Annotated in this window: 32 protein-coding genes; 12 read left to right on the top strand and 20 right to left on the bottom strand. The window is 48.0% G+C overall.

All coding sequences use genetic code 11. The annotated features are described in order from the left end of the window. Nucleotides 1–265: 265 nt before the first annotated feature. Genes BUC01_RS21225 through metA form a run of 4 tightly spaced genes read right to left on the bottom strand, consistent with a single transcriptional unit; the run spans nucleotide 266 to nucleotide 4,321 of the window. Nucleotides 266–454 (bottom strand): hypothetical protein, encoded by a 189-nt coding sequence (locus BUC01_RS21225; protein ID WP_025833557.1) that lies wholly within the window; start codon nucleotides 452–454, stop codon nucleotides 266–268. Between the two features lie 12 nt (nucleotides 455–466). Next, nucleotides 467–1,480 carry a zinc ribbon domain-containing protein gene (locus tag BUC01_RS21230; RefSeq protein ID WP_051568830.1) on the bottom strand — a complete coding sequence of 338 codons (1,014 nt, stop codon included), beginning with the start codon at nucleotides 1,478–1,480 and terminating at the stop codon, nucleotides 467–469. 22 nt (nucleotides 1,481–1,502) lie between these two features. Further along, nucleotides 1,503–3,407 carry a peptidase U32 family protein gene (locus BUC01_RS21235; RefSeq protein ID WP_073314813.1) on the bottom strand — a complete coding sequence of 635 codons (1,905 nt, stop codon included), beginning with the start codon at nucleotides 3,405–3,407 and terminating at the stop codon, nucleotides 1,503–1,505. Continuing rightward, nucleotides 3,404–4,321, bottom strand: coding sequence for a homoserine O-acetyltransferase MetA (gene metA, locus BUC01_RS21240; RefSeq protein WP_025833553.1), 918 nt, complete (start codon nucleotides 4,319–4,321; stop codon nucleotides 3,404–3,406). The genes BUC01_RS21235 and metA overlap by 4 nt, the downstream gene beginning before the upstream one ends. A 402-nt stretch (nucleotides 4,322–4,723) precedes the next feature. On the opposite strand from metA, the gene BUC01_RS21245 reads away from it, so the two are divergent. The 5 genes from BUC01_RS21245 (at nucleotide 4,724) to BUC01_RS21265 (ending at nucleotide 10,768) form a co-directional block, all read left to right on the top strand. Next, nucleotides 4,724–6,613, top strand: a complete 1,890-nt coding sequence (locus BUC01_RS21245; RefSeq protein ID WP_025833551.1) for a fimbrillin family protein — start codon at nucleotides 4,724–4,726, stop codon at nucleotides 6,611–6,613. 93 nt (nucleotides 6,614–6,706) lie between these two features. Beyond that, the gene (metF, locus tag BUC01_RS21250; protein WP_025833549.1) at nucleotides 6,707–7,660 is read left to right on the top strand and encodes a methylenetetrahydrofolate reductase [NAD(P)H]; all 954 of its coding nucleotides are present in this window, start codon (nucleotides 6,707–6,709) and stop codon (nucleotides 7,658–7,660) included. Nucleotides 7,661–7,720: 60 nt separating this feature from the next. Beyond that, nucleotides 7,721–8,839 carry a DNA polymerase III subunit gene (locus BUC01_RS21255; RefSeq protein WP_025833547.1) on the top strand — a complete coding sequence of 373 codons (1,119 nt, stop codon included), beginning with the start codon at nucleotides 7,721–7,723 and terminating at the stop codon, nucleotides 8,837–8,839. A 44-nt stretch (nucleotides 8,840–8,883) separates the two neighbouring features. After that, nucleotides 8,884–10,305, top strand: coding sequence for a regulatory iron-sulfur-containing complex subunit RicT (gene ricT / locus BUC01_RS21260; RefSeq protein ID WP_025833545.1), 1,422 nt, complete (start codon nucleotides 8,884–8,886; stop codon nucleotides 10,303–10,305). Then, nucleotides 10,283–10,768 (top strand): gliding motility lipoprotein GldH, encoded by a 486-nt coding sequence (locus tag BUC01_RS21265; protein WP_025833544.1) that lies wholly within the window; start codon nucleotides 10,283–10,285, stop codon nucleotides 10,766–10,768. Before ricT ends, BUC01_RS21265 begins: the two co-directional genes overlap by 23 nt. Here the strand turns inward: BUC01_RS21265 and rodA are convergent. The 8 genes from rodA to BUC01_RS21305 all read right to left on the bottom strand — a co-directional run bounded on the left by rodA (nucleotide 10,757) and on the right by BUC01_RS21305 (nucleotide 22,503). Continuing rightward, nucleotides 10,757–12,223 (bottom strand): rod shape-determining protein RodA, encoded by a 1,467-nt coding sequence (gene rodA / locus BUC01_RS21270; protein WP_025833543.1) that lies wholly within the window; start codon nucleotides 12,221–12,223, stop codon nucleotides 10,757–10,759. The genes BUC01_RS21265 and rodA overlap by 12 nt on opposite strands. Further along, complete coding sequence (mrdA, locus tag BUC01_RS21275; RefSeq protein ID WP_025833542.1) at nucleotides 12,204–14,069, bottom strand: penicillin-binding protein 2; 1,866 nt, start codon at nucleotides 14,067–14,069, stop codon at nucleotides 12,204–12,206. Before mrdA ends, rodA begins: the two co-directional genes overlap by 20 nt. Before the next feature lies 1 nt (nucleotide 14,070). After that, complete coding sequence (gene mreD, locus BUC01_RS21280; RefSeq protein WP_025833540.1) at nucleotides 14,071–14,571, bottom strand: rod shape-determining protein MreD; 501 nt, start codon at nucleotides 14,569–14,571, stop codon at nucleotides 14,071–14,073. Nucleotides 14,572–14,668: 97 nt separating this feature from the next. Then, nucleotides 14,669–15,511 carry a rod shape-determining protein MreC gene (mreC, locus tag BUC01_RS21285; RefSeq protein WP_025833538.1) on the bottom strand — a complete coding sequence of 281 codons (843 nt, stop codon included), beginning with the start codon at nucleotides 15,509–15,511 and terminating at the stop codon, nucleotides 14,669–14,671. A gap of 9 nt (nucleotides 15,512–15,520) precedes the next feature. Continuing rightward, nucleotides 15,521–16,543 (bottom strand): rod shape-determining protein, encoded by a 1,023-nt coding sequence (locus tag BUC01_RS21290; protein ID WP_009132050.1) that lies wholly within the window; start codon nucleotides 16,541–16,543, stop codon nucleotides 15,521–15,523. Nucleotides 16,544–16,655: 112 nt separating this feature from the next. Then, nucleotides 16,656–18,179: a bifunctional phosphoribosylaminoimidazolecarboxamide formyltransferase/IMP cyclohydrolase gene (purH, locus tag BUC01_RS21295; RefSeq protein ID WP_073314815.1), complete on the bottom strand. Its 1,524-nt coding sequence runs from the start codon at nucleotides 18,177–18,179 to the stop codon at nucleotides 16,656–16,658. A 290-nt stretch (nucleotides 18,180–18,469) separates the two neighbouring features. Next, nucleotides 18,470–20,506 carry a M13 family metallopeptidase gene (locus BUC01_RS21300; protein ID WP_073314831.1) on the bottom strand — a complete coding sequence of 679 codons (2,037 nt, stop codon included), beginning with the start codon at nucleotides 20,504–20,506 and terminating at the stop codon, nucleotides 18,470–18,472. A 29-nt stretch (nucleotides 20,507–20,535) separates the two neighbouring features. Beyond that, nucleotides 20,536–22,503, bottom strand: a complete 1,968-nt coding sequence (locus BUC01_RS21305; protein WP_025833535.1) for an ABC-F family ATP-binding cassette domain-containing protein — start codon at nucleotides 22,501–22,503, stop codon at nucleotides 20,536–20,538. A gap of 301 nt (nucleotides 22,504–22,804) precedes the next feature. Between BUC01_RS21305 and BUC01_RS21310 the strand changes: the two genes are divergently transcribed. The 5 genes from BUC01_RS21310 to BUC01_RS21330 all read left to right on the top strand — a co-directional run bounded on the left by BUC01_RS21310 (nucleotide 22,805) and on the right by BUC01_RS21330 (nucleotide 27,336). Next, a complete protein-coding gene (locus tag BUC01_RS21310) occupies nucleotides 22,805–23,725 on the top strand; it encodes a hypothetical protein (protein WP_025833533.1) in 921 nt (306 codons plus the stop codon). A 15-nt stretch (nucleotides 23,726–23,740) separates the two neighbouring features. After that, complete coding sequence (locus BUC01_RS21315; protein WP_025833532.1) at nucleotides 23,741–24,196, top strand: S24/S26 family peptidase; 456 nt, start codon at nucleotides 23,741–23,743, stop codon at nucleotides 24,194–24,196. A gap of 66 nt (nucleotides 24,197–24,262) precedes the next feature. Beyond that, nucleotides 24,263–24,529, top strand: a complete 267-nt coding sequence (locus tag BUC01_RS21320) for a PqqD family protein (RefSeq protein ID WP_025833530.1) — start codon at nucleotides 24,263–24,265, stop codon at nucleotides 24,527–24,529. Nucleotide 24,530: 1 nt separating this feature from the next. Beyond that, the gene (locus BUC01_RS21325) at nucleotides 24,531–25,694 is read left to right on the top strand and encodes a nucleotidyltransferase domain-containing protein (protein ID WP_244895779.1); all 1,164 of its coding nucleotides are present in this window, start codon (nucleotides 24,531–24,533) and stop codon (nucleotides 25,692–25,694) included. A 19-nt stretch (nucleotides 25,695–25,713) separates the two neighbouring features. Continuing rightward, complete coding sequence (locus tag BUC01_RS21330; RefSeq protein ID WP_073314816.1) at nucleotides 25,714–27,336, top strand: ABC transporter ATP-binding protein; 1,623 nt, start codon at nucleotides 25,714–25,716, stop codon at nucleotides 27,334–27,336. 127 nt (nucleotides 27,337–27,463) lie between these two features. Here BUC01_RS21330 and BUC01_RS21335 read toward each other — a convergent pair whose 3' ends face one another. The 3 genes from BUC01_RS21335 to BUC01_RS21345 form a co-directional block, all read right to left on the bottom strand. Continuing rightward, nucleotides 27,464–28,375 (bottom strand): nucleotidyltransferase family protein, encoded by a 912-nt coding sequence (locus BUC01_RS21335; protein ID WP_073314818.1) that lies wholly within the window; start codon nucleotides 28,373–28,375, stop codon nucleotides 27,464–27,466. A 124-nt stretch (nucleotides 28,376–28,499) separates the two neighbouring features. After that, complete coding sequence (tamL, locus tag BUC01_RS21340) at nucleotides 28,500–30,848, bottom strand: translocation and assembly module lipoprotein TamL (protein ID WP_073314820.1); 2,349 nt, start codon at nucleotides 30,846–30,848, stop codon at nucleotides 28,500–28,502. Nucleotides 30,849–30,905: 57 nt separating this feature from the next. Then, nucleotides 30,906–35,543, bottom strand: a complete 4,638-nt coding sequence (locus BUC01_RS21345; RefSeq protein ID WP_073314822.1) for a translocation/assembly module TamB domain-containing protein — start codon at nucleotides 35,541–35,543, stop codon at nucleotides 30,906–30,908. A 329-nt stretch (nucleotides 35,544–35,872) separates the two neighbouring features. Between BUC01_RS21345 and BUC01_RS21350 the strand changes: the two genes are divergently transcribed. Beyond that, a complete protein-coding gene (locus BUC01_RS21350; protein ID WP_073314824.1) occupies nucleotides 35,873–37,126 on the top strand; it encodes a transglutaminase domain-containing protein in 1,254 nt (417 codons plus the stop codon). 26 nt (nucleotides 37,127–37,152) lie between these two features. On the opposite strand, the gene BUC01_RS21355 is transcribed toward BUC01_RS21350, so the two are convergent. From BUC01_RS21355 to BUC01_RS21370, 4 genes are read right to left on the bottom strand one after another with little or no spacing between them, the layout of a single operon-like run. Further along, complete coding sequence (locus BUC01_RS21355) at nucleotides 37,153–39,498, bottom strand: hybrid sensor histidine kinase/response regulator (RefSeq protein WP_073314827.1); 2,346 nt, start codon at nucleotides 39,496–39,498, stop codon at nucleotides 37,153–37,155. A gap of 17 nt (nucleotides 39,499–39,515) precedes the next feature. Beyond that, nucleotides 39,516–40,850 carry an MATE family efflux transporter gene (locus tag BUC01_RS21360; protein WP_025833528.1) on the bottom strand — a complete coding sequence of 445 codons (1,335 nt, stop codon included), beginning with the start codon at nucleotides 40,848–40,850 and terminating at the stop codon, nucleotides 39,516–39,518. A gap of 38 nt (nucleotides 40,851–40,888) precedes the next feature. Next, the gene (locus tag BUC01_RS21365) at nucleotides 40,889–42,124 is read right to left on the bottom strand and encodes a M16 family metallopeptidase (protein ID WP_025833526.1); all 1,236 of its coding nucleotides are present in this window, start codon (nucleotides 42,122–42,124) and stop codon (nucleotides 40,889–40,891) included. Nucleotides 42,125–42,165: 41 nt separating this feature from the next. Then, nucleotides 42,166–43,005, bottom strand: coding sequence for a peptidylprolyl isomerase (locus BUC01_RS21370; RefSeq protein ID WP_025833524.1), 840 nt, complete (start codon nucleotides 43,003–43,005; stop codon nucleotides 42,166–42,168). A gap of 91 nt (nucleotides 43,006–43,096) precedes the next feature. On the opposite strand from BUC01_RS21370, the gene BUC01_RS21375 reads away from it, so the two are divergent. Beyond that, complete coding sequence (locus tag BUC01_RS21375) at nucleotides 43,097–44,455, top strand: sigma-54-dependent transcriptional regulator (protein ID WP_073314829.1); 1,359 nt, start codon at nucleotides 43,097–43,099, stop codon at nucleotides 44,453–44,455. 68 nt (nucleotides 44,456–44,523) lie between these two features. On the opposite strand, the gene BUC01_RS24975 is transcribed toward BUC01_RS21375, so the two are convergent. Then, nucleotides 44,524–45,597 (bottom strand): PDZ domain-containing protein, encoded by a 1,074-nt coding sequence (locus tag BUC01_RS24975; protein ID WP_139261902.1) that lies wholly within the window; start codon nucleotides 45,595–45,597, stop codon nucleotides 44,524–44,526. Nucleotides 45,598–45,826 lie beyond the last annotated feature (229 nt).

Genomic DNA, 45,826 nt, shown 5'->3' on the forward strand with positions numbered 1-45,826 from the left:
CATAAAATCTGATTTTTACAAAGTTAATACATAAATAAAAAAACTACGAGAGAAACACCGTAGTTTTCTATTTACACAATCAGATGGATAGTCTCCGGATTTATTACCCCTGATACTCCGACGCACGTTGAACTCCCGTCCCGGCGGATGTGTCATCCTCCGTCCCCCGAGTATCAGGATTTTCAATCCGCTTTCCGCTTCCGCCTCAACTATATACCCCGGAATTATCGGATATAGGTGGAAAACAATAAAAACTTATAAGTTCTTATACAGAATCACGAGCGTTCCCTTTTACGGGAGCGCTCGTTTTCTTTAATACTTCTCCCAGCCCACCAACCAGATAGAACGGAAGATTAACAAGCCGGAATGTTTTACCTTCAATCGTGGTGACTTCATCTACCGAATAAGGTTGTGACCACACACGCACGGCAACAGTTTGCGAAGAACGGTTCATAAACCTATCCCCCTACTCATTAATCGCACCGCAACTCGGACAACGTCCTTTTTCTTTGAGTTTCTGTCCGCAATTACCGCAACGATAGCGATAAACAACAAGTGTGGCATGCACCTTTTTCAGGAAAATCCAGATGAAGGCAGCAAGGAAGACGTAACCGATATATATCTGCGTGGTCAATATAAAGAAGAAATAGCAAAAGATGCAGCAAGATGCCAGACCCAGCAAATAGAACATAGCGGCTGCAGGCGAAAGCTGGCGGAACAAATCATCGAGCACTGCCAGCAAGACAATGATAAACAACCAGATGCCCAACAAGAAGACCGAAAGGACAAACGGCACCTTGAAAGGAGAAAGCGTAGGATTAAAGTAGAAGTGTTCCCACGTTTCAGGCACAAAAACCTGCATAGACTCATACACCGTAGCGCTGAATGCCATCAGCAGGCAAAGTAACAGCGGATACACACTGTCGATATCATTAAAATAGACCATCTTCAACTGTTTGCGACGAAACAAACGGAGCATCCAGGCACCCACAAACAAAGCGAAGATAATAACGAAATACGAAGCATGCGTATCACTGAACAGGTAAATGAACTGGGAAATACTATCCGTCGGCACAAAAGCCTGCATCATCTCACGCTCCCCAATCCAGCCCTGTATCTCCTGAGTATGAGCCAGCTTCACCCAAACACTATCCACGCTGTCCGCCGGATGAATGGCAAATTCAGCCACCACCACACGGTCTCCTTTGTAAAGGGTATTATAGCAATCTTTCACAGGCAGACAGGCAAGCACTACAGAATCCTGTACTACTTCCAGGTTAGTGTTCAGCGTGTAATGGCGGTCATAAAGGTAAGTCAGGGAATCACGAGTCCCGGCACTCATTCCTTCATCATCCAGATTGGGACGCGAATAGCGGCAAGAAAGAAAACAGAAACATAAGAATAAAGAAATGCAGATAAGTGCAGACCTGCGCAAAGAAAAGAAACTGTATGCCCTGCGCAGCCCTATGCCGATTTGCATTCCTAAATCATATTTCAATCCCTTATTCCGCATAAACCTTCATCTGACAATTTTTACAATCGAACTCCAGACGGAAACGCTTACCGTCAGTTCCCGACAGGTAATAAGGTTCCCGATAAGGTGAACGTCCTTTCTGATAAGTGGGACACCACCCCATACTATAACGCAGGCAATGCTTGCAGAACATCAGGACAGCACCCGGAACGGACTGTTTCTCGTAAGCCGGGGCTACAGAAGCAATGCCGTGGTCAGTATAGAAAGAAGCGGCACGGGTGTTCATCACATTGCCGAGATACGTTAATGAAGCCCCGGAAACAGTCGGTTTATGCGAAGTCTCCGGAAGCGGGAAAAGATGGGTGGTTGGTTTCCAGACAGCCAGTTCACGGCGATAGTTGATACGGCGGGCAGTAATGAGTTTTTCTATAATCTGGCGCCGCCATTCGGCTACGACGGAAGCGGGGAGAAACCAGTTGTCGGAAAAGCGTATTTCGATGGCGGAACCGGTTTCGGGCGAATGATGATTCGCCTCTACAGGGGTACAAGCTTCAAAGGGGGTGTTTCCCAATTTGCCAAGTTGCGTGCGCAGATTATCCGCCTGCGGTGTACGGGCAAGTTCTCTCTGATAAGGAAAAGAAAGGGTTACACTGTTATCATCCTCATCCGTAGCAGTCAGGGTAAAGCCGAAAGCCGTATCTGCCAAAAGCAAGGAGACGGCAATCTTCCGCTCGGAAGACTTGCGGGAAAGCAGCTTTTCAAATTCCTGGTCGAAGTTGCGATACAGCACAGTTCGCGGACGAATACGGGGCATCTCCCCCGCCGGATAAAGTTTGTTCCCATCCACACGGTTGATGCGGAAACCTTGCAGACGGCCTTGTTCATCGAGATAGCATACGCCATCGCCATTATTGAAAGATTTCAGTCCGGCCACCGTAAGGTAGTTTCCACGTTGTTCCTTCATGGTTCCCATCTCTTCACCAAGAGACTTCGGAGTATCGAAAGAGAAAATCCCTTCACTGCGTCCATGCAGGAAGTAGTGGGTAAAACCGCGGCTGAAACTCTTATCCAGTTGCGGACGGAAAGTATAACGGCAAGTACCGGAAGAAGCGCGCACATATTCCGTGCGGCGTGCAAAGATGGCATCCAGTTTCTGGCGATAGGCCGCTGTGACATTTTTTACGTAAGAGACATCTTTCAGACGGCCTTCTATCTTGAGGGAGGTAGCACCCGCATCGAGCAATTCTTCCAGAGCGTCACTCTGATTCAAATCTTTAAGGGAAAGCAGATGTTTATCGCGCACTATCACTTTCCCGTCCGCATCCGTCAGACTGAAAGGCAGGCGGCAGAATTGCGCACACTCTCCCCGGTTAGCACTGCGTCCGAAGCAAGCCTGACTAACATAGCACTGGCCGCTATAGCTGACGCAAAGCGCACCATGCACGAAAATCTCCAACAGAACCTCAGGACAAGCTTCGTGAATACAATGAATATCCTGCAAAGACAATTCACGCGCCAACACCACTTGCCGGAAACCGGCTTCTGCCAGGAAACGCACTTTCTCCGGTGTACGGTTATCCATTTGCGTACTGGCATGCAAAGGAATAGGCGGCAGGTTCAGACGGGTGATTCCCATATCCTGCACAATCAGTGCATCAACACCCGCACGATACAAATCCCAGATCATAGCCTCCGTTTCCTCCAGTTCCTCTTCTTTCAGAATCGTATTGACCGTGACGTAAATCCGGGCATTATACAAATGGGCATGAGCCACCAAAGCCGTTATATCTTCCAATGAATTGCCGGCCGCCGCACGCGCACCAAACCGAGGTGCACCGATGTACACAGCATCCGCACCATGATTGACAGCCTCAATACCACATTCCAGATTCTTGGCAGGCGCCAGTAATTCTATTTTCCGTTGCTTTATCATTCTATATCGTTAATATTGTACGGAGTTTCCTGATAAACGAAATAGTTCAACCAATTAGAGAACAGCAGATTGGCATGGGCACGCCAACGTACCATGACACCTTTATCCGGATCATCATCCACATAATAATTACGAGGCACTTCAATAGGCAGTCCTTTGTCTAAATCCCTGCGGTATTCCGTGTCCAACGTCAGCGGAGAGTATTCCGAATGACCGGTTACGAAAAATTCGCGTCCGCCACGTGCCACAACAAGATGCACGCCTGCCTCTTCCGATTCGGAGAGCAAAGTCAGTTCAGGCACTTTCAGAATATCTTCTTTCCGCACTTCCGTATGGCGGCTATGGGGCACATAGAACATATCATCGAAACCACGGAAAATAGCGTGTAACGGATCTAAAGGACGATGCTCGAATATGCCGAACATTTTCTTATCCAACGCATACTTGGGTACTCCATAATGATGATAAAGTCCGGCCTGCGCCGCCCAGCATATATAAAGTGTGGAAGTGACGTGCGTACGCGCCCAATCAAAGATTTCCATTATTTCATCCCAGTAAGTCACCTCTTCAAAATCCAACTGTTCCACCGGCGCACCAGTGATAATCATGCCGTCGTATTTCTCGCCGCGCATCTTCTCAAAGTCAGTATAGAACGTCTGCATGTGTTCAACAGGCGTATTCTTGGATGTATGACTCTTGATTTTCATGAACGAGATTTCCACTTGAAGCGGTGTATTGGAGAGCAAACGCACAAGGTCTGTCTCCGTGGTAATCTTCAAAGGCATCAAGTTCAAGATAACGATGCGCAACGGACGGATGTCCTGTTGCGTGGCGCGTGAGTTGTCAATGACAAATATATTCTCTTCTTTCAGCAACTCTATCGCCGGCAGCTTATCAGGTAAATTTAATGGCATAAGTTCTCAGATTATCTTTAATTTGACTACAAAGGTACGTGATAATTTTGAAATCTCCTGCGAAAGAATGAAAATGTAGGGTAAAAGCCGTTTATTTATCCTCTTCATACAAAGTGAAATAGGTAAAACGATTAACACAAATGCCCCTTTTCATTTCACATTCAGAAATATTATTTTACCTTTGAGGTCTGTTAACGTTAATCAACGTTGAAGAACATAAAAGAAAGAATAGAACCTGAATTCAAGCGTGACTTCAAGTAATTAGCATCCTAAAGCCGACAGACTTTTCCATACCGGTTATGGTCCTACTCAATCCAATAATATTCTGATGCATTAATTGCCTTAGCAAAACCGTAAATATAACCGGACTACTATAGTAAGTATTCCACAAACTATTTAATAATGAATAAAATAAAGTTTAGAAGAAACGGAGTAAAATCCTTAATCTGTTGTGCTCTTCTCTTGAGCACTTCCTGCGTTAACGAAATCGAATCGGAAGTTTCTCCCGGAACCATTCCTATCACATTCTCCACTACTATCAGTAAAGTAAATACAAAAACCAATGGAAGTAGTTTCAAAACAGGAGAACAAATCGGACTATTCGCCATGATATCCGGTACAGCTATCAGCGGGAATCGTTACATTGACAATCTTAAATTAGAATGCGGTGAAAACAATCAGTTTATACCCGAGGAAACAGTCTTCTATCCGGAAGGAGATGCAACTCTTGATTTCATCAGCTATTATCCCTATCAAAAAGAAGGTATCGCCGCAAATAATTCATCACTCAATGTAGCTGTGCAAACCAACCAAAGCCCCAATGACAACTTCTCCAAATCAGACTTCTTAATAGCTAAAAAAGGGGACGTAGCCAGCAGCAACAATGCCGTACAACTTAAATTCCAACATCAATTTGCCAAGCTGAGAATAGAATTATTGCCACAAGATGGAGAAGACATAGACGAAATGCTCCTGTCAAATCCACAGATTGCCATAAGCGGATTTTATACCCAAGCAGATTACGACTTGACAGACAATAAACTAAGTAATTACAAGGCAAAGAGTGACATTGTCCCATTCGGTATTTGGAAAAAGGAGAAAGACAAACTGGTAGGCAAAGAACTTATTGTCATTCCACAGGAAACATCCTCAAGTGACTTATCTTTTACCATTGATTGGAATGGGAAAATATATACTTGTCCTATATCCATAAATTCGCTAAGCAGCAATAAACAATGCGTCATATCCATCAAAGCATTGCAAAATGCCAGTAATACGCTCTGTGGAATAGCGGGAGAAATAGAGGACTGGGGAGAACTGACACAAGAAGAAAGTGAAAACAGTTACCAAATCAGTTCCATCCACATTGCGGCCCTGTCCTTCAAAACATCAGACATCTATCAAGTTCATCAAGGAGGACAGGTTGTGGCGGAAATCTGCAAAGAATACTTGTCATCAGCCAGTAACAATCTCGCCTCACGTGCTATCGTCGTTTATCCGGTAATAAACAAACAGGCACAATTAGATAAAGGAACCGTATTGCAACTTCTGGATAAAGCAGAAAAAGTGCATGGAGGAGCGGTCAATTGGAATGTTGCTGACAACACGCTAAACTATACCCCAGGGGAATCGGCCCCAATTGAAGTGTTTTACATCGATAGTAAAGGACAGATTGTCACAGAGAAGCCTGAAGCACCTGCGACAGTCAACGTCAGCAGCTATATGCTCCGGGATATACGGGGAGGACAGTTGAAAACTTATCCGATAGTAAAAATCGGCACACAGTATTGGATGAAAGAGAACTTACAGGCTACAACTTATAGGGATGGCAACACTATAAAGAAAATAACGGAATTCGGACAAGGAGCCGGTTACTTCCATTCAACAGAGCAGGATGTCTATTTTTATAGTGGAGATGTCCTTCTTGCCGACAATGAATTAGCACCTGAGCAATGGAAGGTACCCAATATGAAGGATTGGGAATCATTAACAAAATACATTAACAATGCAGCCATTCTCTTAGAAACCGGGAAATGGACAACAAATGATGGTGGTTATATCGCAACAAATGAAACCGGATTCAACGCTATTCCCTATGGATTATACAGTGTAAAGGAAACCGGAACGACTCTTGTGAATGAAGGTTCTTCAGCTGGTTATTGGATAAGCGGTGAATCCAAATCCACTTTGGCAGATAAAGTAATACTCCTTACAAGCTTGAAAGACGACGCCCAACTTATTGACAGCAAACCAAAGAGCAGCGCTCTTTTCGTACGCTGTATAAAAGAATAGCCGGATAAAAAAAGCATATCTCATTTCTTTTTCGTATTTTTGTTCCCAATGTACAAATAGTTTTGTTCACCGAACAAAGGCAACGAAAAAGAAATGAGAATTATCGACCTGATACACAGCAACGAGAAGACAGCTTTCTCCTTCGAAATACTGCCACCGCTGAAAGGCACAGGCATCGAAAAGCTGTACGAAACCATAGATACTTTACGGGAATTTGACCCGAAATACATAAATATCACCACGCATCGCAGCGAATATGTATACAAAGATCTGGGCAATGGTCTGTTTCAGCGCAACCGCTTGCGCCGACGTCCGGGGACCGTAGCCGTAGCCGGTGCTATCCAGAATAAATATAATATCACCGTAGTTCCGCATATTCTTTGCAGCGGTTTCACCCGCGAAGAGACAGAATACGTATTGCTCGACTTACAATTCCTCGGCATCACCGACCTGCTGGTATTGCGTGGAGACAAGGCGAAACACGAGTCTGCATTCACTCCCGAAGGCGACGGTTACCACCACGCCATCGAATTACAGGAACAGATCAACAACTTCAATAAAGGCATCTTCGTAGATGGTTCGGAAATGAAGATAACAAAAACACCGTTCTCTTACGGTGTGGCGTGCTATCCCGAAAAACATGAAGAAGCTCCCAATATCGATACTGACATTTATTGGTTAAAACAGAAAATGGAAGCCGGTGCGGAATATGCCGTTACCCAGCTTTTCTATGATAACCGGAAATACTTCGACTTTGTGGAACGTACCCGGAAAGCCGGTGTCACCATCCCTATCATCCCCGGTATCAAACCATTTAAGAAGATATCACAAATCAGTATGATTCCCAAAACCTTCAAAGTGGACTTGCCCGAAGAACTGGCACGCGAGGCGATGAAGTGTAAGACGGATGAAGAAGCCAGGCAAGTAGGCATCGAATGGTGTGTGCAGCAATGCAAAGAACTGATGGAGCATGGCGTGCCCAGCATCCATTTCTACTCCATTGGTGCGGTAGATAGCATAAAGGAAGTTGCAAAACAGGTCTACTAAGAGAAGTGGAGAGTGGAAGTAATGCAATCGGTAATCAATAACTAAATTATAAGTAATATCGTGTTTTTCAAAGATGTAATAGGACAAGAGGCTGCTAAAGAGCGATTAAGGCAAGAAGTGCAAGAAGGGCGTATTCCTCATGCACAGCTATTTTGCGGTCCGTCGGGAGTGGGAAAGCTCCCGCTGGCAATGGCCTATGCCCGTTACATTTGTTGTCCGAACCGCACAGAAACGGATGCTTGCGGCATCTGCCCTTCCTGCGTGAAATGGAACAAACTGGTGCATCCGGATGTACACTTCGTCTTTCCCATCGTGAAGAAGGGAAAAAAAGAAATTTGCGACGATTACATAGCCGACTGGCGGCATCTGGTTCTGAACAGCCCCTATTTCAGCCTTAACCACTGGCTGAATGAGATGGATGCCGAAAACGGACAAGCCATCATCTATGCCAAAGAGAGTGATGAAATAGTGCGGAAGCTCAGTTTGAAATCAAGTGAAGGCGGATATAAAGTGACCATCGTATGGTTGCCTGAGAAGATGCACGTAGTCTGTGCCAACAAGCTGTTGAAACTCTTGGAGGAACCACCTGAAAAGACTGTATTCCTGCTGATATCCGAAGCTCCGGACATGATTTTGCCTACCATCCTAAGCCGTACGCAACGTTTCAATATCCGCAAGATAGAAGAGGCTGACATTGCCAGCGCTTTACAGCAGAAATACGGTGTACGACCCAACGACAGTTTCACCCTGGCGCATCTCGCCAACGGTGACTTTATTAAAGCACTGGAAACGATTCATCTGAATGAAGAAAATGAGTTGTTTTTTGAACTCTTTGTCAGCCTTATGCGTCTATCCTATCAACGGAAGATACGCGAGATGAAACAGTGGAGTGAACAGATTGCAGGCATGGGACGTGAACGGCAAAAGAATTTCCTGACATACGCCCAGCGTATGATACGCGAAAACTTCATCTACAACCTGCATCGCAAGGAGATGAATTATATGACTTTGCCCGAACAGAATTTTGCCACCCGTTTTGCGCCTTTCATCAACGAACGGAATGTGATGGGAATGATGGATGAACTGAGTGAAGCCCAGATACACATCGAGCAGAACGTGAATGCCCGTATGGTATTCTTTGATTTTTCATTGAAAATGATTGTTCTACTGAAACAGTAGAAACCAGATATATTATTGTAAATAGCTAAATCATAAATAAAAAGATGGATTTTAAACTACATAACGGAAGTGGAGGTCTCTGTTGCAAAAGTTGCTGCAGGCAGGACAAGCAACTGAACACCTACGACTGGCTGGCTGATATTCCCGGAAATGCGGAAGAGGGCGACATGGTAGAGGTGCAATTCAAGAATACCCGCAAAGGGTATTACCGGAACAGCAACCATATACCTTTGGAAAAAGGAGATATCGTGGCCGTAGAGGCAACACCGGGACATGACATCGGTGAAGTGACTCTGACAGGGCGACTCGTTCCACTGCAAATGCGGAAAGCAAATATCAAATCCGAAGCCGATATCAAACGTATCTACCGCAAGGCAAAACAGGTGGATATGGACAAGTATAATGAGGCGAAAGGCCGGGAACACAGTACCATGATACGTGCCCGCCAAATTGCCCTCAACCTGAACCTTAATATGAAAATCGGCGACGTGGAATATCAGGGAGACGGCAATAAAGCCATCTTCTATTACATTGCCGACGAGCGCGTGGATTTCCGCCAACTGATTAAAGTACTGGCAGACGCTTTCCATGTACGCATCGAGATGAAACAAATCGGTGCACGCCAGGAAGCCGGACGCATCGGCGGTATCGGCCCTTGCGGACGTGAGTTGTGCTGCGCCACCTGGATGACTTCTTTCGTGTCCGTATCTACAAGTGCAGCGCGTTATCAGGATATCTCCCTCAACCCGCAAAAATTAGCGGGACAATGTGCCAAACTGAAATGTTGCCTCAACTACGAAGTGGACTGTTACGTAGAAGCCCAGAAACGTCTTCCTTCCAAAGAAATTGAACTGGAAACCAAAGATGGTACGTTCTACTTCTTCAAGGCGGATATTCTGAGTAACCAGATAACCTATTCTACCGATAAGAATATTCCTGCCAACCTGGTGACCATCAGCGGCAAGCGTGCATTCGAAATCATCGGAATGAACAAACGGGGTACTAAGCCCGACAGTCTTATAGAAGAAACACGCCACGTAGAGCCCAAGAAACCGGTAGACTTGTTGGAACAGGAAAGCCTGACCCGTTTCGACCGTAGCCGCAAAGGCAAAAACGGCGGAGATAATAACGGTGGTGGAAACGGTAACAACAATCGCAAGAAAAAGAAAAAAGCGAATCCCAACCAGCCTGCGGAACAGCAATCCCGGCAACGTCCGCAAGGTGACTCCAGACCCCAAAACGGAGCCAAGCCTCAGGGTGACCAACCCAGACAGCAAGGCAATCAGCCTAAACCGCAAGGAGACCGTCCGCAAGGAGACCAAGCAAGACGCAACAAGCCCAAAAACAATCGTGGACGTGGAGACGGACAGCGCGGAGACGGGCAACGTGACAATGGAGGCAAACCCAATCCACCCAAACAACAAGGAGAGAAACCAGCCGGAAATGAAAAACCTGCTCAAGCATAAGAAGTCTCTCAGAAAGAGTTTGATATTGCTGTTTGCCGCAAGCCTTTGCATGGCTTGCGACGAACAGACAGTATATCATACCTTTCAATCCCTGCCGACGGAAGGCTGGCAGCGGAAAGATACTCTATTCTTCGATATCACCATTCCGGACTCCGCTACGCTCTACAATATATCCGTAGAAGTCAGAAACCGGAACAATTATCCTTATCAGAACCTGCCTCTACTTATTTATTACGACAGTCCGGAAGCCCAAAACATTAAAAAGGATACATTAGAGATGAAACTCGCCGACAGTGCCGGAATCTGGTTAGGCGACGGCTGGGGCGGATTATACCAGTCAACGCTCCGCGCAGGACTTATCCGCATTGGAAAAGCCGGAGAATACCGTTTCAAAATCACACACCTCCTGCCGGACGAAGTTCTGCCCGGCATCAATGACGTGGGAATCAGACTAAAACGCTGAGAGTCTTTTTTTACGTCCCGCATCAATGCGCAGGAAGATAAACAGCAGAATAGTAAAGCCCCAGAGTGAAGAACCGCCATAACTAAAGAATGGCAGCGGAATACCAATCACAGGCGTCAAGCCCAACACCATACCTATATTAATAAACAAGTGGAACAAGAATATACTGACCACCGAATAGCCATATACCCTACCGAAAGCGGACGGTTGCCGCTCCGCCACAGCTATCAGACGGAGTATCAATATAAGGAATAGAAGCAATACAGCAGTAGAACCTATAAAACCTTCCTCCTCGCCTACCGTACAGAAGATGAAGTCCGTATCCTGCTCGGGCACATACTTCAGTTTAGTTTGCGTACCATTCAGAAACCCCTTGCCGGTCAATCCTCCCGAACCGATAGCAATCTTGGACTGGTTCACATTATATCCGGCACCGGCCAGGTCTTCTTCCATACCCAGCACTACTTTAATACGTATCTGCTGGTGCGGTTCCAGCACTTTATTGAAAAAATAATCACTTGAATACAGGAAACCGATAGAGCCTATGGCAAACAGCCCTATCAGGAAATAACTAAGGTGACGCTCGCTCAAAGAAAGAAAAATCAAATAGCCGACCACCAGCACACACAGTCCCCACTGCACCCAGACAAGATTGAACGGAACCACGTATTCTGAAACAATATAAGCTATCAGTAACACCCCCAACGTAACCAACAATATGTTACGCACAGGTTCCCACTTCTTCTTGTACACCCATACCATACCCGCAGCAGACAGCAGCACCATAGACAGCACCGCAAACTCCCCTATCGGCGTCGGCGTATCGGCAATAAAGACCTGATCGAAGCGGATTCCCACCACAAAATAGACTACCGCACACAGACCGGAGAAAAGCACCACACCCGGCATTCCCTCCCGGTACAGCACCAGGAAAAATGCGGTATATACCAATGCCGAACCTGTTTCCCGTTGCAGGATAATCAATATCATCGGAAACAGAATCAGGAAAACCATCATCAGTATATTCCTCCAGTTCTTCATTGTGAACGAATAGGAATTCATATATTTGGCAAGCGCCAGTGCTGTAGCAAACTTGGCAAACTCCGCCGGTTGCAGACTGACAGGCCCCATCACCAACCACGAACGTGAGCCTTTGGTGTCAGGAGCTATAAATATGGTGACCACAAGCAATATGGCAAGCGCTATGTAAATCAGATAGGCAAACATGTCATAAATATCATCTTCCAGCATCAACAGTACAAATCCCAGACCGAAAGAGCAGATAATCCATACCAACTGCTTGCCTGCACGAGTAGAAAAATCCCAGAAATCACGGTCGCCATAATCATAACTTGCCCCGCAGACACTAAACCATCCGAATACGATAAGAATCAGATAAACACAAATCGTTACCCAATCCAATGATTTCCATATACTATCTCTCCTCGTTACCATACATTATAACACGGTTACTCATTTCTTCCGCCCGTGCCTCACTGGCAGGCGAAAGTTTTCCGTTCAAATATTGTTCCATCATCAAAGCACCATAAGGCACTCCGTAAGTAGCTCCCCAACCGCCGTTTTCCACATAGACGGCAATCGCTATTTTCGGTTTGTCCATAGGGGCAAAACCAATAAATGCGGAATGGTCATGACCACGGTTTTGCGCCGTACCGGTCTTTCCGCAAATTTCCACACCGGGCAGAATTGTTCCTGCGATACGACAAGTGGCACTTCCGGTGACTCCCGTTACGGCTGCCCGCATTCCTTCTACTATTTCTTCATAATACTGGCGGTCAATGGAAGTATACCGACGTTCCCGATAGGTGCTGTCCAACTCCGCATCCTGTATTTCCTTTACGATATGAGGAGTTACAAAGTAGCCGCGGTTAGCAATGGTAGCCGCCAGATTGGCCATCTGCAAAGGAGTGCTCAGCACCTCACCCTGGCCGATAGAAATACTGATTACCGTCAGTCCGTTCCACGAACCCCGATAAGCCCTGTCATAAACACCCGCATTCGGGATAAATCCACGCTTCTCTCCGGGAAGGTCCGTTCCCAATTTATAACCGAATCCCTGTGAAACCATGTGATCCTTCCACACTGTAATCGCATTTTGTGGCGAACCGTACTTCCGGTCACCAAACATACGATATAGCCCCCAGCAGAAATAGGCGTTACAAGAAGTAGCAATTGCCGGTATCAGCGGCAGCGGTGATCCATGTCCGTGGCAACCTACCCGTAAACCGCCATATATAAATCCGTGCGAACAGGGGAAAGACGTGGAAGGCTGGATAATTCCCTCTTGCAGGAAAGTCAAAGCCTGCGCTGTCTTAAAAGTAGAGCCCGGCGGATAAGACCCCATAATGGCACGGTTCAACAGCGGTTTCTGCTTATCCATCTGCAACATCTGATGATTCTTTCCACGTTGGCGGCCAATCATCAAATGCGGGTCAAAGTTCGGAGCCGATACCAAACAAAGAATCTCGCCCGTCTCCGGTTCGATGGCTACAATCGCACCGATTTTATTTTTCATCAGCCGTTCGCCCAATCTCTGTAACTCAATATCCAATCCTAACGTCAGATTCTTACCCGGCACTGACGAACGATCCAGTTTTCCGTCCATATAGTGTCCCTGAATACGTCCATGTGCATCACGAAGCAGGACTTCAACTCCCTTCTCTCCACGCAGGTATTTCTCGTAAGACTTTTCAATACCCTGCTTGCCTATATAGTCACCGCGGATATAGTAGTCATCCGCTTCGATGTCTTTCATTGACACTTCACCGATATCTCCCAAAGCATGCCCGGCAGCATCATACGTATATTGCCGGATCGTACGCCGCTGAATGTAGAAGCCGGGAAACTTGAAAAGTTTTTCCTGGAATACCCCGCACTCTTCCGCCGAGAGTTGCGTCATAAAAACTTGATGCGTATATCTGGAATAACCGGGATTCATCCAACGGTTTTTCACGTCCTTCATCCGCTTGAGAAGTTGCTCTTTGGTAATGTTCAATGTACGGCAGAAATCGAGGGTATCGAGCTGGGTCACCTCTCGCGGCACAAACGTAATATCATACGCCGGCTGGTTGAACACCAGCAACTTGCCGTTACGGTCATATATCGCACCGCGCGAAGGGTACTGTATTTTATTGAGAAAGGCATTACTGTCTGCATTCTTTTTGTAGCTGTCAGTCATGATTTGCAACACAAAAAGGCGCATTATATAGATGATGACAATCACAATCGCCACCCCACCTATCACTAACTTCCGCTTTTCGAGTGTATAATCTTTAGCCATTTTATTTTTTCCTCACTCCTTCTATAGCCAGTATGCAGGTTATAGTCAGCAACGCACTTGCCACAATTCTCAGCAGCAATGTTCCGATATGGGCGAACGAAAAGAACTCTATGGTAAGTAGTATTGCATGATGAACAAAAACGCTGACAATCAAATATTTCAGGAAAGGGGCAAATCCCATCGACTTTATCGAAGGAACAATATCCTCAAACGTATCCCGCGGCACGAACAGTCGCAGGAAAGTAGGCCGCAAGAAAGCCAGTGCCACCGTGGCCGCAGCATTCATACCAGGAGTATCCGAGAAGATATCCACGGTCAGCCCCAGGAAAAACGCCCACAACATCAAAGCATTTCTTGGCGTCTCCGACTCAAACTTCAGTATGAGATAGATATACAAAAAAGGTGTGGCATATCCGGCAATATGCACATTATTCAGTATCAGCACCTGCAATAGCACCAAACCAATAAACCAACCTAATTTATGCAGATAATTAATAACCAACTCTTATAACAATTGACAATTGACAATTGATAATTGACAATTGAGGTTACTTTCACTTATAACTAATCACTTATCACTCCGTCACTAATCACTCCCATCACTTCGCCTCCTCTTTCTCCAATGCCTTCTGTTCTTCCTGACCGGTGCGGGCAATTACCCGTACATTGCTCAACTTCCCGAAGTCTGTAGCCAGTTTAATCTTCAACAGATAAGAAAGACCGTCATGGGAATCGGACATATCATCCACCGTACCCACCATAATCCCTGCGGGGAATACGGTAGAATAGCCGCTTGTCACCACCGTATCGCCCAGATTAAACTCAGCGTGACGGGGCAAGTCCTTGAGATAAGCGAAACGCGAATCTCCATATTCCCATTTCAGATAACCGAAATATTCGCTGCCGATAATCTTGCAACTTATGCTCGATTTACTGTTCAGCAACGGAATGACAGTAGAATAATGCGGAGAGGTTTTATAAACGATACCTACTACCCCATTGGCATCTACCACACCCATTTCCGGACGGATACCTGCACTGGTACCTTCATCAAGAGTGATATAGTTGTCTACCCTGTTCAAACTGTTCTTAATCACATTTGCCTTGAAAATTTTGTACTCTTCCGTTTCCATGTGCTCAAGACTGTACAGTCTGACGGAGTCCAATCCCTTATTCTTCAATATCTTTTCCAGAAACGCCACCCGCTGTTCCAACCACATGTTGCGGTCCAACAAATCTTCATTGGTCGTTTTCAGATGGAAGTAAGAAGTGACAGCCCCCGAAACATCATAAACTTTCCCCGCTACGCTATTGGCAGAAGTGAAAAATACGCTCTGCTGATAGTAGTTGAAGCGGAATAATAAAACAAAACTGGCTGCCTCTAACAACAGAAAGAGGAACCAGTAATTGTATTTAATAAGAAAGTTCAGTAAATTTCGCATATTCCTTTATTACCTCATCAGGAATGAGAAACGATCCACATTCTTCAGTGCAACGCCCGTACCTTTAGCTACGGCATGCAAGGGGTCTTCGGCAATATGGAACGGAATGTTTATCTTATCAGTCAAACGCTTGTCGAGCCCGCGGAGCAATGCACCACCACCTGCCAGATAAATACCGTTGTGCACAATATCGGCATACAGCTCGGGAGGCGTATTTTCCAGCGCATTCAGGATAGCGGTTTCAATCTTTGAGATTGATTTCTCCAGACAGTGCGCCACTTCCTGATAGCATACGGGCACTTCCATAGGCAGAGCCGTGATACGGTTCGGTCCGTGAACGATATAATCTTCCGGAGCATCCTCACCCAGTTCGGTCAGGGCAGCACCTACATTAATTTTAATACGCTCGGCCATACGCTCGCTGACCTTCACATTGTGCTGGCGGCTCATGTACTCCTGAATGTCAGCAGTCAAGTCGTCACCGGCAATGCGGATGGAGTTGTTGGCTACGATACCGCCCAAAGAGATAACGGCAATTTCAGTAGAACCACCACCTATATCTACAATCATGTTTCCTTCCGGAGCTTCCACGTCGATACCGATACCGATAGCGGCAGCCATAGGTTCGAATATCAGGTAAACGTCGCGTCCGCCGGCATGCTCGGCAGAGTCGCGCACGGCACGCAGTTCCACTTCCGTACTACCCGAGGGGACACCGATTACCATACGGAGCGAAGGAGAAAACAGACGGCTACGGTTGTTCACCATCTTTATCAGACCGCGTATCATCTGCTCGCAAGCATAGAAGTCGGCAATTACACCGTCGCGGAGCGGACGGATGGTACGTATGTTTTCGTGGGTCTTTTCGTGCATCATCTTTGCCTTATCACCCACGGCAATCATCTTATCGGTACGACGGTCGAGGGCTACCACCGAAGGTTCATCCACCACAATCTTACCATTGGTTGTGATGATGGTATTGGCGGTACCAAGGTCCATCGCTATTTCTTGCGTAAAAGAGAATAATCCCATATTCTAAATGTAGAATTAAGAATGAAGAATTAAGAATACTATGCAGAATAACAGCGCAAATAAAGACAGCGCAGCAAATTCTTTATTCTTTATTCTTCATTCATCATTAATATTAGTGTTTAAAATGACGGATTCCCGTAACCACCATTGCGATGTCATGTTCATTGCAATAGTCGAACGAGAGTTGGTCCTTGATCGAGCCACCCGGCTGGATAACCGCAGTCACACCTTCGCCTCCGGCTATTTCTACGCAGTCGGGGAAGGGGAAGAAAGCGTCGGATGCCATCACGGCACCTTTCAGGTCGAAGCCGAAGTTCTTGGCTTTTTCGATAGCTTGTTTCAGAGCATCCACACGTGAGGTCTGCCCTACACCGCTTGCCAGCAATTGCTTGCCTTTTGCCAGTACGATGGCGTTGGACTTGCTGTTCTTCACGATCTTGTTGGCAAAGAGCATATCTTCTATTTCCTGTGCGGTAGGAGCCTTGGTAGTCACTGTCTTCAAATCTTCCGGTTGCTCGATGTTCAGGTCACGATCCTGCACCAGCACACCGTTCAGCAATGAACGGAACTGTTTTTTCGGCAATGTGGTCGGCTTGCGAACCAAGATGATACGGTTCTTCTTCTGTCCCAAGATTTCCAGTGCATCCACATCGTAGTCGGGAGCGATAATTACTTCAAAGAATATCTTGTTGATTTCTTCGGCGGCTTCCTTGTCAATCACACCGTTGGTGATGAGCACACCACCAAAAGCAGATACGGGGTCACCTGCCAATGCATCGTTCCATGCTTCGAGCACCGTGGGGCGTGAAGCCAGACCGCAAGCATTGTTATGCTTCAATACGGCAAACGTTATATCATCGAATTCGTCTATCAAGTCAACGGCAGCGTTGATATCAAGCAGGTTGTTGTAGGAGATTTCTTTTCCATGAATCTGGTCGAACATTCCTTCCAGGTTTCCATAGAAGTAACCCTTCTGGTGCGGGTTTTCTCCGTAACGCAAAGTCTTCTGATTGTTGGCGGAGCAGCGGAATGCCGAACCTTCTTCGCCGTCGAAGTAATTGAAGATGGCTGAGTCATAGTGAGAAGAAACGGCAAACGCCTCTTTGGCAAACCAACGGCGTTCTTCGATGGAGGTTGTAGCTCCGTGTTCCATCAGCATATCGCGGAATGGCTGGTACTGGGCCTGAGAAGCTATAATCACTACGTCGTTAAAGTTCTTGGCAGCGGCACGAATCAAGGAGATGCCGCCTATATCTATCTTCTCGATAATAGCCGGTTCGTCGGCACCGGAAGCCACGGTGGCTTCAAACGGATACAGGTCGACAATAACGAGGTCTATTTCGGGAATTTCATATTTTTCTATCTGTTGCATATCCTGTTCCAGTCCGCGGCGGCAAAGAATACCACCGAACACCTTCGGGTGCAAGGTTTTCACACGTCCTCCCAGGATAGAGGGATATGTTGTCAGGTCTTCCACTGCCTTGCAGGGATAACCCAGGGATTCTATAAACTGACGAGTTCCGCCTGTTGACAGAAACTCAACTCCTTCTTCATGTAGTTTGGTAATGATTTCATCCAAACCTTCCTTATGGTAAACCGATACCAGAGCGGTTTTAATTCTTTTTGTTTCAGACATGGATTTGCGTATTAACGATTTGATGTGCAAAGGTACTAAAAATGTTTATTTGCACATATACTCAAACACAATAAATTAGGTATAATTAAAAAAGGCAGTAATCCTGTTTAGGATTTACTGCCTTTATCTTTCTTTTTTGCTGAATAGGGAGCCAAATAGTTCCTGTTTAAACAAGGTTTTCCTGCCACTATATCAGCAAGGTTTTGCCATCACTGTGGCAAGACTTTGCCATAGGCTTGGCACAATTGTGCCATAGGCATGGCAAAACTGTGCCACCGCGGTGGCAAAACTTACCAGATAGAGACGCGTTCTTCTACGGGTACGAACATCGGATCTTTTTCTGTAATGCCGAATGCCTCATACCATGCTGCGATGTGCGGCAATGCAGCGTCTACACGCCATTTGCCCAAAGAGTGTACATCTATCTTCGTGAGTTGCAGGATAGCTTCGGGACGGGTGTTGTTGGCCCAAACGTTGGCATAAGCCAGGAAGAAACGTTGTTCGGGAGTGAAACCGTCTTTCACTTCCAGCGGAGCGGCAGCCGTAGCAGCCTTGAATGCCTGGAAAGAAACCTGCAAACCACCGTGGTCGGCAATGTTCTCACCCAGTGTCATACGTCCATTGGCATGTACACCCGGAGCCACTTCGATGCTGTCGAAGAAGGCAACCATCACATCAGCGCGTTTCTCAAAGTTCTTGGCATCTTCTTCGGTCCACCAGTCTTTCAGGTTACCGTCTTTGTCGTACTGACGGCCTTGGTCGTCGAATCCGTGTGTCATCTCATGACCGATTACCACACCGATAGCACCATAGTTGAAGGCATCGTCGGCTTCCATGTCGAAGAACGGGTATTGCAGGATACCGGCAGGGAAACAGATTTCATTCGTTGTCGGGTTGTAATAAGCGTTTACGGTTTGCGGAGTCATCAGCCATTCGTCCTTGTCCACCGGTTTGCCAGCTTTCGCAACCATTTCGGCATAGCCCCACAGGTTGGCACGTTTGATGTTATTCCAGTATGAGTCGTCTTTGATTTCCAGTGTGGAATAATCTTTCCACGTGTCAGGATAACCAATCTTCACGTGGAAGGTAGCCAGTTTTTCCTGTGCTTTCTGTTTGGTTTCGTCGCTCATCCAGGGCAGGTTGTTGATGCGTTCGCCCAGGCTCGTCTGAAGATTCTTCACCAAAGTCACCATACGTTCTTTGGCAGCGGCAGGGAAATATTTCTCTACGTACATCTGTCCCACAGCTTCGCCCAGTGCAGAGCTGACAACAGAAACAGCGGTCTTCCAACGAGGTTGCATCTCCTGTGTTCCGGACATGGTACGGTCGTAGAAGTCGAAGTTTTGTTGGGCGATCCCGTCACTCAAGTAGTTGGCGGAAGCATCAATCAGCTTCCATTGCAGGTAGAGCGATTGCTGGTCAACAGGCAATGTATCCAGAATCTTGGCAGCTTCAGCCAAAGAGGCAGGCTGGCCTACAATGATTTCCTTTACATCTTTCAGGCCAAGCTCTGACAGATAAGCATCCCAGTTGAAAGTAGGATAGTTCTTCTTTATCTCTTCCATGCTCATCTTGTTGTAGTTGGCATGCGGGTCGCGCAGTTCGGTGCGAGAGCGGAAAGCTTTAGCAAGGCGAGTTTCTACGTCCATCACTACTTCCATGCCTTTCTTGGCAGTAGCCTCATCGAAGCCGGCCAACTGATACATCTTCTGCACGTGAGTACGGAAAGCATCGCGGATAGCGGTAGTGGAAGGGTCGGCAGCCAGATAATAGTCACGTTCGCCCATACTCAAACCGCTTTGGTAAGTTTGTACGGCATTCTCGTTACTGTTCATCTCATCGGCGGCAACATACATTCCGAGGTAAGCGCCGATGCCTTGCTTGCGCAAGTTAGCCAGCAGGGCATAGACATCTTGTTTGTCTTTCAGAGCGGCAATCTGCTCCAGGTCGGCTTTAATAGGGGCAACACCTTCCTGGTTCAGCTTCACACTGTCCATAGCAATTTTGTAGAGGTCGCCCACTTTCTGAGCCACACTACCGGCTTCGTGCTGGGTAGCGGCAAGTTCCTCAATCAGACCTTGTATCTGCTTGCGGTTGTTCTCGGCAAGTTCGGTGAAAGAGCCGTACTGTGAATACTCAGCCGAAAGGGGATGGCCTTCAATCCAACCGCCACAGGCGTACTGATAGAAACTACTTCCCGGAAGGGCAGTCGTGTCAAGATTGGCAAGTTTGATGCCGGCTGTCAATTCAGCCTTCTGCTTGCCCGTACCGCATCCTGCCGTCATAAGGCAAATTGCAGCGAAAGGTAAATACTTGGTAAATCTCATTCTTGTATTATTAAATTGGTTGATACATGTCATTGGTTACCGCGCGCTTCTTCCAGTTCGGTAGAAGCAGTGTCCCACTCTTCCATCACGGAGTCGAGTTGTTGTTTCAACTTCTGATGTTGTTCGTAGAGTGCCATGTCCGAAGCGCCTTCGGGAGTTGCCATCCTGGCTTCGAGAATGGCGATGGCGGATTCTGTCTGCTCTATTTCCTCTTCACAGTCGGCAACGCGGCGTTCCAGTTTCTTGAGTTTCTTGTTCAACTCCTTTTGCTCCTCGTAAGAGAGTTTTGCGCCGGAAGCCTGTGCTGCCACATCCTTATCGGTGTTATCCTTTCCGTTGGAGGGGGAAGCTGAAAGTGTCGGTGATTTCTGCAACTCATTCAGGCTTTCTATCTGCTTTTTCTGCAAGAAGTCGTAGATGCCGCCGAGGTGTTCTTTCACAACACCACCACCGAACTCATATACTTTAGTCGCAAGCCCGTCAAGGAAATCACGGTCGTGGCTGACTAATATCACTGTCCCGTCAAATTCGCGGATGGCATCTTTCAGCACATCTTTAGAACGCATATCGAGGTGATTGGTCGGTTCGTCCAGTATCAGGAAGTTCACCGGTTCCAGCAGGAGCTTAATCATTGCCAGACGGGTGCGTTCACCGCCCGAAAGAACTTTCACCTTCTTGTCGGAAGCCTCACCGCCGAACATGAAAGCACCGAGAATATCGCGTATCTTCGTACGGATGTCTCCCACTGCCACACGGTCGATGGTATCGAACACCGTAAGAGTTTCATCAAGAAGCTGTGCCTGGTTCTGGGCGAAATATCCTATCTGGACGTTATGCCCCAAAGTCAGCTTTCCGGTATAATCGGTTATCTCATCCATGATACACTTCACGAGGGTGGATTTACCTTCGCCGTTCTTACCGACGAACGCTACTTTCTCACCGCGGTTGATGGTGAGGTTCACATCATGGAAGATGACATGGTCGCCGTAGGCTTTGGCTACATCCTCGCAGATGACGGGGTAGCTTCCGCTACGGCTACTGCATACGAATTTCAGGCGCAGCGCCGAGTTGTCTTCTTCGTCCACTTCGATGCGGTCTATCTTTTCCAGTTGCTTGATGCGGCTTTGCACTTGCACGGCTTTCGTAGCCTTATAACGGAAACGTTCGATGAAAGCCTCGGTGTCCTCTATCTGTTTCTGCTGGTTTTCGTAGGCACGGAGTTGTTGCTCGCGGCGTTCCTTCCGCAGCACGACGAACTCATCGTACTTCACTTTGTAGTCATAAATCTGTCCGCAGGTGATTTCGATGGTACGTGTGGTGACGTTATTGAGGAAAGCACGGTCGTGGCTTACCAGTACTACTGCGTTGGCACGGGTAGAGAGGAAATTTTCCAGCCATTGAATACTCTCGATGTCAAGGTGATTGGTAGGCTCATCGAGCAACAGCACATCGGGACGGCGAAGCAAGAGTTTTGCCAACTCAATACGCATACGCCAGCCACCGGAAAACTCACTGGTGGAGCGGTCGAAGTCCTCACGACTGAATCCCAGACCTTGCAGGGTCCGTTCTATTTCGGCACGGAAGTTGGTGCCGCCCATCATCAGGAAACGTTCGTTCTCATGGGTGAAGCGGTCGATAAGTTTATGGTAATCTTCGCTGTCGTAATCGGTGCGTTCGGCAAGCTGCCGGTTCATGCGTTCGATGTTGGCCTGCATCTCGAAGATGTGTTCAAAGGCAAGTTCGGCTTCCTGCATCACCGTGTGATTATCGCTGAGGATCATCACCTGGGGCAGGTAACCGATAGTACATTCACGGGGAACTGCAACAACGCCGGAAGTGGGCTGCTGCAAGCCAGCCAATATTTTAAGCATGGTAGATTTGCCCGCACCATTCTTGCCCACCAGGGCGATACGGTCTTTTTTGTTGATAACGTAAGAGACGTCTTCGAACAAAGGCGTGGCGTTGAATTCCACCTTCAGTCCTTCTACTGATATCATAATGTCAATGAAATTTAGCGTTTAAGACTGCAAAGGTAGTGATTTTCGGGAGTTTGTCTTCAATTTTAAGTCAGAAAGAAGACATCCGATACAACATTTCCAGAATTAGCACTACTTATTTCACTCTACGCTGTTCAGCCTTGCGAAGTAAGCGGTGGAAAGGTTCACTTAATCTCTTCCACTCATCATTTGATATAACTTTCTAATGAATTATCCTTCCGCCAGCTTTGGTAAATTAGAAGAATACATCTACCTTTACGTCGTACATACAAACAACAACCCAATTACTATACAAAAAAGAATGAAAGAGGAACGCAATGCGCAACTATTTCGGGTAGGTCCTTGCCTGTTCGGCACTTCATCTTCTATTCCGGGCTGGAAGTCAGAGGAACTTATCCCTTCCCTGAGCCCTTTCCTGCTGCCGGAAAAAGAAATCCTGGAAAACAAGAGTAAGATTATCTTCTCACTCAACATTCAGCCGGAAAAAGGAAGCAACGAGAAAGATAATTCGCAATACCACCAACTCGTAGAGTTTGAGTGGGAAGGTGCCACGTGCAGAATCAGCGCACTACCCGGCACCGACTCGCACCTCATCAGCATTCTTGCGCCGAACGACACAAAAGAATATTCAGCTTATTTCCACTCCGACTTTGCCACAGGCACGCTGTCTCTGCATGAGACAGAAGCAGATGCATTCGTACTCAATAATATTCTGATGATGGTGTATGCATTCAAGACCGCCTGCACTGATACCGTACTGATGCACGCCTCCGTCATTAAGAAAGACGGGAAAGGCTACCTCTTTTTAGGGAAAAGCGGAACAGGAAAGAGTACGCACACCCGGCTGTGGCTGGAAAACATTCCCGGTTGCGAGCTACTGAATGATGATAATCCTATCGTGCATTATAATAAGGAAACCGGAGAGACCACCGTCTACGGCTCACCCTGGAGCGGAAAGACGCCCTGCTACAAGGATGATTCAGTTCCGGCAGGCGCATTCGTCCGCTTGGAGCAGGCACCGGAGAATATCATAAAGAAAGAAGGAGCAGCACGTGCATTCGCCTCCCTGTTGCCCGCCTGTTCCTGCCTGAAAGTAGTGGAAGAACTGAACAACGGCGTCATAGAAACGGTGAAACTCCTTGCCGCCAACCTACCGGTCTACCACCTGAAATGCCTGCCTGACAGGGCAGCAGCCGAACTAAGTTTCAACACCATCAGATAAGTAAACGATAAGCGAATGATAAGCAGCGGCCAAAAAAAAATTATCCCCAACGAAATACTACTGCCCGAAGTAGCACGTCTCATCAGCGAAGGGCACACCGTGACGTTGACTGTACGGGGCAACAGTATGAATCCTTTCCTTGTAGACCGCCGCGACCGCATCGTCTTAGGTCCTTTCACCGAAGCCGACCTGCAACCGGGCGTTGCCGTCCTGGCGAGGGAAAGCATGGGACGCATCGTCTTCCACCGCATTATCCACCGCAACGGACGGGAACTGACGCTACTGGGCGACGGAAACCTGAAAGCAACCGAACAGACCAGCGTAGCAGACGTCATGGGAATCATGGTTGCCGCCATCCGCAAAGACAAAGAATATCCTTGCAACGGGCAAACCTGGCAGCGATATTCTTCCTGGTGGATGAGACTGACACCCATAAGACGCTGGCTGCTGGCAATATTCAGAAGAATATAACTTGCAAGGGTGAATAATGATCCGCCCGGCATACATACAACAATAACATCAATAATTATACAAACCATGAAAATCAAGAAAGACTTTACCCTCCACCAAGTCGGCGATGAGCATATCATCATGCACAACGGCACCGGCAACGTAGATTTCAACAATATCATCAGTCTGAACCCCACAGCCGCCCGACTTTGGGAAAGTGTAGAAGGTAAGGAGTTTGATGCCGAAACGCTCACCACCTACCTCACGGAGCACTACGAAGTAGAAGCAGACACCGCCGCACGCGATGCCCGCCAACTGATAAAGGACTGGCTGGAAGCCGGAATCATAGAATAAGATGATACGACTCACTTTTCTCGCCCTGGTACGTTCCGGTTTATGGAACACGCCTGCCGATCCTGCCCTATTCAATGGCATGAGTGCGGCCGATTGGGGAGAAGTATATCACTTCGCACGAACCCAGGCACTCCTTGCCATCACTTTCGACGGAATGCTCAGCCTGCCTTCTGAAGTTCGTCCGCCACGTCCGCTCTACCTGCAATGGGCTGCCCAAGTTGCCCGGATAGAGCAGTCGAACATACGCCTGAACGCAGAACTGCCGGAAATTTTCATGCCTTACCGGGAAGCCGGGCTACACCCAGTCCTGCTGAAAGGACAAGGCATTGCCACGTACTACATCAACCCACTACACCGTCAGTGCGGAGATATTGATGTCTATATAGGTAAGGAGGGACAACCCATAGCCAACAGTATTTTACTGCGCCACGGCGCAGCAGCCGAAGGTGAAGCTTCGGACAAGCATGCAAGTTACTCGCTGCACAATATTCATATCGAGAACCACCGCATGATCTTGCGAATAAACAATCCTGCCGGAAACCGGTACTTTCAGCGCCTGGTAAAGGAGTGGCATCCGCAGCAATCAGAGATGCAGGAAATCAACGAATACCCTGTTGCCCTGCCGCCGGTGACATTCAATGCGCTCTATATCTTCATGCACGCTTTTGTCCACTTCCTGAACAGCGGTATCGGGCTGCGGCAGGTTTGCGACTGGGCACGGCTACTGGCAACAAGACAGGACGACATCGACAAAGTGATATTGGAACGGCATTTCCGAAAGGTAGGATTGCTTCGTGCCGCAAAGGCATTCGGTTACATCGCCGTACACCATTTAGGATTGCCGGAACAAGACTTGCCTTTCTCCATCAAGGGAATGGAACGTGCCGGAGAAGTCTTGCTGGATGATATTTTCGCTACCGGGAACTTCGGCCAGTATGACACACGCGTCCAGCCTCGCCCCAAAGGGTATTGGTCAGGAAAATGGCACACCTTCTGCCGGGCAACAAAGCGTTGCATGAAATTACGACAGTTCGCACCCGGAGAGGCTGTGTGGTATCCGGTGACGCTGATAAAGGGAACGATTACCATACAGCTGAATAAACTACGAGCTACAAAGCGACAAGTGCTATGCAGCATGATAGCGTCAGCCACTTGTAGCTTGTAACTTCCGTAGCTTTATTATTATGAAGACAGTGAAATTAAAATATATCTGGGAAGTTTCCCGCGGACAGCGGAAACGCATTCTCCTCTCCTGCTTCACCGGGATTATCGGTGTGGCGGTTTCTCTTGCATTCATCTATGCCTCTAAAATCGTCATAGACATTGCCACAGGTGCCACAACCGGCAACCTGACCAATGCCGCTATCCTTACCATCGCTCTGCTGATTGCACAGCTTCTTTGCGGTGCCGCCGATACCTGGCTCAGTGCCCGTATGCAGGTAGAAGCCGGAAACGCCTTGCGCCACCGCCTCTTCTCCCGACTGCTGCAAAGCCGCTGGAACGAACTGGAACGTTTCCACACCGGAGACATTGTAAATAGGGTGGAGCAGGACACCGCCGCCATCGTAGGATTACTAACCGGTACTATCCCCGCTTTCATTGTCACTATTGTCCAGTTGCTGGCTGCATTCATATTCTTCTGCCTGCTCGACCCGTCCTTGCCGTGGGTAATCGTAGGAATCCTGCCTATCTTCCTTCTCGGCAGTCGCTTCTACATGAAACGTATGCGCCGCTACACCCGGGAAATCCGACAAAGCGACAGCCGTATCCAGTCCGTCATCCAGGAAAGCCTGCAACACCGCACCGTCATCAAAACCCTGGAACAAGGCGAACGGCACATCGATAAACTGGATGATCTGCAAGATGCTCTCCGCAGCCAGATATTCGGACGGACACGCTTTTCGTTGTCTGCACGTATGCTGGTAGCTTTCGCATTTTCCGGCGGCTACCTCACCGCTTTTCTTTGGGGAGCCGTCCGTCTCAGTACAGGTAGCATCACCTTCGGAACCATGACGGCTTTCCTGCAATTAGTCGGCAAAGTGCAACGCCCTGCACTCGACCTTTCTCGCCTGCTACCTTCATTTATCAATGCCCTCACTGCCGTGGAACGGTTAATGGAGCTTGAAGAACTACCTGCGGAAACAACCGGCAACTCGCAATACTTCACCCAAACGCCTGATTTACTGCTGAAAGACATCACTTTCAGTTATTCACCAGGCGACCGTCCCATACTGAACCACTTCTCCTGCAACTTCCCTGCCGGAAGCTGTACTGCCGTTCTGGGTGAGACAGGCGCCGGTAAAACGACTCTCATCCGTTTATTACTTGCCCTCACCACCCCCCAAGAAGGGCTCATAACACTTCATTCTCAACTTTCCACTCTCGAAGTCTCCCCGCAAACACGCGTCAACTTCGTCTATGTCCCCCAGGGAAATACCCTTTTCAGCGGCACTATCCGCGACAATCTCCTCATGGGCAATCCTCATGCCACTGAAACCGATATGTTCCAGTCCCTCCGCACCGCCTGTGCCGATTTTGTCTTTTCCCTCCCGCAAAGCCTCGATACCAATCTCAACGAACAAGGTGGCGGCCTCAGCGAAGGACAAGCCCAGCGCATCGCCATCGCCCGCGCCCTTCTTCGTCCCGGACACATTCTATTATTAGATGAAGCCACCTCCGCCCTCGACCCCGAAACAGAACGACAACTAATAAAAAACCTGCGCAAGGACTGTACAGGCAAAACTTTCATCTTCATCACACACCATCCCGCCGTAGCCGAAGCCTGCGAAGCAAGTATCAGACTTTAACGAAACGGTCATAACTCCCCTCGTAAGACAAAATAATTCATCTCATGAAACAAAAAAGGGGAACCATCGCAATGACGGCTCCCCTTTCCATTTCTTATTTTAATTTGCTTTCGCAGAATCTCTATACTCAGAACAGTTTTGCAGGATATTCACCGGCGTTTACTAAAGCCTGGATTTTATCTACAACGCTCTGGCGGTCTTCCGGATAAGTCACACCGAACCACTTGCTTGTAGTATCAAGAACCTCGCACGTAGCAGTGCCGTCCTGAATCAACTTATCCACCATCAACGGGATAAAAAATTCGCTCTTCAGATTCTCCATATTCTTCGGATCGCTCAGGAAGCTCTTGAAGAATTCGCAGCTATATCCAAAGTAATCGGGAGTAAAGCCCCAGAAGTTCATACTTACCGGAGTTGTTTCGGGAGTAGCCACCCACTCGCCATTATCGTCCACATATTTCACTTCGCCATCCATGCGCTGAATCTTAGTGCGTTCTACAACAGAAGTCAGCAGATTCTTGGCATCCGTACCGCAAAGACCACGAGACACCGTACCGCTATCGCTCAGCGTGTTGCCAATACGAAAACCTACCATAGAATATACATTCTTTGAACCTTCAGGCAGTGCAGAAAGGAACTTGCCCATCACCTCGAAAGAATCGCGACCATAAAAATCATCACAGTTGATAACAGCAAACGGTTCTTTAATTACATCAGCACCCATCATTACAGCATGGTTGGTTCCCCAGGGTTTCGTACGACCTTCGGGGCAAGTAAAGCCTTCGGGCAGATCGTCAATAGACTGGAACACCAGTTCGCACGGAATGTGACCTTCGTATTTAGAGATGATTTTATCACGGAAGTCATTCTCAAAATCCTTACGGATAACAAAAACAAGCTTACCGAATCCAGCATTAATGGCATCATAGATAGAATAATCCATAATAGTCTCGCCATTCGGACCCAGTCCGTCCAATTGCTTCAAGCCACCATAACGGCTGCCCATACCGGCTGCCAATAAGAATAAAGTTGGTTTCATATTAGTTATTATTAAAAATAGGTTAGTGTATCACTGTTGATTACGACGGCAAAATTACAAAAAATATAATCAACAAAGGTAGACAATTAGTTCATAATTTAGCTCTATTGTACAAAACTTACCGTTAGAACGGATAACCGATAGCAAAATGCCATGCCATGCCATCTTTAAACTTCGGAATATTATAGTATCCCTTCTTTCCGGTATCATACGGGTCGTGCAGTGCCACACCCCAGTCGAAGCGGAATACAAGGAAGTCCAGGTCGTAACGCAGTCCGGCACCCGTGCCCAGGGCTATTTGTTTCGGGAAGTTTTTCAACGTCAATTGTCCGTCAGGACGGTCGGCATCCTTACGCATCAGCCACACATTACCCGCGTCGAGGAAGATGGCACCGTGCAGGTCGCCCAAGATACGGAAACGGTATTCCACGTTTGCCTCCATACGGATATCTCCCACGTGGTTGATGTACGAATACTTTTTCTCCTTATCGGGCGGATAACCGCCGGGGCCGATGCTGCGTGCGGAATAAGCACGGATACTGTTGGCGCCGCCGATATAGAACTGTTCGGTATAAGGTGCAGTCGTAGCGTTTCCATACGACCAGATCACACCGCCCGCAATGCGGGAAGCAATCATCTGGTTCTTGTCTATCCGGTAGTGATAACGGAATTCCGAATTCAGTTTCAGGAATTGGGCGAAAGGTACCCCCATCAGTTTCTTGTCCTCTTTGCTGAACGGCTCCCCGAATGCCCGGTAAATCAAAGAAGTCAGATTACCGGCAGAAGCCACTGTGGTCTGCCACCAGATAGGATTACGGATGCTGCGTACAGAGGCGTTGTCATAGGTATAAGTATACTCCATCTTAGGGATGAACTGGTTGCGGAGACTGATGTAAAGGGCAGGATTCTGAGCCTGTATTTCCTCAAAAGCCACAGTCGGATTACGAAGCACATTAAACGTCAGCTGGAAAGGCGTGATGCTATGCTTACGGGTAGGTACAGGCTGAAAATCATACGTGACGTTTCCGCCGAAAGCAAGTAGTTTATAATACTTGGCACGGTTCATCTGGTCTATGTAGACACGGAAAGTAGTGGAAGCCGGAAAGTCATATTCCTTATTACCCATACGGGGAAAAACAATACGCGGGAAAGTAAGTGCGGAAGACAGTCCCAGCTCATAACTGTTCATCAGCGAGCTGCTGTTCTTGCCCGTCTGCCACTCATAGGAACCGTTCACTTTCACATTCCAGGTTTCACCACCACCGAAGACGTTGTTCTTCGTTACGGTGAAAGCGGCGCCGGGTCCCGTCTGGTTATTGCTTTTCATGGTGACATTAAAGTCAAACTCAGCATCATAAGGTTTATCCAGCATGGCACGGATATTCACATCGAGGGTATCGGACACGAGTGCCGTGTCGCGGGGCGTGTACTGCATTTCCAGATAGCGGAATATGCCGACACTTGCCAGACGCTCCTGTATACGGGTCTGCCGATACTGGCTGTACAACTTCTCCGGACGGCGGCGCATACCTCCCTTGTCCAGCTCCTGCCGTTTCCTTTGATAACCCTGATAGTGCAACCAGCGATAGAGCATATTGGGGCGTATCTTCAGCTTATTGTAGTAGTGTATCCAGAAAGACTTATAATAAAGACTGTCATTCGGCAACTGCCCCTGTGGACCATGAAGATAGAAATTGGTATTTCCTACGAAGAAAGCCCGTTCGGCATCCTTCGGCATACCGGGAACAGGTATCATGCGCAGGCTGACGTGTCCACCGGGAACGAGTGTCGTATCTGCCTGATAAGTCAAGTAGTCAGGACGGAAATAGTAATACCCCATATTGCGCAGCAGTCCGCTGATGCGGGTACGCTCCCCGTCGAGGTCGGTGACGTTGAACTGTTCACCGGGACTGATAAGAGAGCGGCGACGTCCCAGATTGATGATACGCATAGTGGTATCGTTGAAGCCACGATAATAAACGGTATCGATGAAATACGGATTACGCATATCGACGGTGTATTGCAGCTTGGCTTTCAAACTGTCTTTGGGATTGACAAAGGTCTGGTAGCTGACTGTACCATTGAAGTAACCGTAATCGTGCAGGATGTTGGTAGCCACTTTCTGACGGATATCCGGATTGACAGTGGACATGAATACGGGAGTAGCGGCAAAACGGTTGAATATCCACTTGCCAAAACCTTTCTTATACTTTGAAAAGCCGTTGTACACCCACAATCCAAAAGGAAAAGGAATACGGTATTCGGAGCTACCCAGCAGGGAGTTATTGGGAGCTTTGGCAAGGGCTGCTTCCACTTCTTCCATAGCCGTCACACCGACCGGAGTCACGGAACGGTTCTCCACTATCATCGGCTTTTGTCCGGTGTAAAGCACTTCGCCTTCGGGCAAGTGCTTGGTAGTGGAGCAGGCTGCCAGAAGCAGGGTTGCAATGAGTATATATACAAGTTTCTTCATCTTCTTTGCTTTATGTTTGCGGGTGTAACTACTCACCCCTACAAATTATCATTCACATTATTCACTTACCGGCTCTATTTTCTTCTTTCTCTTGAAAATGAACAACTCACTTAGCTTGTCCATCTTGCGGCGGAGCACAAGACCGACACCCGTCTCAGTGATTTCACCATCAAGCACACTTTCATAGTTCTTATTGTGGAAGACGCGGACATAGCGTGTTCCGCTGTTGTCCAGTCGATATTCCAGTGAGATATTGTCGATGAACGACTCTACATCATTCGTGGCATTAGCACCACTGGATACTTTACCACCGATAATAACCTGCACACGATCATTAAAGAAACGTTGCGAATAGCGAAAACTATAGTCTGTTTGTTTATCACCTGTTTCGGCAGCGGTGCGGTCCTCAATACCGACGCTGAGAGATGCATTCTTGAGATTTCCGGTCAGCGAATTAATCTGGCTTTGCAGCACACTGTTCAACGCGGAGCCCATAGTCAGACCACCGCCTTTTCCACCATTATATAGATACATACCTGTGGCAAGCATGGTGATGGCTTGTTTGCTTCGTTCATCCGCACTCATTGCCACCAATTCGTTTTGCACGCTGGCATCCTCGGGTGCGCTGAGGTTGAAACTCAGGTCGGGGTTTTCCAGACTGTTCTTAATGCTGATGGACACGTCGAAGTTTACCATGCGCGAGCCACTATTGTCATCGCCGTCGGAGACGGAAGCACGGACACGCTCCGTGGCAGTCAGGTTCAGTTTCGGATTCATCGGGTTACCGGTCCAGTCTACATAGCTGCCGTTGGTGAATTGGAATTCTTTCAGAGGAATAACGGGCAAGGCATACTTCATCATACCGCCAATCAAGGTATAACGGCCGGACAACGTAAGATCACCCTGCGGAGTGTATTGCAGGTTCAGGTCTCCCCCACCCTCAAGTTCTACGCGACTGCTACGGTCGGGACTGAGATCGGCACGCAGACGCACGGCATCGTCAATATGCACAGACATCAACATATCCATACCGCCAAGCGACATGGTAGGCGCTTCCGTCTGCTGCACCGAAGTAGTGTCTGTGAAAGAAGTAAACTTCACAAGTTCACCCAACCGGTCTTCGACGGTCAGAGGAGAATCGGTCAGCACATAGGTTACATCCGTATTACCCAACAGGTTCATATTTCCACGCATGGTCAACGCATCCAGCGGACCGCGAACAGTGGCGTTCAGATCTACGAAGATTTTACCGTAAATCATACTTTCCTTGGTGCGGGGCGCATCGAGTAGGGTATAGTTTTGGGCACGCAGGTTCAGTTTCGCGGTTGGCTTCTCCATATTGCGGAAGTCCACGTTGCCGTCTATCGTAAAGGGGTTGCGGCTGGTGGTGTATATGGCAAACTTATTAAAGATAAGCTGATTGTCCTCTATCTTCAACGGACGGTTGTCGAACCAGTAGCGCGCACCTGCCTGACGGGCATAAATCGACACGCTATCTAATGAAAGTTCTCCGCTCAACTTCGGCTTTTCCATAGCACCGTTGATATAAATCCCTCCGTCAATGTCACCGGTGAAGGAAACCATGCGGTCGGGAACAAAAGCATTGGCAAGAGACAGCGGGAAGTGCTCGAAGGTAGTATTGACATCAATGGAGTCGCGCCCGTTCTTCTGTGTCAGCACGGCATCGGCAGTCATCACCTCTTCATCTCCCGAACGGAAATAAGCGTTCAGATAGTGAGTACCCGCATCACCCGGTAGCCACGTGGCACCCAGCCCGATATTACCTACCGGCTGACGTTCGTAGGTCAGGTTTTCTATTCCGGCTTCTGCCGATACTTGCAGCGAAGTGGCTGTCTGTATATAGTTTGCTTCCGCAGAGAAGAGTCCTGTCACGGGAGGCATATAGGGCAGAATACCACTCAGTTTGTCGAGCCGGAAACGGATTAGCTCCAGGTTGATGTTCTGCAAAGAGACGGTGTCGGCCCTGTCGGACTGCATACGGAAGCAAAGACCGTCCTTACTGTCCATATCCACATTGGCATAGACACGCATATTCTTATGTAAGTAAATCCAGTCATTGCCATCCACAAAGTGGAACTTTTGGAAAGCAATGACAGGTTCGGCAGGTGTCAGGCGGAAAGCAATACCATTACCCCTGCCCTTGCCTTCGATAAGCGGACGGGCATTGATGCCGAGGTCAAGACCGGTATCTCCCTTAGCGTCCACATAGTTCAAAGTCAGTTCTGCATCATCGTTGCGGATTTCACCTGTCAACGTACTACGGAACACCACCTGGGGATTCTTGGGACCGTTGATGACACCGCCTTGCAACTTCATGCGGGCTGTATCCTGGCTGATGGCAAAGAAAATGGTATCCAGTTGCAAGGAGTCCATACGCAAACCATGGATGGCGGTGCGTCCATTGATACCGCGTCGGGGTGTAGTGCCGAAGCGGAGTGTGAAGTCGTTGAAAGAAATGTCCTTCGTTGCCAGGAAGTAGCTGACGGGATTCTGCTTACCCGCCTTCAGCTGCATACCCGCCGAGGGTAATGCCCGCCGCAGTTCGGCATGGTCAAGGTGCTTCAGTTCTATCTGTTTGGTGAGAAGTGTGGCAAAGGCGGTGCCCTGCTCCATCAGTTTCTTCAGAGTACTACGGGCACGGAACTGGAAGTCGAGGTCACCCGCATCCATTTTCATTTTGATGGAGTCGCGGCGTGCCTCTGCGCCGAGAGTGAAAGCAAAAGGATGTTGCAATGGTTTAGGAGAGATGCCCAACTCATGCAGGTCAACTTCTTCTACATTCATATCGAGTTTACCATCCAGATACTTGCGATCCAGACGCATATCGGCATTTGCCTGCATCTTCAGCAGCGGATTGTCACTCGTCAGATTTACGGTGGCGAGGGCGGATTTCAATCCTGCGGTCAGGTCGATGCCGGAGATGTTCCAACGACCGTACTGCAACTCACCAAGAGAAGCTTTCAAAGCAGCCGTAGTGCGATGATTGGCAGGGTCACCCCCTTTACCTTTGGCGGCAACCTTTGCCGAGAGAGTGTAGATAGAATCTTTGGGCAGGAAATGATGCAATTGTAAAGCATCTACATTAAGGTCTGCCTGGTAGACTTCGGTAGCGGTGTTATAGTGAGCCAGCAGGTTCAGCATACCTTCACGCTCTTGTAATTTCAGGGTGGCATCATATTTAGGGCCATCCATGATAAGGCGCGCTTTCAGATGCATACTGTCCGGCACCACGATGGAACCGTCGGGGGTGACACCCGTCAGCCCGGTAAGGAAGTTCAGATTCTGCGTACGGATGTCGAAATCTATGTTCCCGTTGCGGGTCAGGCTATCGGTGAGGTTCCACATTTCGCCGCCGCCGTCGAGGGTAAAAGCTCCCGGCAGGTCGATGTTGAAGCGGGAAATCTGCATCTGCTTGAGATTACCTTCCGTTCCGGCACGAATGACGAGGGGACGGAAAGGATAGGCTTCCTTGAAAGTTTCGGGAAGGTCGCCGGCGAAGAGCATTACATCCTGTTTGCCGATGCGGGCATTGAAACGGGCGGTCAGTCGTCCGGTAGTGGGGATATCAACCAGCTCCCAGTAGGTCTGCGCAGTGAAATCCATCTCACTGTGCGGGGTGAGGAGCTTTAAGAAAGGCACTTGTATCACGGTAGAGTCGGCAAATACCCGGCCCGTAAGTGAGGTGATGCTTAAACCGGAACGCTCGTTCATGGAGAATTCACGGATAACGGCGTTGATGTCATGTCCGGCATAAAGTACGGAATCAATGCTGACGCGTATATCCCGCAAGGCGATGTGCGAAGCATCAAAACCCGGTGCTGGAGTCACGGAAGTACTGTCGGGGTCTGAAAGGCTGCCTGTATCGATAAGACTGTTCAGTGCATTGCCAAGCCGATTTCCGGTATCATAATTCACGGATGTACCGCTAAGCTGGAATTGTCTGAAACCATAGGCCTGGCGTCCGAGGTCGGCGGTGGCATCATCTATTTCCGCTTCGCCCAGGCGGGCATTGAGACTCATAGAGTCGAGAGGCATTTGCAGGTCTACGGAGACGTTTTTCAGCGCCAGCTTGTGAAGGGCCACTTTCCAGTTGAGGGCAGTGGTAGTGGTGTCCGGTTCGGAAGCAGTGGTGTCGTTCATCACTACCAGCATATGGGTGTCGCTCAGTTCTATGCGGTTGAGTACGGCATCTTCCGTCTTCAGGTTAATACCGTGGCTTTCGAGGAAGAAGCGCCCCAGCACACCTTTCAGTTGCATACCTTCTATCAGATTGGCGGAATTCACGGAAATGCCGTTCAAGGTAACTTCGTCCACTTCCACCTGTCCGCGTATCAGGGGCCATGCCTGCACGCGCACGTTCAGGCTTTCGAGCAACAGCAGGGTGTCGGGAGTTTGCCGCACGGCAAGGGTATCGCCGGGGGCGGAAGCTATTTGTTTGTCAGCTTGCACAGGCTGAATGACCTGCACACCACGCACCAACAGGTTCAGCGGGAAACGGAGGTCTATCCGCTCTACGGATATATCCATGCCCGTAGCCTCGGATGCGATGGCAGTGGCCTGTTTCCGTATCAGGTTTTGTACAGGAGGCACGTAAAGCAATACCATCAGTATTACAAATAGTATAACAGGGGTGAGCAGTATCCACACTACCCATTTTATCCATTTTCTTCTCATGAGGGCATCATTCGATAGTCAGTGTTTAAATCGTTACAAAGTAAACAAATTCTCCCGACATTTAGTTCCCCATAAAGAAAAAAAGCCAAAAAAGCGGACGTTTCGGGCTGTTTATTTTAAGAATAAACGGAAGTGTTTTATATTAATCTCATATTCCAGACAGAGGGACGTTTTCATGCAATATGGCCACAAGATAATAAAAACATGAAAGCAGCATCGCATTTGCTTACATAAAAAGATTCTTATGTTTGGTTCTTTTTCAATATTTTTTCTTGCCGATTATAAGAATATCGTTTACCTTTGTCGCCGACAACATAGAAATAGCAGGTATGCCCCAGTATTCTAACAGCAGACTTATTGCGTGGACAATAAGCATCTTCATGCTTCTTCCGTTCGGCAGATTGTTCTCCGCACGACAAGATGTTTATGCATCCGCCACAACATCCCTGTCCCTACCTGCTACAAAATCATCTCTAGATGTCCCTCCTACCGAACAACTTACCTTCCCTGATTCTGTAGCAATGGCGGCACCCGAAGCCGCAGGACGCAGTGTTGCTTCACTCGTAGCTTACATGAAGCAGTACCTCAAAACGGAAAATCAGTTGGCGCGCGCCATCTACACCTGGGTTTCAAGAAATATTAAGTACAACGTGTATATAACTTATACTCCGAAAAGCGAAGAGACGGACGAAGCGAAAGAGATACAAAAAATACTGTCAGAGCGCAAAGGTGTCTGTCAGGAATATACGTTAATCTTCAAAGCGCTGGTGCAGGAAGCGGGGATGGAAGCATATATCATCAACGGCTACAACCGGCAAAACGGCACTTTGCTGCCCGACCCTCATCAGTGGTGCGCTGTCCGGATAGAAGGAAAATGGTATATGTTCGACCCTACATGGGGAGCGGGTTTTGTAGAGGATTACAAATTTGTGCCTTCGCCCAACCATCGCTTTTGCAAGTTGCCGTCGGACACGCTGCTAAAAACGCATATGCCTTTCGACCCGTTGTTTCAGTTTTGTGAGCGTCCGCTGACGTATGAGGAGTTTGACACGGGGACGTATGACGAACAAAGGTCTGTACCGGTGTTCTACTGGCGGGATTCGCTGGCGCTATATACGCGGCAGGACACGTTGCAGAGGCTTGTCAACGCCAGGCAACGAATGTTGGCGAACGGAAAAAGCAACGATCTGGTGTATTATACGCTGGAACTGACGAGTCAGAATATCCGTGTGGCGGGCATACGGAAGGTACTCACGGCTTATAATACGGCAATGAATCTGCTGGGAGAATCGGCGGATGCAATCAACAAGTTTATCCAGTACCGGAACAAGGCGTTCGAACCGAAAAAAGAAGATGAGGAAATACAGAAGATGGTAGATGTTCCGGAGAGGCTGATAAGCCGGGCGGACAGCATCATCAATACCATCCATTCGGCACCGGACCAATACCGGGAACAGATACTTGAACTGAGAGACCAGATTATGGAGGTGGCTACAACTGTATATAAGCATAAGCTTTTTCTCAGACAATACTTCAAACTGCCGGAGAAACAGAGGAAGGGGTTGTTCAAACAGACGAAGTGAAAAGGGACAAGGAAACAAGTTGTCTGCTAATAAAGTTTTTCCGCCTGCGTCACCGCTTCTTCTACAAAAGTGAGCACCAAAAGAGATTTCTCCTTTATCTCCTCACAGAAAGGCACTCCACGGGAGGCTTCAAGATCTTTCAATAAAACCACAAGTTCGTCAGCACCCAATAGTGTAAACAAAGGCAGCATCTTATGCCCCATAGCCGCAACACCGTCCGTATCTTCACCTTCCAGCGCTTGACGCAGGCGATCCGCATTCAACCGTGTTTCCGTCACAAAACTCTCCAAGATAGATTTGGCAGCATCGGGGTCATCGCCGGAAAAGGCGGTGAGAGCCTTAAAGGCTAAAACCTTATTTAGCGGAGAGTTGGCTGCGCTATCATGCTGCACAGAACTCTCCACTCTCAACTCTCCATTCTCAACTCCTCCTCCACTCTCTATTTCCCGAATCAGTTCATGCACCGTAAACGGCTTGTGCAAGCACCCGGCAAAACCATGTTGCAGAAACTCTTCACGCTGCATATCACCGCGGGCGGTGACGGCAATCATAGGAATGTTTCTGGCTTGCGGGATATTCGAGGCACGCAACAGTTTCAACAGATCGAAACCATTTATTGCAGGCATTTGTACATCCGTCAGCAAGACATCAAAAGTATCTGTGCGCAAAGCTTCCAGCAATTCGTCCAGTTGTAGGCAAGTGACGGAAGTTATACCACTCTGCGAGAGCATGGCGGCTGTAAGAGTGAGTTGGATGCGGTCGTCATCAATAATAAGAAGTTTGTTGAGTGGAGAGTTGGCTGCACTGTCGGAGGCTGCGCCATCATGCTGCACAGAACTCTCCACTCTCAACTCTCCACTCTCAACTTCTCCTCCTACCGGATACAGCGGCATCCGCAACGTAAACGTACTTCCTTCTCCAAGTTTACTTTCCACCTCAATCCGCCCTTCGAGCAGCTGCACCAACATACGGACGATAGACAATCCCAGTCCGAAACCTTCCTCACCCTGTGCTCCCGGCAAGCGGGTGAACTCCTGGAAGATGCGTTCACGGTCATCCGGCTCCATACCCTTTCCTGTATCGATGACGGAGAGTTTCAAGTGATTTCCGGGAAAAGCAACGTCGCCCTTCGGCACAAAACAAGCCGCCAGCGTAATGCCCCCTTCCGAGGTGAATTTCACCGCATTGGAAAGCAGATTGTTGACTATTTGGCGCAGACGTAACGGGTCGCTGATAAATGCTCCTTTCAATTCCGGGTCTATATCGCACTTCAGAGAAAGACCTTTGGCAGAAGTCAACGGCTCGAAACTGACATACACTTCTTCCAGCAGGCGTGCGGGATGGAAGGTGACACGGTTAATCTCGGCTTTATTCAGATCGAGGCGGTGGAAGTCGAGCAAGTCGGTCACCAGTTTCAGAAGGTGTTCCGAAGAGGTCTTCATATTGTCGAGATAGAAACGTTGCCGCTCGTCTACAGTGAGACGGGAGAGCAGGTCGGCATACCCCATGATAGAGCCTAAAGGGGCTTTGAAGTCGTGGGTGATGGCAAGCATCAGTTTTTCGCGGGAAGCAAGCAGTTCCTCGGCGAAGCGGTTGGCTTCTTCCAGTTGACTGCGGTAACGGTTGCTACGGGTGATGTCGCGCCAAATCATGATAAGGAAGATTACAGACAGTAGCACGGAACCCGCAGCAATGCTTGCAATGATTGCTGCGGAACGATGGCGCACCGCTTTCTGAAACTCGGCTTCTTCGCGGGCACGTAGCAGGGTTTCCTGTTCATAGCCTTTCAGCAGGCTGTCGATACGGGCAGTAAGCGCATGGTCAAGACGTTGCAGATTCCGCTTGCGGCGCTGCACGATGTTATTGGTTTCCTTCTTCTGGCGGGCGGCAATGCGCAACTTCTCGTGCAGGGAGTCAACGGGATTATAAGCATCGAGAATGGTATCGGTGGCTACTTCAAGGACGGTCTGCACCTGGACGGCACTATCTTTCTTGGGCGGCACAAAGACTTCGCCCAGACGACGGAAGAAACCTTTTTTCTTGGGTTGCGTCACGACTGTGTCCCGGCGGGCGGTAACCCGGCGTTGCACACGCTGCTGGGTGATGATGGTGTCCTGCTCGGCAATGATTTGCTCCACCTCATGAGCGGAAATCATGTTCTCATTCGCCTCACTCAGTGTGCGCAGCAGGCGGACAGTATTGGCATCTTTCTCCCGCAGAAGCCCTATCAGGCTATCTGTCCGCAGGATATCATTGTTGTCGGAACTCATAAGGTTCTCCATCTCCCTGTGCACGAAGAACAGAGAATAAAGCAGAACGGCCAGCAGAACAGCATAACCGGCGGCTATTTTCTTCTTGGAGACGTTATTCATATCCTGTCACTTTTTCTTCATCTCGTTTTATAGCGGAACCGCAGCCAGAGCATGATGCCCGCACTCGTCAGTCCGAACGGGAACGCCATCCAGACACCGACCGTGCCCCATCCCAGCACGAAACCACATAAATATCCTACGGGCAAAGATATAACAAAATAGGAAATAAATGCAATGATCATCATAGGTTTTACGTCCGCAATACCGCGCAGGGCATTAGCAAAGCTGATTTGCAGGCCATCGCCAAACTGGTAGACCAGGAACGGCAGGAACAAGGAAGACACCATAGCGGAAACCTCCACGCTATCCGTGAACCAACCTCCCACCCGGTTGCGGAACAGGAACACAATGCTCAGAAGCACCACCGCCATTGCCATAATCAGATGAAAACCGGCATACGCCGAACGGCGGACATTCACCATATCATTCTGCCCCTTGAAGTTGCTGACCCGGACGGCAACCGCCGCTCCCATACCATAGAACATCATAAAAGTGAACTGGGAGATGGTAAGCATTATCTGATGGGAAGCCAAAGCGATGGTACCCAGCCACCCCACCATAATGGTGCTGAGACTGAATGAAGCCGTCTCCATCCCCATCTGTAAACCTACAGGCCAGCCAAGCGCATTGAGCCTTCTGAACATTTCCTTCGACCATCCCAGACGGAAGAATCCCAATTTATACCTCAGAAACCTGCGGCTGCGGAACACAATAAACGCAAAAGCAATGACCATGACGATACGTGAGAACAGCGTACTGATGCCCGCACCCAATAGTCCCAACTCCGGAAGACCGAACTTTCCGTAAATCAGCGCATAGTTACCCACAATATTCAGTGCATTTCCGCCGAGAAGCACCCACATGGCTGTCTGCGTATTGGTGATGCCATCGGTGAATTGCTTGAAGCCATTAAAAAGCATGACGAATACCAACGATGCCAATAATATAAGGTAGTAGGGCTTTATCAGAGGAATCAGTTCTTCGGGCTGCCCCATACGCTCTACGTTGAAGTAGACTACGGTCATGATAAGTGTCAGCAACAGAGCCACCAGCACATTGGCAAGCAAACTGGAACGCAAAGCCTGTCCGGCTTCCATGAACCGGCGGTTACCGTAGAACTCACCGACTACCGGTGTCAGCCCGTAAGAGAAGCCTGTGCTGAAAATAATGCAAAGAGTAAAAAGATTGTTAGTGAAAGAAGCGGCCGCCAGCTCCGCCGTGCTGTGATGCCCCACCATCAGGGTATCGGCAAAACCGAGGATAATGACCCCTAACTGGCCGATGACAATAGGGAGCCCCAAATAAAACAACGCTTTATAATGACCTTTGTACGTATCTATCAGTTTCTTCATGAATGTTTAGTTATTGAGAGTGAAGTACAACCATACGTTCACTGTTCCTTCTTATAATACAGCACCACCGAGTTTTCCTCCCGGAAAGCCTGTTGTGCCACCTTTTTCAGTTGCTCCGCCGTCACGGCGCGATACCACTCCACTTCGCAGTCTATATCTTCCGCCTGTCCGGTAAGTTCAAACCATGCCAGGTTTGTGGCAACATTCAGGTAGTTGATATTTCCAAAAATCTGTGTGGACTCAAACTTGTTCTTCACCTTCTCCAGTTCCTGTTCCTCTATCTCCGTTTGCTGCAACTCCTCCAGCTCCCGGCGTACAGCAGCCTCAGCCTCTTCCAGCGATACGCCTGCCGCCGGTTTTCCACTGATGTGCAGCAATCCCGCATCACGTGTGCCCGAGATATAGGCATCGATGCTGGAGAATAATTTCTGCTCCTGCACCAGGCGACGGCTCAAACGGCTGGAACGCCCGTTACTGAGAATATCCGACAGGATGTCGAACGCATAATAATCAGGATGTTCACGGCTGCACATATGATAAGCCATAAAGAGTGCATCCAAAGGAACCGGGCGCTCTACCGTCAGTCTGCGCGCTTCCGTCTGTACGGCTTCGCAGGGCAATTGCCTAACCGGAACATCTCTGCGGGGAATAGAGCCGAACCACTTCTCGGTCAACCTTACCGCTTCTTCCCATGATATATTTCCGGTGACGGCCAGCACAGCATTGTTGGGCGCATAAAAACGGAAGAAGAACTCTTTCACTTCCTTCAGCGTGGCTTGTTCAATGTGCGACAGGTCTTTACCGATAGTCGGCCAGCGATACGGATGCACCCGGTAAGCCAACGGACGGATGAGATGTCCCACGTCTCCGTAAGGCTGGTTCAGACAACGCTGTTTGAACTCCTCCATAACCACACCGCGCTGCACTTCAAGGCTTTGCTCGCTGAATGCCAGTTCCAACATACGGTCAGCTTCCAGCCAGAAGCCAATCTCTACGTTTGATTTTGGGACAGTGAGATAATAGTTCGTGATGTCATTGTTCGTCCAGGCATTATTCTCACCACCCGCCGACTGCAAAGGAGCATCATAATCAGGGATGTTCACTGAACCTCCGAACATCAGGTGCTCAAACAAATGGGCAAAACCGGTATGATCGGGATGCTCATCACGAGCACCCACATCATAGACGATATTCAATGCCACCATCTGCGTACTGAGGTCTTCGCAGTGCACCAGACGCAGTCCGTTAGGAAGACAATATTTATTTATTTTCATAAGATTAGGAGTTGTAAGCTGATAGAGGAGGAAATAAAACTTTAGTCCAACACTACCACCTTTTTAATCTTCACATCCTCTTCCGGGCGGTCGCTACGGTCAGTCTTCACGGCTTGTATCTTATCCACTATATCCATGCCCTCAACAACTTCGCCAAACACAGTATATTCACCATCCAGATGCGGAGTACCGCCTACCGTAGTATAAGCCTTCACCTGTTCCGGTGTAAAGTGAAATTCCGGTTGCTTGGTCACTTCAGCCTCAGCCTGTGCAAACAGCGTATCCTGCAAGTTCATCAGACCATCCTGGTCATTCTCCTTACGCATCTTATAAATCTCCTTCATATGCTTCTGCGCCAGAGCGTTGAACACATTTGTCAGACGGTTCTGGTTCATCTGGTTCTCCATTCCCAGCAAAGTAGTATCATTATACACCTTGCCCGTAACGATATAGAACTGGCAACCGGAAGACTCCTTCTTCGGATTCACATTGTCCCCCTGACGTGCAGCGGACAAAGCACCCTTCTTATGGAAATACTTCGGATAAACGAACTCAGCCGGAATAGTGTAACCTACATCACCCGCACCCAGCATCTTGCCTTTCGGAGCGTTCTTCGATTCGGGATCACCCGCCTGTATCATAAAATCCTTGATGACACGGTGGAACAATGTACCCTCATACGTACCCTCTTCCGCCAGTTTGATGAAATTATCACGGTGCTGCGGCGTCTCGTTATACAGTTTCACAATGATGTCGCCTGCAGATGTTTCAATCTTCAATTTAGTTTCTTTATCCATGTTTCTATCTTTCTTTTGTCCCGACTGGCAAGCTGTGACGCTGCAAATCAGTATGGTTAATAATACGATGAAATTCCTCTTCATAACGCTTTTTATTTAAATTAAGTTTGCAAATATACGATTTTCAGACAAAACGGTTTACCTTTGTGTCTTAAAAGAGACAAAAGATAAGGCAATGAAATCCATACTCATCGTTGAAGACGACATTACTTACGGCATGATGCTGAAAACCTGGTTGGGCAAGAAAGGCTTCCAGGTGGCTTCTGTCAGCAGTATCGCCCGCGCTCAGAAACATCTGGAGACGGAGGGTGCCGACTTGATTTTGTCCGACCTGCGTCTGCCCGACAAGGACGGCATTGATCTATTGAAGTGGCTGGTCACCCAAGGCATGTCCATTCCGCTCATCATGATGACGAGCTATGCCGATATCCAGTCGGCCGTGCAAGCGATGAAATTAGGCGCCAGCGATTACGTTGCCAAACCGGTGAATCCGGACGAACTCCTGAAGAAAATAGGCGAAGCGATGAAGCAGCCATCTGTTTCACCCAAACAGGCCGTCTGTTCCGAAAAGGGGGACAATACCCGTTCACAAGCCTCTGCGAGCACTTCTTCTTCTGATTATCTGGAAGGTGAAAGCGATGCCGCCAAGCAATTATACAATTATGTAAGACTGGTTGCGCCCACCACCATGTCGGTACTCATCAATGGCGCTAGCGGAACGGGAAAAGAATATGTGGCTCACCGCATCCATCAACTCAGCAAGCGTGCCGGTCAAGCTTTCGTCGCTATTGATTGCGGCTCGATTCCTAAAGAACTTGCCGCATCGGAATTCTTCGGGCACGTAAAAGGCTCGTTCACCGGAGCGCTGACGGACAAGACGGGTGCCTTTGTTGCCGCCAACGGGGGAACTATCTTTCTGGATGAAATAGGCAATCTCAGTTATGAAGTGCAGATACAACTGTTGCGCGCCTTGCAGGAACGAAAAATCCGTCCGGTAGGTTCCAATAAGGAAATCACTGTAGATATACGTTTGGTTTCGGCTACAAATGAAGACCTGGAGCAGGCCATTGAGAAAGGAACTTTCCGCCAGGATTTGTTTCACCGTATCAATGAGTTCACCTTACGTATGCCTGAACTGAAAGACCGCCGTGAAGACATCCTTCTTTTTGCCAACTTCTTCCTCGACCAAGCCAATCGGGAACTGGACAAACAGTTGATTGGTTTTGATGATGCAGCATCCAAAGCTCTTCTGGAGTATCACTGGCCCGGTAATCTCCGTCAAATGAAGAACATCGTGCGACGTGCCACTCTTTTAGCACAAGGCAAACTCATTACTCCGAACGAATTGAGCGAACTTCACGAACCGGTTCATACCCATATCGGTCTGCCTCTGCGCAATGAGGAAACAGAGAAACAGCAGATAATCGAAGCATTACGGCAAACGGGAAATAACAAGAGTCGGGCAGCGCAACTCTTAGGAATAGATCGCAAAACACTGTATAACAAACTGAAGCTCTACAATATTGAGAATTAATAGGCCCCCAGGGAAACTTAGGTAAGACAAGCACTATGTTTTCCATACTATATCCATTCTATATTATATTAATCCCCCTGCGGTATGCTCCTATCAAAATACACTGTTATCTTCATTGGCTTTCCATCACGAATGATACTGTATGTAATTGAATCTGCATCTTGCAAATAAGCAAGTGCTTCCCTTGTAGCATTCTCCAATTTTACAGTATCTACAGAAGTAACCATATCTCCCAAACGAAAACCAGCTTCTTGATATGGATTACCAGGATAATCAGCTATTTTAGCCACGATGGAAGGGAGACCTCGCGAATCATTGCGTGTCCCCACATAATACCTCTTCGTTAATGGATTCACCACTCGTTGATAGTTTTTATGTGGCTGCAAACCTATTCGGCGGTTAGGCAAATCAAAGTATACATTAAAACGTTTCAAGAAATTGGTTCCCAAGACATAACCAGGTACATTATTGGGGAAATCGTATGTATAGATGCGCACTGAATCCATCTGGAAAACATCACACATCGTAGCTTGTACAGTATAATATCGGCAATAGCGGTCTACAAATTGAAGCCAAACTGCATCTTGCTGCTTATTGAAAAATTGAAGTTCCGGGGTTTGATACATCAAACAAATATCGTGCGCAGCACCTGTATCTATGACAAAAGGACGATTTATTGTTAATGTATCTCCACTAGCACATTGGATCTGTATGGGTATTTGAATCGAAAAAGCAAGACTAGTATCTTTTTCCAATGGAAAAATGAAACAATTTTTAGGCATAACAAAATTATTTACAGAATGAGTTTCTATATAGTTATGTTCAAAGTTTAATTCCCAAACATGGGTTGAATCATCAGCGGGAATATTAAAGATTCCATCTACTGTAAGAGGCCCCCATATCCGTTTCAAATTACTCACAGAAAAACAAGAATATGTATAATTCATTTCTCCTATTTTCATCTTAGGAGGCAGGGTATATTGTGTAGATTTAGTTCTAAATTCAGATGTCCATCCCGAATTATTAACTCCAACGTTCATAACCGAAGAAGTCGCTATAAGGTCAGGATGCTCAGAGCAAAATGCAGAATCTAAATCAAATTTAAAACGATGCCATCCCGAATCAAACATCATATTTGCCATAATGCTATCATTGAACTTTACTTGAAGTACCATATGGCGATCCAAGGGATTGATAACGAAAGGTATTCTGTTTGCACAGGCGTCGCCTTTAAAAATGCAACTATAACAGAAAGCCAATAAGATTACACCTACTAGGCACTGTCCACAATTTTGTGTAAATAGAAAACTTCAGGATTCGGGTTTTATACTTGAATCCTGTTTTCAAATATAGTAATAAATTGGTTAAATA

Source organism: Bacteroides stercorirosoris (genome assembly GCF_900142015.1).
In the GTDB taxonomy this organism is placed as follows: domain Bacteria; phylum Bacteroidota; class Bacteroidia; order Bacteroidales; family Bacteroidaceae; genus Bacteroides; species Bacteroides stercorirosoris.

Coding starts and splice junctions, on each gene's coding strand:
- BUC01_RS21315 (WP_025833532.1), top strand. CDS start 23,741: ATGATAAGCAGCGGCCAAAAAAAAATTATCCCCAACGAAATACTACTG.
- BUC01_RS21265 (WP_025833544.1), top strand. CDS start 10,283: ATGAAAAACCTGCTCAAGCATAAGAAGTCTCTCAGAAAGAGTTTGATA.
- tamL (WP_073314820.1), bottom strand. CDS start 30,848: ATGAAGAAACTTGTATATATACTCATTGCAACCCTGCTTCTGGCAGCC.
- BUC01_RS21335 (WP_073314818.1), bottom strand. CDS start 28,375: ATGAAACCAACTTTATTCTTATTGGCAGCCGGTATGGGCAGCCGTTAT.
- mrdA (WP_025833542.1), bottom strand. CDS start 14,069: ATGGCTAAAGATTATACACTCGAAAAGCGGAAGTTAGTGATAGGTGGG.
- BUC01_RS21360 (WP_025833528.1), bottom strand. CDS start 40,850: ATGAAGAAACTGATAGATACGTACAAAGGTCATTATAAAGCGTTGTTT.
- BUC01_RS21350 (WP_073314824.1), top strand. CDS start 35,873: ATGCCCCAGTATTCTAACAGCAGACTTATTGCGTGGACAATAAGCATC.
- BUC01_RS21245 (WP_025833551.1), top strand. CDS start 4,724: ATGAATAAAATAAAGTTTAGAAGAAACGGAGTAAAATCCTTAATCTGT.
- BUC01_RS21370 (WP_025833524.1), bottom strand. CDS start 43,005: ATGAAGAGGAATTTCATCGTATTATTAACCATACTGATTTGCAGCGTC.
- BUC01_RS24975 (WP_139261902.1), bottom strand. CDS start 45,597: ATGGCAAATATGATGTTTGATTCGGGATGGCATCGTTTTAAATTTGAT.
- BUC01_RS21230 (WP_051568830.1), bottom strand. CDS start 1,480: ATGCAAATCGGCATAGGGCTGCGCAGGGCATACAGTTTCTTTTCTTTG.
- BUC01_RS21310 (WP_025833533.1), top strand. CDS start 22,805: ATGAAAGAGGAACGCAATGCGCAACTATTTCGGGTAGGTCCTTGCCTG.
- ricT (WP_025833545.1), top strand. CDS start 8,884: ATGGATTTTAAACTACATAACGGAAGTGGAGGTCTCTGTTGCAAAAGT.
- metA (WP_025833553.1), bottom strand. CDS start 4,321: ATGCCATTAAATTTACCTGATAAGCTGCCGGCGATAGAGTTGCTGAAA.
- BUC01_RS21320 (WP_025833530.1), top strand. CDS start 24,263: ATGAAAATCAAGAAAGACTTTACCCTCCACCAAGTCGGCGATGAGCAT.
- BUC01_RS21355 (WP_073314827.1), bottom strand. CDS start 39,498: ATGAATAACGTCTCCAAGAAGAAAATAGCCGCCGGTTATGCTGTTCTG.
- BUC01_RS21305 (WP_025833535.1), bottom strand. CDS start 22,503: ATGATATCAGTAGAAGGACTGAAGGTGGAATTCAACGCCACGCCTTTG.
- BUC01_RS21365 (WP_025833526.1), bottom strand. CDS start 42,124: ATGAAAATAAATAAATATTGTCTTCCTAACGGACTGCGTCTGGTGCAC.
- BUC01_RS21325 (WP_244895779.1), top strand. CDS start 24,531: ATGATACGACTCACTTTTCTCGCCCTGGTACGTTCCGGTTTATGGAAC.
- BUC01_RS21290 (WP_009132050.1), bottom strand. CDS start 16,543: ATGGGATTATTCTCTTTTACGCAAGAAATAGCGATGGACCTTGGTACC.
- BUC01_RS21300 (WP_073314831.1), bottom strand. CDS start 20,506: ATGAGATTTACCAAGTATTTACCTTTCGCTGCAATTTGCCTTATGACG.
- mreC (WP_025833538.1), bottom strand. CDS start 15,511: ATGCGAAATTTACTGAACTTTCTTATTAAATACAATTACTGGTTCCTC.
- BUC01_RS21225 (WP_025833557.1), bottom strand. CDS start 454: ATGAACCGTTCTTCGCAAACTGTTGCCGTGCGTGTGTGGTCACAACCT.
- BUC01_RS21235 (WP_073314813.1), bottom strand. CDS start 3,407: ATGATAAAGCAACGGAAAATAGAATTACTGGCGCCTGCCAAGAATCTG.
- BUC01_RS21345 (WP_073314822.1), bottom strand. CDS start 35,543: ATGAGAAGAAAATGGATAAAATGGGTAGTGTGGATACTGCTCACCCCT.
- metF (WP_025833549.1), top strand. CDS start 6,707: ATGAGAATTATCGACCTGATACACAGCAACGAGAAGACAGCTTTCTCC.
- BUC01_RS21375 (WP_073314829.1), top strand. CDS start 43,097: ATGAAATCCATACTCATCGTTGAAGACGACATTACTTACGGCATGATG.
- BUC01_RS21330 (WP_073314816.1), top strand. CDS start 25,714: ATGAAGACAGTGAAATTAAAATATATCTGGGAAGTTTCCCGCGGACAG.
- purH (WP_073314815.1), bottom strand. CDS start 18,179: ATGTCTGAAACAAAAAGAATTAAAACCGCTCTGGTATCGGTTTACCAT.
- rodA (WP_025833543.1), bottom strand. CDS start 12,223: ATGGTAACGAGGAGAGATAGTATATGGAAATCATTGGATTGGGTAACG.